The organism is Chryseobacterium barbadense (assembly GCF_042849955.1).
GTDB lineage: Bacteria > Bacteroidota > Bacteroidia > Flavobacteriales > Weeksellaceae > Chryseobacterium.
On the sequence record NZ_BAAFHL010000021.1, the window covers coordinates 1 to 56697 of the forward strand.

The 56697-nt window shown below is 36.9% G+C and carries 60 protein-coding genes and 1 pseudogene; 30 read left to right on the top strand and 31 right to left on the bottom strand.

Annotation, left to right across the window (positions count from 1 at the left end):
- The 3 genes from ACGHIN_RS09795 to ACGHIN_RS09805 all read right to left on the bottom strand — a co-directional run.
- Positions 1 to 512: alpha/beta hydrolase fold domain-containing protein (locus ACGHIN_RS09795; protein WP_390452942.1), on the bottom strand; the 512-nt coding region annotated here is incomplete at its 3' end.
- 21 nt (positions 513 to 533) lie between these two features.
- Positions 534 to 917 (bottom strand): DUF3037 domain-containing protein, encoded by a 384-nt coding sequence (locus ACGHIN_RS09800; protein WP_390452944.1) that lies wholly within the window; start codon positions 915 to 917, stop codon positions 534 to 536.
- Complete coding sequence (locus tag ACGHIN_RS09805; RefSeq protein ID WP_390452946.1) at positions 904 to 1677, bottom strand: HipA family kinase; 774 nt, start codon at positions 1675 to 1677, stop codon at positions 904 to 906. Before ACGHIN_RS09805 ends, ACGHIN_RS09800 begins: the two co-directional genes overlap by 14 nt.
- Positions 1678 to 1790: 113 nt before the next feature.
- Here ACGHIN_RS09805 and ACGHIN_RS09810 point away from each other — a divergent pair, with 113 nt between their 5' ends.
- Entirely contained in the window at positions 1791 to 2630 is an 840-nt protein-coding gene (locus ACGHIN_RS09810; RefSeq protein ID WP_390452948.1) for an alpha/beta hydrolase family protein, read from the top strand.
- A 38-nt stretch (positions 2631 to 2668) separates the two neighbouring features.
- Entirely contained in the window at positions 2669 to 3484 is an 816-nt protein-coding gene (locus ACGHIN_RS09815) for a TerC family protein (RefSeq protein WP_390452949.1), read from the top strand.
- A 47-nt stretch (positions 3485 to 3531) separates the two neighbouring features.
- Here ACGHIN_RS09815 and ACGHIN_RS09820 read toward each other — a convergent pair whose 3' ends face one another.
- The 7 genes from ACGHIN_RS09820 to ACGHIN_RS09850 form a co-directional block, all read right to left on the bottom strand.
- Positions 3532 to 4353, bottom strand: a complete 822-nt coding sequence (locus ACGHIN_RS09820; protein ID WP_390452951.1) for a flavin reductase family protein — start codon at positions 4351 to 4353, stop codon at positions 3532 to 3534.
- A 153-nt stretch (positions 4354 to 4506) separates the two neighbouring features.
- Complete coding sequence (gene fahA, locus ACGHIN_RS09825; RefSeq protein ID WP_390452953.1) at positions 4507 to 5754, bottom strand: fumarylacetoacetase; 1248 nt, start codon at positions 5752 to 5754, stop codon at positions 4507 to 4509.
- A gap of 52 nt (positions 5755 to 5806) precedes the next feature.
- Positions 5807 to 6265 carry a hypothetical protein gene (locus tag ACGHIN_RS09830; RefSeq protein ID WP_390452954.1) on the bottom strand — a complete coding sequence of 153 codons (459 nt, stop codon included), beginning with the start codon at positions 6263 to 6265 and terminating at the stop codon, positions 5807 to 5809.
- Between the two features lie 74 nt (positions 6266 to 6339).
- Positions 6340 to 7470, bottom strand: coding sequence for a 4-hydroxyphenylpyruvate dioxygenase (hppD, locus tag ACGHIN_RS09835; RefSeq protein WP_390452955.1), 1131 nt, complete (start codon positions 7468 to 7470; stop codon positions 6340 to 6342).
- A 229-nt stretch (positions 7471 to 7699) separates the two neighbouring features.
- Complete coding sequence (locus tag ACGHIN_RS09840) at positions 7700 to 8479, bottom strand: hypothetical protein (protein ID WP_390452957.1); 780 nt, start codon at positions 8477 to 8479, stop codon at positions 7700 to 7702.
- A gap of 142 nt (positions 8480 to 8621) precedes the next feature.
- Complete coding sequence (locus tag ACGHIN_RS09845) at positions 8622 to 9896, bottom strand: acetyl-CoA hydrolase/transferase family protein (RefSeq protein ID WP_390452959.1); 1275 nt, start codon at positions 9894 to 9896, stop codon at positions 8622 to 8624.
- 36 nt (positions 9897 to 9932) lie between these two features.
- Positions 9933 to 11120 (bottom strand): homogentisate 1,2-dioxygenase, encoded by a 1188-nt coding sequence (locus ACGHIN_RS09850; protein ID WP_390452960.1) that lies wholly within the window; start codon positions 11118 to 11120, stop codon positions 9933 to 9935.
- Between the two features lie 121 nt (positions 11121 to 11241).
- On the opposite strand from ACGHIN_RS09850, the gene ACGHIN_RS09855 reads away from it, so the two are divergent.
- A complete protein-coding gene (locus ACGHIN_RS09855) occupies positions 11242 to 13308 on the top strand; it encodes a TonB-dependent receptor plug domain-containing protein (protein ID WP_390452962.1) in 2067 nt (688 codons plus the stop codon).
- 5 nt (positions 13309 to 13313) lie between these two features.
- Positions 13314 to 13769, top strand: coding sequence for a thioredoxin fold domain-containing protein (locus ACGHIN_RS09860; RefSeq protein ID WP_390452964.1), 456 nt, complete (start codon positions 13314 to 13316; stop codon positions 13767 to 13769).
- A 3-nt stretch (positions 13770 to 13772) separates the two neighbouring features.
- Here the strand turns inward: ACGHIN_RS09860 and ACGHIN_RS09865 are convergent, their stop codons facing one another.
- Positions 13773 to 14246 (bottom strand): cupin domain-containing protein, encoded by a 474-nt coding sequence (locus ACGHIN_RS09865; RefSeq protein ID WP_390452966.1) that lies wholly within the window; start codon positions 14244 to 14246, stop codon positions 13773 to 13775.
- Positions 14243 to 15238 (bottom strand): quinone oxidoreductase family protein, encoded by a 996-nt coding sequence (locus ACGHIN_RS09870; protein WP_390452967.1) that lies wholly within the window; start codon positions 15236 to 15238, stop codon positions 14243 to 14245. Before ACGHIN_RS09870 ends, ACGHIN_RS09865 begins: the two co-directional genes overlap by 4 nt.
- 91 nt (positions 15239 to 15329) lie before the next feature.
- Between ACGHIN_RS09870 and ACGHIN_RS09875 the strand changes: the two genes are divergently transcribed.
- Entirely contained in the window at positions 15330 to 15707 is a 378-nt protein-coding gene (locus tag ACGHIN_RS09875; protein ID WP_390452969.1) for a winged helix-turn-helix transcriptional regulator, read from the top strand.
- Between the two features lie 9 nt (positions 15708 to 15716).
- Here ACGHIN_RS09875 and ACGHIN_RS09880 read toward each other — a convergent pair whose 3' ends face one another.
- Positions 15717 to 16082: a DUF1304 domain-containing protein gene (locus ACGHIN_RS09880; protein WP_390452970.1), complete on the bottom strand. Its 366-nt coding sequence runs from the start codon at positions 16080 to 16082 to the stop codon at positions 15717 to 15719.
- 66 nt (positions 16083 to 16148) lie between these two features.
- Between ACGHIN_RS09880 and ACGHIN_RS09885 the strand changes: the two genes are divergently transcribed.
- The 3 genes from ACGHIN_RS09885 to ACGHIN_RS09895 all read left to right on the top strand — a co-directional run bounded on the left by ACGHIN_RS09885 (position 16149) and on the right by ACGHIN_RS09895 (position 17663).
- Positions 16149 to 16721 (top strand): Crp/Fnr family transcriptional regulator, encoded by a 573-nt coding sequence (locus tag ACGHIN_RS09885; RefSeq protein ID WP_390452971.1) that lies wholly within the window; start codon positions 16149 to 16151, stop codon positions 16719 to 16721.
- A gap of 63 nt (positions 16722 to 16784) precedes the next feature.
- The gene (locus ACGHIN_RS09890; RefSeq protein WP_390452973.1) at positions 16785 to 17213 is read left to right on the top strand and encodes a DoxX family protein; all 429 of its coding nucleotides are present in this window, start codon (positions 16785 to 16787) and stop codon (positions 17211 to 17213) included.
- Positions 17214 to 17219: 6 nt separating this feature from the next.
- Positions 17220 to 17663: a carboxymuconolactone decarboxylase family protein gene (locus ACGHIN_RS09895; protein WP_390452975.1), complete on the top strand. Its 444-nt coding sequence runs from the start codon at positions 17220 to 17222 to the stop codon at positions 17661 to 17663.
- 218 nt (positions 17664 to 17881) lie between these two features.
- Here the strand turns inward: ACGHIN_RS09895 and ACGHIN_RS09900 are convergent, their stop codons facing one another.
- From ACGHIN_RS09900 to ACGHIN_RS09925, 6 genes are all read right to left on the bottom strand, one after another.
- Positions 17882 to 18373 (bottom strand): VOC family protein, encoded by a 492-nt coding sequence (locus ACGHIN_RS09900; protein ID WP_390452976.1) that lies wholly within the window; start codon positions 18371 to 18373, stop codon positions 17882 to 17884.
- An 86-nt stretch (positions 18374 to 18459) separates the two neighbouring features.
- Positions 18460 to 19446, bottom strand: coding sequence for an aldo/keto reductase (locus ACGHIN_RS09905; RefSeq protein WP_390452978.1), 987 nt, complete (start codon positions 19444 to 19446; stop codon positions 18460 to 18462).
- Positions 19447 to 19472: 26 nt separating this feature from the next.
- Entirely contained in the window at positions 19473 to 20147 is a 675-nt protein-coding gene (locus ACGHIN_RS09910) for a type 1 glutamine amidotransferase domain-containing protein (protein ID WP_390452980.1), read from the bottom strand.
- Between the two features lie 85 nt (positions 20148 to 20232).
- Positions 20233 to 20520, bottom strand: coding sequence for a putative quinol monooxygenase (locus ACGHIN_RS09915; protein ID WP_390452981.1), 288 nt, complete (start codon positions 20518 to 20520; stop codon positions 20233 to 20235).
- 3 nt (positions 20521 to 20523) lie between these two features.
- A complete protein-coding gene (locus ACGHIN_RS09920) occupies positions 20524 to 21408 on the bottom strand; it encodes an NAD-dependent epimerase/dehydratase family protein (RefSeq protein ID WP_390452983.1) in 885 nt (294 codons plus the stop codon).
- 4 nt (positions 21409 to 21412) lie between these two features.
- A complete protein-coding gene (locus ACGHIN_RS09925; RefSeq protein WP_390452985.1) occupies positions 21413 to 22027 on the bottom strand; it encodes an NAD(P)H-dependent oxidoreductase in 615 nt (204 codons plus the stop codon).
- Between the two features lie 106 nt (positions 22028 to 22133).
- On the opposite strand from ACGHIN_RS09925, the gene ACGHIN_RS09930 reads away from it, so the two are divergent.
- On the top strand, positions 22134 to 23030 hold the full coding sequence (locus ACGHIN_RS09930; protein WP_390452987.1) for a LysR family transcriptional regulator: 897 nt from the start codon (positions 22134 to 22136) through the stop codon (positions 23028 to 23030).
- On the opposite strand, the gene ACGHIN_RS09935 is transcribed toward ACGHIN_RS09930, so the two are convergent.
- Together ACGHIN_RS09935 and ACGHIN_RS09940 are read right to left on the bottom strand one after the other, a co-directional pair.
- Positions 23007 to 23474, bottom strand: a complete 468-nt coding sequence (locus ACGHIN_RS09935) for a GNAT family N-acetyltransferase (protein WP_390452988.1) — start codon at positions 23472 to 23474, stop codon at positions 23007 to 23009. The genes ACGHIN_RS09930 and ACGHIN_RS09935 overlap by 24 nt on opposite strands.
- Position 23475: 1 nt before the next feature.
- Positions 23476 to 23910: a GNAT family N-acetyltransferase gene (locus ACGHIN_RS09940; protein WP_390452989.1), complete on the bottom strand. Its 435-nt coding sequence runs from the start codon at positions 23908 to 23910 to the stop codon at positions 23476 to 23478.
- Positions 23911 to 24029: 119 nt separating this feature from the next.
- Here ACGHIN_RS09940 and ACGHIN_RS09945 point away from each other — a divergent pair, with 119 nt between their 5' ends.
- The 4 genes and pseudogenes from ACGHIN_RS09945 (at position 24030) to ACGHIN_RS09960 (ending at position 27496) form a co-directional block, all read left to right on the top strand.
- Positions 24030 to 24905 carry an aldo/keto reductase gene (locus ACGHIN_RS09945; protein ID WP_390452990.1) on the top strand — a complete coding sequence of 292 codons (876 nt, stop codon included), beginning with the start codon at positions 24030 to 24032 and terminating at the stop codon, positions 24903 to 24905.
- Between the two features lie 9 nt (positions 24906 to 24914).
- Positions 24915 to 25511 carry a hypothetical protein gene (locus ACGHIN_RS09950; protein WP_390452992.1) on the top strand — a complete coding sequence of 199 codons (597 nt, stop codon included), beginning with the start codon at positions 24915 to 24917 and terminating at the stop codon, positions 25509 to 25511.
- 180 nt (positions 25512 to 25691) lie between these two features.
- Positions 25692 to 26392, top strand: a pseudogene (locus ACGHIN_RS09955) (DNA alkylation repair protein).
- Between the two features lie 33 nt (positions 26393 to 26425).
- Positions 26426 to 27496, top strand: a complete 1071-nt coding sequence (locus ACGHIN_RS09960; RefSeq protein ID WP_390452994.1) for an NAD(P)H-dependent flavin oxidoreductase — start codon at positions 26426 to 26428, stop codon at positions 27494 to 27496.
- Positions 27497 to 27752: 256 nt separating this feature from the next.
- Here the strand turns inward: ACGHIN_RS09960 and ACGHIN_RS09965 are convergent, their stop codons facing one another.
- The 10 genes from ACGHIN_RS09965 to ACGHIN_RS10010 form a co-directional block, all read right to left on the bottom strand.
- Positions 27753 to 29090 (bottom strand): UDP-N-acetylmuramate--L-alanine ligase, encoded by a 1338-nt coding sequence (locus ACGHIN_RS09965; RefSeq protein ID WP_390452995.1) that lies wholly within the window; start codon positions 29088 to 29090, stop codon positions 27753 to 27755.
- Positions 29091 to 29095: 5 nt separating this feature from the next.
- The gene (locus ACGHIN_RS09970; RefSeq protein ID WP_390452997.1) at positions 29096 to 29533 is read right to left on the bottom strand and encodes a hypothetical protein; all 438 of its coding nucleotides are present in this window, start codon (positions 29531 to 29533) and stop codon (positions 29096 to 29098) included.
- A gap of 11 nt (positions 29534 to 29544) precedes the next feature.
- A complete protein-coding gene (locus tag ACGHIN_RS09975) occupies positions 29545 to 30351 on the bottom strand; it encodes a lysophospholipid acyltransferase family protein (protein ID WP_390452999.1) in 807 nt (268 codons plus the stop codon).
- Between the two features lie 27 nt (positions 30352 to 30378).
- A complete protein-coding gene (locus ACGHIN_RS09980) occupies positions 30379 to 31008 on the bottom strand; it encodes an NUDIX hydrolase (RefSeq protein WP_390453000.1) in 630 nt (209 codons plus the stop codon).
- A 676-nt stretch (positions 31009 to 31684) separates the two neighbouring features.
- A complete protein-coding gene (locus ACGHIN_RS09985) occupies positions 31685 to 32332 on the bottom strand; it encodes a response regulator transcription factor (protein ID WP_390453002.1) in 648 nt (215 codons plus the stop codon).
- Between the two features lie 222 nt (positions 32333 to 32554).
- Entirely contained in the window at positions 32555 to 33025 is a 471-nt protein-coding gene (locus ACGHIN_RS09990; RefSeq protein WP_390453003.1) for an OsmC family protein, read from the bottom strand.
- A 2-nt stretch (positions 33026 to 33027) separates the two neighbouring features.
- The gene (locus tag ACGHIN_RS09995) at positions 33028 to 33513 is read right to left on the bottom strand and encodes a hypothetical protein (protein WP_390453004.1); all 486 of its coding nucleotides are present in this window, start codon (positions 33511 to 33513) and stop codon (positions 33028 to 33030) included.
- Positions 33514 to 33640: 127 nt separating this feature from the next.
- Complete coding sequence (locus ACGHIN_RS10000; protein WP_390453006.1) at positions 33641 to 35200, bottom strand: Rne/Rng family ribonuclease; 1560 nt, start codon at positions 35198 to 35200, stop codon at positions 33641 to 33643.
- A gap of 371 nt (positions 35201 to 35571) precedes the next feature.
- Entirely contained in the window at positions 35572 to 35862 is a 291-nt protein-coding gene (locus ACGHIN_RS10005; RefSeq protein WP_002984212.1) for an HU family DNA-binding protein, read from the bottom strand.
- A 139-nt stretch (positions 35863 to 36001) separates the two neighbouring features.
- Positions 36002 to 36673 (bottom strand): LuxR C-terminal-related transcriptional regulator, encoded by a 672-nt coding sequence (locus tag ACGHIN_RS10010; RefSeq protein WP_390453009.1) that lies wholly within the window; start codon positions 36671 to 36673, stop codon positions 36002 to 36004.
- Between the two features lie 179 nt (positions 36674 to 36852).
- Here ACGHIN_RS10010 and tssO point away from each other — a divergent pair, with 179 nt between their 5' ends.
- From tssO to ACGHIN_RS10095, 17 genes are all read left to right on the top strand, one after another.
- A complete protein-coding gene (gene tssO, locus ACGHIN_RS10015; protein ID WP_390453011.1) occupies positions 36853 to 37389 on the top strand; it encodes a type VI secretion system TssO in 537 nt (178 codons plus the stop codon).
- Positions 37390 to 37403: 14 nt separating this feature from the next.
- Complete coding sequence (locus ACGHIN_RS10020) at positions 37404 to 37928, top strand: type VI secretion system transmembrane protein TssO (RefSeq protein ID WP_390453013.1); 525 nt, start codon at positions 37404 to 37406, stop codon at positions 37926 to 37928.
- Between the two features lie 52 nt (positions 37929 to 37980).
- Positions 37981 to 38892: a PKD domain-containing protein gene (locus ACGHIN_RS10025; RefSeq protein WP_390453015.1), complete on the top strand. Its 912-nt coding sequence runs from the start codon at positions 37981 to 37983 to the stop codon at positions 38890 to 38892.
- A gap of 55 nt (positions 38893 to 38947) precedes the next feature.
- Complete coding sequence (tssR, locus tag ACGHIN_RS10030; RefSeq protein ID WP_390453016.1) at positions 38948 to 41347, top strand: type VI secretion system protein TssR domain-containing protein; 2400 nt, start codon at positions 38948 to 38950, stop codon at positions 41345 to 41347.
- Positions 41348 to 41441: 94 nt separating this feature from the next.
- A complete protein-coding gene (locus ACGHIN_RS10035; RefSeq protein ID WP_390453017.1) occupies positions 41442 to 41945 on the top strand; it encodes a DUF4280 domain-containing protein in 504 nt (167 codons plus the stop codon).
- 19 nt (positions 41946 to 41964) lie between these two features.
- Positions 41965 to 44238 carry a hypothetical protein gene (locus ACGHIN_RS10040; protein WP_390453019.1) on the top strand — a complete coding sequence of 758 codons (2274 nt, stop codon included), beginning with the start codon at positions 41965 to 41967 and terminating at the stop codon, positions 44236 to 44238.
- Positions 44235 to 44903 carry a hypothetical protein gene (locus tag ACGHIN_RS10045; protein ID WP_390453020.1) on the top strand — a complete coding sequence of 223 codons (669 nt, stop codon included), beginning with the start codon at positions 44235 to 44237 and terminating at the stop codon, positions 44901 to 44903. Before ACGHIN_RS10040 ends, ACGHIN_RS10045 begins: the two co-directional genes overlap by 4 nt.
- 4 nt (positions 44904 to 44907) lie before the next feature.
- The gene (locus tag ACGHIN_RS10050) at positions 44908 to 45300 is read left to right on the top strand and encodes a hypothetical protein (RefSeq protein ID WP_390453022.1); all 393 of its coding nucleotides are present in this window, start codon (positions 44908 to 44910) and stop codon (positions 45298 to 45300) included.
- Positions 45301 to 45466: 166 nt separating this feature from the next.
- Positions 45467 to 46423, top strand: a complete 957-nt coding sequence (locus tag ACGHIN_RS10055) for a hypothetical protein (RefSeq protein ID WP_390453024.1) — start codon at positions 45467 to 45469, stop codon at positions 46421 to 46423.
- A 188-nt stretch (positions 46424 to 46611) separates the two neighbouring features.
- Entirely contained in the window at positions 46612 to 47016 is a 405-nt protein-coding gene (gene tssD / locus ACGHIN_RS10060; RefSeq protein WP_390453026.1) for a type VI secretion system tube protein TssD, read from the top strand.
- 276 nt (positions 47017 to 47292) lie between these two features.
- Positions 47293 to 49788, top strand: coding sequence for an ATP-dependent Clp protease ATP-binding subunit (locus ACGHIN_RS10065; protein WP_390453028.1), 2496 nt, complete (start codon positions 47293 to 47295; stop codon positions 49786 to 49788).
- Between the two features lie 76 nt (positions 49789 to 49864).
- Complete coding sequence (locus tag ACGHIN_RS10070; RefSeq protein ID WP_390453030.1) at positions 49865 to 50716, top strand: lytic transglycosylase domain-containing protein; 852 nt, start codon at positions 49865 to 49867, stop codon at positions 50714 to 50716.
- 50 nt (positions 50717 to 50766) lie between these two features.
- Entirely contained in the window at positions 50767 to 52707 is a 1941-nt protein-coding gene (locus ACGHIN_RS10075; protein ID WP_390453032.1) for a type VI secretion system Vgr family protein, read from the top strand.
- 10 nt (positions 52708 to 52717) lie between these two features.
- Positions 52718 to 54082: a hypothetical protein gene (locus tag ACGHIN_RS10080; RefSeq protein WP_390453034.1), complete on the top strand. Its 1365-nt coding sequence runs from the start codon at positions 52718 to 52720 to the stop codon at positions 54080 to 54082.
- A gap of 23 nt (positions 54083 to 54105) precedes the next feature.
- Positions 54106 to 54759 carry a hypothetical protein gene (locus tag ACGHIN_RS10085; RefSeq protein WP_390453036.1) on the top strand — a complete coding sequence of 218 codons (654 nt, stop codon included), beginning with the start codon at positions 54106 to 54108 and terminating at the stop codon, positions 54757 to 54759.
- 376 nt (positions 54760 to 55135) lie between these two features.
- Entirely contained in the window at positions 55136 to 55552 is a 417-nt protein-coding gene (gene tssD, locus ACGHIN_RS10090; RefSeq protein WP_390453037.1) for a type VI secretion system tube protein TssD, read from the top strand.
- A gap of 193 nt (positions 55553 to 55745) precedes the next feature.
- The coding region (locus ACGHIN_RS10095) for a contractile injection system protein, VgrG/Pvc8 family (RefSeq protein WP_390453039.1) at positions 55746 to 56697 on the top strand (952 nt) is incomplete at its 3' end.

Sequence of the window (56697 nt, forward strand, 5' to 3'; positions counted from 1 at the left end):
AAATGAGCCCCTGCAGAGGTTCCGAAAAATCCTATATTATTCGTGTCGAAATTATATTTTCCTGCATTCTTTCGTACCCATCTTACGGCATCTTTGGTATCCTCAACAGGGTCTGGAAAGTGCGTGCCTTCATCCACCAGGGTATAATTGATGCTGATAACAGCATATTGCTTTTCCGTAAGCTTAAGAACCATATTCTCTATATAGCTGTCGGCGCGGATGGCCTTATCTCCTTCTACCCATCCGCCTCCGTGTACATAAATAACAACTGGCAGCTTTTTATTTACGGGAGCCTTGGGAGTATAAACGTCCAAGAAAACAGGAGCGCCTTTTTCACTGATTTTATAAGTAAGATCTTCAGATACTGTAGTTTTTTCGAAAAGAAGTGTGCTTTTTTGTACTTCAGGCTGAATTTGATTTTGAGAAAATCCCCAGTTAAAGGCAAGCAGAAAGGAAACAAAAAACAGGTTTATGGAAAACCTGTGTAATATATTGTTCGTATATGATTTCATAGTATTATTTTTTGAGGGTGGTTATTTAACTAACTCCTCAAAAAGTTTACCAAAGGTCTTTTCCAGATCTTTTGTTTTTCCGGGATGAGGTCTGGATGTTTGTACCACAGAGCTCCTTACTGCCGTCAGCCACCGGAAACGCTCAGGAATTTCAAGTTGAGCAATTGGTCCTCCGTCTTTATCACCATTTGCGATTTTTTGAAAACTTACGAGATTTTGAATGATGTCATCATAATCCAGTTTGCTGTGCATCAGTTGGAATTTATCAGGACACAGATAAAACTCCACGCGAATAAATTTTTCCTTTTTTGAGAACATAACAAGCCCGATGTTGAAAAATTCTTCTCTTTCAACTTTAGGAACCAGACGTATGACGGCGTATTCGTATATTTTATCCTCTTGCATGCTGCGCTTCGTTTACAAAAATTGAAGAATGTTCTAATCGTGTTTTCATAAACTGAAAATACACTTCACGGATCTCTTCCGGGCTTTCATCGGCATCGTTCCAATGTAACCAGTCTTCAGGAATCAAATTGACTATTTCCCTGAATAGAGCATCATTTAATACTTCATGGGCCAATTGATCTGCTTCTGTAAGCTGAGTGGCCTGCGGAAGCAAAACATGGTCTTTTACATATTTGAAAGGCGTTTTAGCTGCCGTATCAAAATTCTGCCATGAATGATGAAAATAAAATGAAGCCCCATTATCAATCACCCAAAGTTCTTTATGCCACATCAGAAGATTCGTATTTTTAAAAGTACGGTCAATATTCGTGATGAATGCATCCAGCCACACGATTTTTGAAGCCAGAAGCGGATCAATTTTCACACTCGGATCATAAGCAATTGAACCTGAAAGATAATGTAGCCCAAGATTCAGCCCTTCTGAAAATTTTAATAAATCCTGAATTTCTTCATCAGCTTCCGTTCTTCCGAAATCCACATCAAGGTTAATGAAAACCAGTTCAGGAATTTTTAATCCTAAAGCTTCTGTAATTTTTCCGCCTAAAAGCTCTGAAATCAGCATTTTTACTCCATGACCGGCCCCACGGAATTTCAGCACATATTTAAAATCATCGTCTGCTTCTGCCAAAGCCGGAAGAGAGCCTCCTTCTCTTAAAGGCAGAATATAACGCATGACAGTGACTGTTCTTAGATCCAACATACAGCAAAAATAAGATTTTAATCTCTTTATGCAGTTAAAATGAATCAACAGATTAAAATTAATCACGGCATTTGATTTTAATTTAATATTTTTAAAAACAAGACAACTTCAATATGAACATTACGAAAAAAAAGGATATCATTATTTCCAATCCTGAAACTAAAGATTTTCTGGCTGATGCATTTTATCCCGAAACCAACGAAAAATTACCGTTATTGATTTTTGTTCACGGCTATAAAGGCTATAAAGACTGGGGCGCCTGGAATCTTATGGCGGAAAAGTTTGCAGAAGCAGGGCTTTTCTTTGTCAAATTTAATTTTTCCCATAACGGAACCACGATTGAAGATCCTCACAATTTTGCTGATCTGGAAGCCTTCGGAAATAACAATTATTCTAAAGAACTGTCTGACCTGAGTGTTATTATTAATCACTTCATCAATGATCCTAAAGTGGATGATCAGAAAGTGATTCTTATCGGTCATAGCAGAGGAGGGGGAATTTCTATTGTAAAAACATTTGAAGATGAAAGAATTAATGGGCTCATCACTTTGGCTAGTGTAGATACGTTGGAAAGATTTCCGAGAGATAAAGATCTCCAGAAATGGAAAGAAAAAGGTGTTTTTCATGTTTTAAACGGCAGAACCAGACAAGAAATGCCTCACTATTACCAGTTTTATGAAGATTTTGAACAAAATGCCCTTCGGTTTGATGTAGAAAGAGCGGCGGAAATGGCTATGGCCCATTTTTTAATTGTTCATGGAACTCAGGATGAAAGTGTAAATGTAAAAAGTGCTAATCATCTTCATATCCTAAACCCTAATTCCGAGTTATTCCTGATTGAAAATGCCAATCACACCTTTGGAGCTAAAGAACCTTGGGAAGAAGATCAGCTTCCTGCGGATTTACATATTCTGACAGAAAAATGCATTGATTTTATTCGACAAAAAATGTAATTAATTGTATTTTTGATATTCACTTAAAATAGTAATATATGGACTTGTTTTCGGCCTTGGAACTCCCCAATTTTGCAGATCCACAGATCTGGATCAGTTTATTAACCCTGACTTTTCTTGAAATTGTACTGGGAGTGGATAATATTATTTTCATCTCGATCATTTCTAATAAGCTTCCTGCTATTCAACAAAAAAGAGCCAGAAGTATAGGTTTGATCCTGGCGATGATTTTCAGAGTCATGTTGTTGCTGATGATCAACTGGATCATAGGATTAAAAGAACCGGTTCTGACAATAGGATTTATTCACGAGCCTGGAACGGAACAAGCTTTACAGGTAAGCTGGAAAGACCTTATCCTGCTCGCAGGAGGTATTTTCCTGATCCTGAAAAGTACCTTTGAAATCCACTCGAAAATGCAGATCAATGAAGTTCAGCAGGCACCCAAATCGGCAGGTTCCGGATTGCTGACTACTGTTATTATCCAGATTATCTTAGTGGATATGGTCTTTTCTTTAGATTCTATTTTAACGGCGGTAGGATTGGTAGACAATGTGGTCCTTATGATCATTGCTGTAATCATCTCAATTGGAATTATGATGATGTTTGCAGGACCTATTTCCAGAATCATTAATAAGCATCCAAGTTTACAGATGTTGGCGCTGTCTTTCCTTGTGGTAATTGGAGTGATGTTGGTTGCTGAAGGAATTCATCAGCATATCAGTAAAAACATTATTTACTCATGTCTGGCATTCAGTTTACTGGTTGAATTGCTGAATATTAATTTCAGAAGCAAGCAGAAAAAAGCTTTGAAGCTGAATCCTGATCTGAAAGACAATCTTGATATTGAAGAATAAAGAATAATAAAAAGCCTTCTGAAAAGAAGGCTTTAATTTTTATTAACTTATGAGATGAGTAGCTTCCAGGCTTCCTCAATTTTGTTTTCCAATAGCAACTTCTGAGCATTCTGGTGAATGTTTTCATCCGCATGGAAATTATTCCCCGGTAATTCTTCTACATTAGCCAGCATTCCCAGATCATTTCCTGTAAATACTTTGCTATATTTGATGGCATCCGGAAGAAGATCAAAACCGATTCCTTTAGTAACCAGAGGTTTTGGAACCTCAAAAAGATTATCCGCATTATTTCTCGAATACCAGTTTCCGCCTAAACGGGCCACCATATCCAGTTTTTTCTGATCCGGAACTCCCTGCTCATTCAGATACTCTTCTCTGATGTGGATTTTCTGAACCTCACAGATAATAAGGTTTCCTGCACCTCCCTGATCGCCCAATGATTTTACTTCCAGAACTTTACATTCAAAGTTGACCGGGCATTCAGCAATAAGCTTAGGCTTCACCAGATCTGCATCTTTCATTGTTAATCCGGATTTGATAAACTCATTCACTCCGGTTTCATATTCTGTAGAAGCTAAAGAAATCTGTTGTACAATAGGGTAATTAACGGTACCGATCACTACTTCCGGAACTTCCAGAACATTTTCCAACGTATGTTTTGTCGTATTGTCTCGAACTCTTCTCGATGGAGAAAAGATCAAAACGGGAGGAACCGTACTGAACATATTGAAGAAACTGAATGGGGATAGATTAATATTTCCGTTCTTATCTATGGTTGAGGCCAAAGCAATAGGACGTGGCGCAACAGCCGTTTGCATAATTGTTTGCAGCTGTACGGGAGATATTTCGGATGGAATTACTGTTTTCATATATCTTTTATTCGAACACTTAAGTGACTTAAGTTTTTTACATTATGTTTATTTAAAGAATACGTAAGTTGAAAATCTTTGATTTTCAACTTACGTGAACTTGATTTATTGATAGTACTTAAACTTAAAAAACTAAAGTGTTATGTTAGCTTATTAAATCGCAGGAATAATTTTACCGGAAACTTCACCGAAACCAACTCTTACCCCATCTTTTTCAGCCCATGCTTTCATGGTCACCGTATCATTGTCATCAATGAATTTTCTTTCTTCTCCGTTGCTTAACGTTATAGGATTTTGCCCTCTCCATGTCAGTTCAAGCATAGAACCGAAAGATTTCGGGTCACTTCCTGAAATCGTACCACTTGCATATAGATCACCCACTTCTACGTTACAACCGTTTACCGTATGATGAGCCAATTGCTGGGTCATATTCCAATACATGTGTTTGTAATTGCTTTCACAGATCAGGTTTTGTTCTCCGTTTTCTGGCTGAATATAAACTTCAAGATTGATGTCGTAATTTTTATCGCCCTCAAACTTTAAATAATCTAACACTTCAGGATCCTGTACAGGAGAAACGGTTCTGAATGGTTCCAAAGCTTCTAAAGTGACTACCCATGGAGAAATGGATGAACCGAAATTCTTTGCAAGGAATGGTCCAAGCGGAACATATTCCCAAGACTGGATATCTCTTGCTGACCAGTCATTGAAAACTACCATTCCGAAAATGGCATCTTCAGCTTCTTTTGTAGAAATACTTTCACCCATTTCCGTATTCTTGTTAATAATGAAAGCCATTTCCATCTCAAAATCCAGCTGCTTACAAGGTCCGAATACAGGTTTATTTGCATCAGCAGGTTTCATCTGACCTTTCGGACGGTTGATCTCTGTTCCGGAAACCACAATAGAGGAAGCTCTTCCGTGATATCCTACAGGTAAGTGTTTCCAGTTCGGTAATAAAGCGTTTGCCGGGTCACGGAACATTTTACCTACATTAGTGGCGTGTTCGATGCTGCTGTAAAAGTCCGTGTAATTCGGAATATGTACAGGCATCATCATTTTTACCTTATCAAGATCGTAAAATGCTTCTTCAATGGTCTTTTGATCTTTTGACAAAGTAGAGCCTTCTAAAAGTAATTGCTGTATTTTAGTACGAACGGCATTGGTTACCGGTTTTCCCAGTTCAATAAATTCGTTCAAAGTATAAGCTTCAAAAACATTGTCGTCAAGCCCTTCAATATCTTCGAAATATCCAAGATCGTACAAGGTGGCAAGATCAATAACCTGATCACCGATTCTTGTACAACATCCGATATATTCTTTATTAAAAACTGCTACTCCGAAAGGAATATTATGTATAGAAAAATCCGATTGGGAAGAGTATTCTACAAATGATTTCATAAAATTTGAATTAAATATGAATCAGAATTTATATGCTGATTTCAAAGGTTTATTATTTTTTTGAAAAAGAGGCTTCATCGATCCACCTGTCTCTGGTGTTGACATCGATAAGATAAAGAATATTATCCTGTTTGGTCAGCAATAAAGTTTTGGTAACCGGCATAGGAACTTTTTTATTTTCAAGCATATCTGCTCTCAGGGAAATAATGTTCTTTTTTCTGACAATATCGCCGGTGAAAACATTGGAGCTGGATTCTCCCGTTGCTTTATCATCGAAAACTTCCACATAGGTTGCCTGCTTTCCTTTGATAATAATAAAATCTCTTTCTGTATGGTCTTCCGCATCTTTAATGAAAACAAACTTCTTGTTATCGATGCTCACCGTTTCAAGATGTTGATTGATGCCTTTTCTTTCTTCAAGTTTGGTAAGAATTGCATTGATTGATCGGTATTGAGCTTTAATTCCCAATGTGGCTGCAAAAAATACAACTCCAAAAAATATTTTTCTCATATGACGAATGTGTTTTATAAAAAAGTTTTGTCAAGACTTTTCATCCTGACAAAACTTTATATTATTACTTAAAATTAAAGATTTCCTCTCTTTTCCTGCTCTCTTTCCAATGCTTCGAACAATGCTTTGAAGTTACCTGCCCCAAAGCTTTGTGCGCCATGTCTTTCAATGATTTCAAAGAAAAGAGTAGGGCGGTCTTCTACAGGTTTCGTAAAGATCTGCAATAAGTACCCTTCTTCATCATGATCAATAAGTATACCTAAATTTTGAAGCTTCTTAAGATCTTCATCAATATGGCCCACTCTTTCAGGTACCATTTCGTAATAAGCCTCTGGTGGAGCGGATAAAAACTCTACACCACGTTTTTTAAGTTCTGTTACTGTGTGGATGATATCTTTTGTAGCGACAGCAATATGCTGTACCCCTTCACCCTCATAGAAGTCAAGATATTCTTCTACCTGAGACTTTTTCTTACCTTCAGCAGGCTCGTTGATAGGGAATTTGGCATATCCGTTTCCGTTTGACATTACTTTAGACATCAATGCAGAATATTCTGTGTTAATCTGTTTGTCATCGAAAGAAAGGATATTAACGAAGCCCATTACTTTTTCATACCATTCAACGGTAGGAAGCATTCTGTTCCAGTCTACGTTCCCTACACAATGGTCTACATATAATAAACCTGTTTCTTCAGGGTTATAATCACTTTCCCATTTTTCATAACCAGGCATAAAAGGACCGGTGTAATTTTTTCTTTCTACAAACATGTGAACAGTTTCCCCGTATGTATAAATTCCGGACATTCTTACCTCACCATTCTCGTCAGTTAACGTTACGGGCTCCAGGTAAGGTTTTCCGCCTCTTTTTGTAGTCTCTTCAAAAGCCTTGTATGCGTCATCTACCCAAAGTGCCAAAATTTTTACTCCGTCACCGTGCTTTTTTACGTGTTCGTTGATTGGTGAGTCCGATTTAAGACCTGTAGTTAAAACAAGTCTTATTTTTCCTTGTTGAAGAACATAAGATGCACGGTCTCTTACTCCTGTTTCAGGACCTGCATATGCTAAAGACTGAAAACCGAAAGCGGTTTTGTAAAAATGGGCAGCCTGTTTAGCGTTTCCTACATAAAACTCAATGTAATCTGTACCGTTGATGGGTAAAAAATTCTCTGCTTGAGCAATTTTTTCGGCAAATGTAAGTGTTGACATATTTTCTTTTTACTTTTTATTTTCTGGGTATGCAAATTACGAAAATCTTAGGAATATTTAAAATATTAAATGAATACCTGTTGAACGGACTTAACATAAATTTAAAGAAAAGTTTATTTAAGTCTGCTTAAGTTTATTATGTTAGAGTTTGGATGTATACATTTGTAATCACAAAGACAAGTGAAAAAAAAATATTTCGAAACAAAAAGCTGTAGTAACCACTACAGCTTTATTTTTTATGATTTAATCTTCCGGCATCCGGGTTGTAATTATCCCATATTTTCCAGACATTGTCTATTTTACGGATAAAATAAATCTGGGTATTCAATTGGTTCACAAAATGTTCTTCACCGGTTTCACCTACTTTAAACAAAAGATTCCAGAATTCCTGTGATTCCAGGATTTTCTTTTCGGGCTCATCTGTTACGAGATGAACGTCGAAAACCTCATAGTTGGAACGGTTGTTTTTGGTCACCAGCTGAAAGTCTCTTTCACATAATTCTTTGCTGAAATGAGTGGCTCTTTCCAGAAAAGGAGATTCGTTAAAGACCAGATCTTTGAAAACTTCAGGCTTATGTTCCGGGAAACTTTTATAAAACTCAAAAACAGTTGCACAATAATCATATATCATTTTAGTTAAAAATGTGCGGTCGTCGTCTTCATGGTTCGGCCTGTTATCCTTCATAGATTGGATGTAGGCATTTAAATCTTTGTATCCTAAAAAAATACAGATTTTGTCCAGGGTTTTTAGAAACCTTAAGTCATTGTGGGTTTTGTCCTGGTAGTCATTTTCAAAAAAACGTTGTAGAGTGACGTGTGAAATCGTATTTCCTATTTCGAATTTTTTTCCTCCTTTCAGTTCTTCAGCTTCTGATAATTCTTCTTTTATGATTTCGGAAAGAATGATGTAATGGCTTCGTTTCCATTCTCCGACATTCCCTAAAACGGAATTTTTTACTTTAGGATGTCGTATAACTTCTTCCCTAATTGCATTGTAGATAGTTTTCAATTTGTGAGTTTTTTAAAGGGATTTGATCAAATATATTGCCAAAACCGTAAGCCTTCTCTATCTTTCAATGTTTAATAGAGAAAAAAGCCATTCTTAATGAAAAATATAATTAATTAAACAGGCAAATGTAATGTAAAATTTTTTAATGTTTAAATCTCTCAAAGGCAGCCCTTTCCAATATTTCCCTGTCATCGGGATGAGCAATGCTGATCAGTTCCTGAGCTCTTTGGCGGAGGCTTTTTCCATATAAATAAGCAGTCCCGTATTCCGTTACCACATAATGGATGTGTCCTCGTGTAGTAACAACTCCTGCTCCCTGTTTAAGGAACGGGACTATTCTTGAAACGCCTTTTTTGGTTCTTGATGTAATGGCAATGATAGGTTTTCCGTCTTCGCTTAAAGCAGCCCCTCTCATAAAGTCCATCTGGCCTCCGATTCCGCTGTACTGTAATGTTCCTATGGAATCTGCACAAACCTGCCCTGTAAGGTCAATTTCAATGGCAGAATTAATAGCCACCATTTTCTTATTCCGCATAATATTAATGGGGAAATTGACATCACTTACATCCTTAAATGCAAATACCGTATTATCATCCACATAATCATACAGCTTTCTGGTACCGAAACAGAAACTGGTAATGGTTTTATTTTCGTTATATCCTTTATACTTATTGTTGATTACATCATTCTGGATCAGATCAATGACCCCGTCACTCAACATTTCGGTGTGAACCCCTAAATCCTTATGATTATTCAGACATTTCAGAACAGCATCCGGAATGGTTCCTATTCCCATCTGCAGAGTTGATCTGTCATCAATAAGCTCAGCAACATTTTTTCCTACCAGCATTTCTTCCGGCCCTACTTTTGAACCATAATCTACGGTTGGAAGCTCTTCCTCATGCCAAACGAGCTTGTGGATTCTGCTTACATGAATCATCCCGTCACCATGGGTTCTCGGCATTCTCGGATTGACAATAGCGACAATTATTTTGGCAGTATCTACAGCGGCTCTGGCCACATCCACAGAAGTTCCCAATGTACAGAAACCGTGTCTGTCCGGAGGAGAGACGGTAACCAAAGCGACATCCAGAGGTAAGATATTCTTTTTAAATAAAATCGGGATCTCACTTAAAAATACGGGAACAAAATCTCCCCTGTCTGAATTCACGGCATCACGAACAGGTGTGGAAACAAATAAGGAATTGATAAAGAAACTGTCTTTATATTCCGGTTTGGCAATTTCTACATTTCCTTGCTGTGTGATAGAAACCATTTCCACATTCTTGAGACGGTGAGACTGTCTTGCAAGCTCATCGATCAGGTAATTCGGAGTACATGCGCTTCCGTGAAAGAAAACGCGGTTTCCGCTTTTTATAGTGTATATGGCTTCCTCTGCACTAATATAATCGTACATATTGAATGTTTTTTGAAGTGAATTGATGTGATGGTATTACTCTTGTGAACGGTCTTCCATCGTTTTATCGTTTTCTTCCAACCATGAGGTTTTATAGGACGGATCTTCCACTTTCAGTGCTTCTTCCGTAATTTTCAGCGGACGGAACGGGTCTACCATTACCGCATACTCTTCCGTGAATTTTTTTCCGATACTTCTTTCCATAGCTCCGGGATGAGGCCCGTGAACGATTCCTCCGGGATGTAATGTAAAATCCATCAGGTCAATATGATTACGGCTCATGAAATCTCCTTCCGTGTAAAATAAAACTTCATCGGAATCAATATTGGAGTGGTTATACGGTGCAGGAATTGCCATCGGATGGTAATCGTACATTCTTGCACAGAATGAGCATACTACGAAATTATGCCCTTCAAAATTCTGGTGAACCGGCGGCGGTTGGTGAATTCTTCCTGTAATAGGCTCGAAATTTTTGATATTGAATTTATACGGATAAAAATAACCATCCCAACCTACTACGTCAAACGGATGGGTTGCATAGATGAAATCCGTGATCTGATTTTCTTTTTTTACTTTGATTAAAAATTCCCCTTTTTCATTTTTCGGTTCAACGAAAGTAGGAGCAATGATATCTCTTTCGCAGAATGGAGAGTGTTCCAACAGCTGTCCGAACTCATTTCTGTATCTTTTCGGAGTATAGATCGGAGAATGACTTTCCAATACGAAGAACACCGTATCATCAGATTTCAATTCAACCTGATAGATGGTTCCTCTGGGAATGATCAGATAATCGCCAACGAAAAATTCCAGATCCCCCACAAAAGTTTTCAAAACCCCTGTTCCCTGATGAACATATAAGAGCTCATCACATTCCGCATTTTTATAGAAATAATCCATAGACTTTCTTGGTTTGGCCAATCCCATTTTCAGGTCATTGTTCATCAAAAGGATCTTTCGGCTGTCCATGAAATCATCTTCAGGAGTTACATTCATTCCTTTGAACATTCTTGGCGCGATGTTTTTCTCAACCGCAATCTTTGGTGTCACATCCTTTGCAGGACCTATGGATTTTATCTGGGTAGGGCGGTGGATATGATACAGCAAAGAAGAAATACCATGAAAACCTTCCGTACCGAAAAGCTGCTCATAGTAAAATTGATCTTCCGGAGACTTAAAAACCGTATGTCTTTTTTGTGGGATATTTCCCGCTAGATGATATCTCATTTTACTTTAAATGTAGTTTCTCAAATTTAATAATTTTTCACGAATTGATTTTAAGAACATTTGTCATGTTGTTTTGTAGTTCTAAAAATAATTGTTAGCTTTGTCTAACAATTTTAATTTCATGACGCGAATATTATTTTCTATGGTCTTCTTGTCTTCTTTTTGTTTCTCACAGGAAACGGATAGCTTAAGCATGAATGAAAATAAAAGGGATTCTTTGATCAGTACTCAAAAAGAAGCTAAGACCAGGATAATTGATGATGTAGTGATCACCGGAACTATAAAACCGATAAGCAAATCAAAAAGTCCGGTGGCGGTAGAAATTTATAGTCAGAAATTTTTCCAGAAAAACCCTACACCCAGTATTTTTGAAGCAATTGCCATGGTAAATGGGGTAAAACCACAGCTTAACTGTTCGGTTTGTAATACGGGAGATATTCACATTAATGGACTGGAAGGGCCTTACACGATGATTTTGATCGATGGAATGCCGATTGTAAGCTCACTTTCCACAGTGTATGGCTTAAGTGGAATTCCCAACAGCCTGATTGATAGAATTGAAGTGGTAAAAGGTCCGGCTTCATCTCTTTACGGCTCTGAAGCAATGGGCGGAGTTATAAATATCATCACTAAAAATGCTTTAACAGCTCCGAAATTAAGTGCTGATCTGATGACAAGCACATGGAGTGAAAATAATCTGGACCTGTCAACAAAATTTAGCCTTGGAAAAAATGCAGCATCCTTATTAAGCTTAAACTATTTTAACTTCAGCAAAAGATTTGATGAAAATAAAGACAATTTCACGGATGCAGCATTGCAAAACAGGGTTTCTGTTTTCAATAAATGGAATTTTCAAAGAAAAGAGAACCGGCAGGCCAGTTTTGCGTTGAGATATTTGTATGAAGACCGTTTTGGCGGTGAAATGCAGTGGAACAAGTCTTATCGCGGAAGTAATCAAGTATACGGTGAAAGTATTTATACGAATAGAGTAGAAGCTTTCGGAGTATATCAATGGCCGTTGAAAGAACAGGTGATCACTCAATTTTCATATAATTATCACAATCAGGATTCTTTTTACGGGTCCAACCCTTTTGATGCGTTACAGAAAGTAGCGTTTATCCAAACATATTGGGATAAAAAACTGGGGAAACATGATATGATCTTCGGATTGACCTTTAAAAAAACGTTTTATGATGACAGCACTCCCGGAACCTTATCTTCGGATGGCTTCACCAACCAGCCGATGAAGTCGCCAATCTTGGGTGCTTTTATCCAGGATCAGTGGGAAATTAATGCTAAAAACACGTTATTGCTGGGTTACCGGTATGATTATGACAAAATCCACCATTCCGTACATTCGCCAAGATTCGCCTGGAAATTTTCTCCCAATCCGTATCACACTTTGCGTTTTAATTTCGGGACCGGATTCAGGGTGGTGAATTTATTTACGGAAGATCATGCGGCTTTGACGGGTTCCCGTGAAGTCGTGATTAAAGCTAATTTAAAGCCTGAAAAATCTATCAATGGAAATATAAACTATGTCTGGAAAATTCCCGCAGGTGACCGTTTAATTAACCTGGATGCATCCGCATTTTATACATATTTCAGCAATAAGATTGTGGGGGATTTTGATTCCGAACCGGATAAAATTATTTATGATAATCTTCATGGCTACGGAATTTCGAGGGGAGCTTCCGTGAATGTGGATTACAGTTTCAGTTTTCCTTTGAGTATTAATTTGGGTGTGACTTATCTTGATGTGTACCAGAAGCTGGATGGCGAAAATGAAAAATCACAGCAATTGCATGCCCCGAAATGGAGCGGAACCTATAATTTGTCATATAAATTCCCAAGTAATGTAACTGTTGATTTCACAGGTCAGTTTTACGGACCTATGCGATTGCCTGTTTTACCGAACGATTACCGCCCGGAATATTCTCCGTTGTATTCTTTAGCGAATATTCAGGTTTCGAAAAGCTTTAAGTCAGGATTTGAAGTGTATTGCGGAATCAAGAACCTGTTTAACTTCACTCCGAAAGATCCTTTAATGCGTCCATTTGATCCGTTTGACCAACATGTGAATGATCCGGTGGGCAACCCGAACCATTATACTTTTGATACTACATACGGATATGCTCCGATGCAGAAGATCAGAGGATTTTTAGGTGTAAAATATATTGTAAAATGAAATTGATGATACATATAGTTTTAATGTTAGTACCCTGTTTTTATCTTTCCCAGGTAAAAACGGGTACTTTTTCCGGACTGGAAATCCGGCAGAAAGAGCATGCAAAACCTGTGGTCATTCATCTTTATACCGATTGGTGCTCAGTTTGTAAAATAGAATCCTTTAAAATCAATAAGGATGAAGAGTTGGTGAAAATGATGAATGAAAAGGTTTATTTCATCAATTTTGAAGCGGAGAAAACCAAAGAAAAGATCCGTTTTCAGAATCAGCAATTTGATTATGTATCGAATGGGAATTCGGGAATTCACGGATTGGCTTTGGCTTTGTCTAAAAATAAAAACCAGCCTGTCTATCCTTTATGGATTTTCCTGGATAAAAACCAAAACCTGGTGTATTATCATGAAGGACAGCTTAAACCGGAAAAATTAAAGCAGAAACTCCTTGAAATTTCTGCTCTTTAAAATTTATTTTTCACCGGCATCAATTAAAACTGCCAACTGAATACAAGGTTTTTCGGAGCGGTTGCTCCAGGCATGATTGGTTCCTCGCTGAATGACAATATCTCCGGCTTTCAGCAAAGTTTCCTCTTCTTCCATGATCAAATACAATTCTCCGGAAAGAATGATAATATAATCCAATGTCTGGGTTTGATGCATCATCGGATGAGGTGCTCCCGGTTTTATTTCTACTCCCAAATCTTGATCCGGCGGAATCACAACATAGCGGAAATAGGTTCCGCTCTTTGGCGTTTGCGGAAAGCCTGTGTTGGGAATCAGTATTTCATCATGTAAACTTGCAGGCATTTGCTGGGTATTCCAGAGATCTGAAATGATAAGTCCGGGAAGATGTTCTACCACATTTTCTGCGTGCTGATCTTCAATAATTACAGATCTTCCGTTTTTAATTCCTGTAACGATGCGTCTTGGTATTGTGTTCATATCGTGTGTTTCATGATTAATTTATGGCCTTGTGTCTGGTTATTTTTAAGAATTGAATGAGCTTTCAGAACAGTTTCCAGAGAAAGACCGCCTATTACTTTGTAATTGGAGGGAACAATGATTTCCTTTTCGATAAGACCAGAAATCTCCATTAAACTGTTTTTATAATATTCATAATTACGGTTCATGCTGTATGAATAATTGGAGATATTCATAATGATGGTTCCTTTGTTGAAAAGGGTTTCGTGGGCATCTTTTGTAACCAGGGCTGTAACATCTGTATAGGTTCCGTTGATTTTCAGTACATCTGCGGTCACTTCAGACATATTGTTCCCCACAAGATCAATTCCTATATCAAAAAGCTGGTTGTCATTAGCTTTTAACAGATTTTCAACAAGACTTTTATCTCTATAGTTAATGATCTGATGATTTTCAAGCCCTGCTTTCAGAAGATGCTGCCTGTTTTCGTCACTTCCAACTGTTACGATAACGTTTGGAAGGTGATGAGCAACTAAAAGCTTAATTAAAAAAGAACCGACTCCTCCAGCTGCACCCGTCACCAAAATTCTGTGCTCTGGATTTAATTTTAAACGTTTAAAAATTTGAAGAGAAGTAAGCCCGGCTGAAGGAATCGAAGCCGCCTGTTCAAAAGAAATGTTTTTAGGCTTAAGAACGACAATCGCTTCAGGAACTGCAATGTATTCAGCATAGGTTCCGTTGCTGCCCATGGAACCGCTTCCGCAAAATACTTCATCTCCGATATTGAATTGAGTTACCTCTGTCCCTTTTTCGACAACAATTCCGGATAATTCTCTTCCTAAAATTGGGGATTTTAGAAGTTTGCGTTCCAGTTCGTTTTCAATCATCTGGTAATCGATTGGGTTGAAACCGCTTGCCTGAATCTGAATTAAAACCTCATGATCTTTAGGTTGAGGTGTGGTAATGGTTTTTTCCTCAAGTTGGAAATTTTCATTTAATATAATGGCTTTCATACGAGTAATTTGATGTACAAATGTAAAAACAGAATAGTTTATATTTGTTGCTAGTTAACTATTGGTAACCAGTTACCTTAATGATACTATTATGGTCAAAATCACGGAAAACGGGAAAGAAAGAGAAGCAACCTGCACGGAAGAATTATTTGCGATGCGGGACAGCCTGGATGTTTTGGGCGGGAAGTGGAAGCTTATGATTTTACGGTATTTAACGAATAGGACCGATCAGCAGATCCATTTTAAGAAACTGCAAAGGGGTATTGACGGAATTTCCGCAAAAATGCTGAGTAAAGAGCTGAAGGAAATGGAGGTCAATTTGCTGATTACGAGAACCATTCAGGATACGAAGCCTATTACGGTTACTTATGCCGTTACAGAATATGGCAAAACCGTATTTCCGGTTACTGAAACATTGGTGAATTGGGGATTGATCCATCGCGGGAAGATCAAAGAATCAATGGGGTAAATCATTAAATTACTTCAAAAGAACAGCAATAATTGCTAAAATAGCAGGTAAAGCCTGAACAAAAAATATTTTCTTGGTTGCTGAAATTGCCCCATAAATTCCAGCTACTGCAACACATCCCAAGAAGAATAAAGCAATATTGGTCTGCCATTCCGGATCTTTAATGAACAAAGACCAGATAAGGCCGGCTGCAAGAAATCCGTTATAAAGCCCCTGATTGGCCGCCAAACCTTTCGTCGGCTTGAACATGTCCGCAGGTAAAGCCGATTTGAAAACCTCTTTTCCTTTGGTTTCCCAGGCAAACATTTCCATCCAGAGAATATAAAGATGTTCTAATGCGACAACGGCGATCAGAATTTTGGCAACAATTTCCATGATTTATTATTTTTTGTCATTGTAAAACTAAAAAAATAAAGTTAAGTTTGAGTACTCAATTACAAAATGGATACATTCAAGGCACATTTAGATAAGTTTATTACGGTAAATGATGAAGAATATGCATCTATCCTTTCTTTTTTCCAGGTACAGGAAGTCAAGAAGAAACAAAATCTGATGCTTGACGGCGATGTCTGCAAAAATATGTATTTTGTAGTAAAAGGCTGTCTCCGGAAATTTTTCACCAACGAAAAAGGGGTGGAGCAAACCACAGAGTTTGCCATAGAAAACTGGTGGATCACAGATACTTTTGCGTATGAAAGACAGATCCAGTCAGATTTTTGTATCCAGGCGGTTGAAAAGTCTTCTGTTTTGGTAATTGACCTTCCAACTCAGGAATTATTATTGAAGAAGCACCCTATAATGGAACGTTATTTCAGGATGATCTATCAAAGAGCTTATGCCGCTTCAGAACGAAGAATCCGTTATTTGTATGAAATGTCCAGAGAAGAGCTTTATGTGAACTTCAGCACTCAATATCCCTGGTTCATTCAAAGGATTCCTCAATATCTTATTGCTTCCTTTTTGGGATTTACCCCGGAATATCTCAGTGAAATCCGGGCCAAATTACGTTCTTAAACCAGTTTAAGATTTTTACGGTGAAGAAACCGGAACTTTGTCATGTCATTAAAAGCCCATATCATGAGAAAAGAAAAAGTTCAGTTTCAACAGTTATTTTTAAGGCTTGCTCTTGGAGTAACGATGCTTTCCGCAGTGGCAGACCGTTTTGGATTCTGGGGTAAAAATTCTGCATGGGGAAACTGGGAGAATTTTGAACAGTACACAAGACAGCTCACATTTTTCCTTCCTGAATCTCTAAGCAGGATTTCAGCGTATGCAGCCACTTTTTTAGAAATACTTTTTCCTTTGATGCTGATTGTAGGGTATAAAACCAGAATTGCAGCTTACGGAGCAGGATTTCTACTGTTAATTTTTGCCTTGTCTATGACGATTGCTTTAGGCTGTAAAGCCCCTCTCGATTATTCTGTATGGGTAGGAAGTGCAGGTGCTTTTTTACTGGCAAGTCAACAACAGTATTCTTTTAGTTTAGATCAATTAACCAAAAAATAATTCAATATGAGTGCAAGAATTAATATTGCGACAACAGATTCCGCAGCTTACAAAGCGATGATGGGATTGGAAGGGTATCTTCAGAACATTTCTTTAAGCCCTATTCAGAAAGAGCTGATCAAGATCAGAGCATCACAGATCAACGGATGTGCTTTCTGTCTGGATATGCATACGAAAGACGCGATCAAATACGGAGAAACTCCACAGAGAATCTACCTTTTGAATGCTTGGAGAGAAGCACCGGAATTGTATACGGATGAAGAGCAGGCTATTTTAGCTATGACGGAAGAAATTACCTTGATCAGCCAGAAAGGTCTGACTGAGGAAACGTATTACAAAGCCAAACAGCTTTTTGATGAAAATACCATTGCGCAGATCATTATGGCTATTGTCACCATTAATTCGTGGAACAGAATTGCGATCAGCACGCATTTGCCGATCATGAAATAGTTTTCGGAATAAAGTTATTTATAAAAAGAGTCCCTCAACTTTTGAAGGACTCTTTTTATATGATAACGATTGTATTGTCCTTCCATCGGAAGGAGGAATCTCTTACTATTTTTACCTCTCAACCCTATCTTAATGGTTAAATTAAAACATTAAGAATTTTTAAGTCGTTAAGAATAGTAAGAGATTCTTCGTTTCATTCAGAATGACAAATGAAGGCTTTAAGGATTTTCTCTTTTGAATGGTCCTTGTGGAGCAATAATCTCAAGGTTGGTTCCATCCGGATCACGGAAATAAGCTACTGCTGTTCCAAATCCTGACTGTAAACCGTCTTCTTCCTGAAAGGTAATAGGTTCTCCTTCCGGCTCAATACCGATTTCTTTTAATCTTTCCATTGCCGCATTGATATCATCCACTTCAAAACAAAGATGCATCGCACTGATCTGGTTATTGCTGTAAGAAGCCTGTTCCGATTCCGGGATCACATATTCCAGAATGTCTAAGTTGAGGTTTTCCAGATGAAGATTGGCAAATTTGATTTTGGTATCGTTCAGGCCTTGCGTTTTGGCCATTCTCGGTCCTCCGATTTCATCGATGTTGGAAACTTTTATTCCGGTCAATGTTTCGTAAAAGACAATTGATCGTTCCAAATTTTTAACGGTGATTCCTACGTGATTGGCACGTGTGAATCCTTTGTTTATATTATTTTCCATTTTAAATGTATTAATAATTGTAAGAATGTCATTCCCACTTTAGGAGGAATTTCTTAATAACTTAAAAAAATCTGTAGTATTTTATTTTATTGAATTTTTGCTAGCTCGGTATTGATGAAGTTCAATTCTTCCGGAGAAAGATCGAAGGACATGGCTTTGGCATTTTCAATAGCTTGCTGTGCATTTCTGGCTCCTGCTAAAACCACTGTGATAGCCGGTTGTAATGTGGTCCAACGCAATACCAGTTGTGAAAGGCTAGCGCCTTTTTCCTGAGCGATCGGTTCTATTTTTTCTAAGAAACTCTGAACTTTATGAAGATCGAATTGAGAAAAATATCCGTTTCTGTGATCATTGTCCTTTAATTTGGTGTCTTTAAAATATTTACCGGTTAAAAGACCTCTTTCCATGGGACTGTACACCATAATTCCGGAATTATTTTCCAAAGAATACGGAACCAGATCATTTTCTATGGAACGGTTCAGCATGCTGTAAGAAACCTGATCACTTGCCATTTTCAGGGTTGTGTTGGCTTCTTCCATTTGTTCTACACTGTAGTTGCTTACTCCGGCTGCACGGATTTTTCCTTGCTGAATTAATAATTCAAGCGCTTCCATTGTTTCACTGATCGGAGTTGTACTGTCCGGCCAATGCAGCTGTAAAAGATCAATATAATCCGTTCCTAATCTTTTCAGACTTTCCTCCACTTCTTTGATCACATTGTCTTTGGAAGCATATTTATAGACCGGAATTGTTTTCCCGTTATCTTCTGCATCGAAGAAAAACTCTCCTTTTCCGTTATTGCTTCCATCCCAAACCAAACCGAATTTTGTTAATAATTGAATATTAGATCGGTCTTTTCCTTTGATGGCTTCCCCGATCATTTCTTCACTCAGCCCGAAACCGTAGAACGGGGCCGTGTCAATAGAAGTTACACCGTTGTCTAATGATGCATGGATTGAGTTTATAGAATCCTGTTTTTCATTTCCACCCCACATGTTTCCACCGATCGCAAATGCGCCATGGGTAATCGCTGAAAGCTTCAGATCGGTGTTTCCTAATTTTCTATATTCCATTTCTTGTTGTATGTCTTATTTTTAAATTATTTGTTAAGTTCTTTTGCAATAGCTTCGCCAACACTTTTTGCCGATTGAGGATTCTGTCCTGTGATCACTCGCTGATCGGTCACCACATGATTCTGCCATAGCCCTGATTTTTCAAATTTTGCTCCTCTTTCCTTTAATTTATCTTCCAAAAGGAAGGGAACAACATTGGTTAATTTCACTTCAGCCTCTTCTTCATTGGTAAAGGCGTTGATCTTTTTTCCGTCTACCAGGTATTTTCCATTGCTCAGTTTGATGTTGACCAAACCGGCAGGACCATGACAAACTCCCGCTACAATTCCTCCGTTTTCATAAATTTTTGAAGCAATCTGAGCCAATTCCATGTTATCTGCCAAATCCCACATTGCACCGTGGCCTCCTGCGTAAAAAATAGCTGAATAGTCAGACGGATTTACCTGTGAAGGCTGTAAAGAATTGTCGATTTTGCTTTTGTATTCTTTATTCTCCCAGAATTCTTTGTTCACGGGATCATTAAGATCAAATCCGTCAACAGGAGGTGTTCCGCCTTTCGGGCTTACAAAATCAATTTCATATCCTGCTTTGTGAAGAACTTCCCAGGGATGCGAAACTTCCCCTAAATAATATCCTGTATCTTCTCCGGTATTTCCTTTTTTGTCATGACTGGTTACGACAAATAAAATTTTCTTTTTCATTGTAATAGATTTTTTGTTTTGTGACTGGAATAAGCCTATTGTTAATAAGCTTATGAATAAAAACATTAATTTTTTCATATCCAGATTAAATAATATGGGTGGTGTAAATCCGTGGTTTTTCCTGTAATTTTTCATCAACCAAGGCTCCGAAAGCCTGGATGTAGGGTTGTTGGTTATGCAAAGCCAAACCGTCTTCATTCTGCCAGATTTCATAGAAAACAAACTGGTTTTTATCTTCAATTCCCTGATGCAGACTGTACAATTCACAGGCAGCTTCTTTTCTGGTTTCTGTGACCATATTTTGAAGAGTCTCCAGAACTTCGGCTCTGTACTCTTCTTTTGCTTTAATAATCGCTGTAAGATAAATTTTCATAGATTAAATATATTGTTCAATAGATTGATGTTGTGGTTTCCAATTCAGTTCCGTTCTGGCTTTATCGGCATTGCATAAGCTGTTGGACGCAAAACCGAAATATCCTCCTGCCGGACCAAATGTATTCACCGCTTCCTGAACGGTTACGGATTGTGCAGGTTCTAAATCATACCGGTCACTTATTCTTTCCGCCAGATTTTTTATGTTTGAAGATCCGTTTTCTGCATAATACAGTGATCCTGCTTTTGCTTTTTCCAAAGCCAGAACGTAAAGATCGGCAAGGTCTTCAATATGAACATTTGACCAGATGTTTTCTCCTTTTCCGAAATAGACTCCAAAACCTTTCCCTTTGGAAAAGTTGATCAGAGCCGGAATCTGGATGCTGTCTTTTTTTATTCCTAAACCTTCTCCATAGACCATAGTAGGAACAATAACAATGCTTCTCACTTTTTTTCTGGCGGACTGGAGAATATGTTGATTGATCAATACCCTGGAAGCCATTTCCAGTCTCGGCTGTAAAGGAATATCTTCCGTGAACACAAAATCATTTTTCTCACCGTTCTCTTTTCCGCCAAAGATTGCAGAGCCGGAAGTGAAAATAAATGTTTTTCCGCTTCCTTCGAGTGCATTCACAATGCTGTCGGCAACATAAGCATCATCCGCAGAATCCGCATTATGAATAATAGCATCTGCATTGGAAATTGCAGCTTTTAAAACATTCTCATCATGAATATTTCCTATGATGGTTTCAATTCCCATTGATTCCAATTCCTTTGCATGTGCCTCACTTCGAATCAATCCGATTACTGCATAATTTTTATCCAGCAGTTTCTTAGCCACGGTTCCGCCGATGTATCCGGTGATTCCCGTAATCAATATCCTTTTCATGAGATTACACCAATTGAGGTTTTAGCTCTTTTTCGAAAACATGTTCAAGATGTTCTCTGTACAATTTCATATCGCGTTCAACGTTGGCGTTCTTTTCCACATCATGAAAGTGGAAACTCTCCATCTTTTCTAAAGAAACAAAGGCATTCATTCTGTGGAATCCAAATAACGGTCCATTATCCACACTGGTTTCGTTAAAAAACTCTCCGGGAAGAGTGAAAGCGGTTGCAGGAGCATTCCAGCTCGTGGTCACCATATATTTTCTTCCGCCAAGCATTCCTCCGGTTCCGTAATTGATCTGTGGGTTGTCTGCTTTTCTTCCGTCGCTCATATAAATTCCTTTAGCATGTCCGGCGGTAAAAACTTCATCTATATATTTCTTTAAGCCATTCGGAAGCTGAAACCACCAGATCGGAGTATGGTAGATAATATAATCTGCCCAAACGAATTTTTTTACCTCTTCGTCTTTATTGTACTCTTCATCCACATTTGTGATTTTTACTTCTACATTCTCAAACTTCTGTAAAACTTCCAGTGTGTTTTCTGTGATTGTCTTGTTATATCTTCCTCCGGAATGTCCGAAATTTTGTCCACCGTTGATTATTAATACTTTTTTCATTGTTTCTGATTTGTTTAAATTTTACAATGCAAAATTAGTTTCGATTTTTGTATAATAAAAATAATATAAATTATACCTTTGTATTATAATTATAATAATTAAACTGATGGTTAATTTAGAATGGTACCGAACTTTTAAAGCAATCTATAAAACAGGAACCTTAACGGGTGCTGCAGATTCACTATTTATTTCGCAGCCGGGGGTAAGCTTACATTTAAGTTCACTGGAAGCTTATGTAGGCTATAAATTATTTGACAGGACCGGTAGGAAAATGATTCCTACAGAAAGAGGAAAGGTCTTATTCAATGCAGTTTCAGAGCCGTTGACGAAGCTGGAAGATGTAGAGAAAAACTTTCAGAAATCAACAGAAAAACATACTCCGACGATCAGTGTGGGAATGTGCTTTGAAACATTTCAGACGACTTTAGAGCAATATGTTTCCACATTGCCGTTTAATCTGATCATCAGTTTCGGAGAGTATCCGGAAATGCTGGAGCAGCTGGATAAAGGTATCCTTGATCTGATCATTACACCTAAAAAAGGCGTGTCTCCCAATATCAACCATGAAGCTTTTTCTTCGGAGCAGATTATTCTGGTAGGCGGAAAAGATGTTGATGTGGACAGTTTTAATGAAACGGTAAAAAACAAAGGCATCGAACATGCGGAAGAATGGCTGAAACAGGAAAAATGGTATGGAACAACGGGCGACATGGAACACCTTTTCCAATTCTGGATCATGAATTTCGGACATAAACCGAATTTCCGCCCGAATTATATTGTCCCTAATCTCAATTCCATTATCCGTTGCCTGAAGGGGGGAACCGGATTGGCGGTTATTCCGGATTTTTTATGCAGAAATGAAATCGAAAGCGGTGAGATCAAGCTTATCTGGGAAGGGGAAAAGAAATTGGAGAATACGTTGTATTTCGGGTGCAGAAAGAACACCAATTATCCCTCGGAAATTAATCATATCAAAGGATTATTCAGACAGGTGATGAACTAAAACAATCATATCACGCATTTGCTTTCCGTTTTCGTAGATAGGAAACGGATAGTTTTCCGTGAAGAAATTTTTACGAATTTCCTGTTGAATGAAGCCGTTCTTTTCATAAAACCGAATCTGCTGAAATCCTGTGTCTGAAGTTCCTATCAATAAAGAAGCATAGTGATTTTGGGTGGCCATTTCTTTAGCTTTATTGATTAAAATACTTCCGATTCCCTGCTTGCGATAACTTTCAATCACCGCAATGTTTTTGATCTCCAATTCTTTTTCATTGTTTTTATGCAAAGCCATGACTGCAATATCCTTGTCTTTGTCCTTCAAAACGTAAATTTTGCAATTGAAAATATATTTGTTAATGGCTTGCACGGTTTCATCCGCCAGCAAAAGCAATGCATATGGAATTCCCGAATCGGAATTAAGAGGTTGAAAGGTGAATTTTTCCATTTTATAAGCTCATATGAATTATCGGATACTCTTTTCCGGAACCGTCTTTTTCGGATCTTCCGACTTTTTTGAAGCCCATTTTTTCATAAAATCCGATCGCCTGAGGATTTTGCTCATTCACATCCACTTTAGTCAATCCGGTAGTATCTTTCATGAACTGATAAAGCTTTTTTCCATACCCTTTCCCACGAGAATCGTTGTGGATGAAAAGCATTTCCAGATTCCCTTCAGCAACGGATGCAAAACCCTTCGGTTTGCTGTTCTCGATAAGTAAATATACTTCCAGACTGGGCAGGTAATCTTTTGGAATCACTGCTTTAAAATAATTGAAATCTTCTTCCTTCAGGAAATCATGGGTTGCTTTTACGGCAGATTCCCATATCTCCATAATTACGGGATAATCCTTAGGTTCTGCTAATCTGATCTGATGCGACATTGTTAGAATTTACCACAAAAATAAACTATTCTAAAATTTTACAGAGTCTATGGTTTTAGATATAGAATTTCAATTTTTTGTCGCAAATTTGTTTCACTTTACATTAAAAAATAAAAAACATGCAACAAAAGACATATACAGGTCAACCAGTGATCACATTAAATAATGGGGTAGATATTCCCGCTTTAGGCTTTGGAGTTTGGCAGATGGAAGACATGAAGGAGTGTGAAAATGCAGTAATTAAAGCTATTCAGACGGGATACAGAATGATTGATACGGCTTCTATTTACCTTAATGAAACAGCGGTTGGAGATGGTGTGAAAAATAGCGGAATAAACAGAGACGAGTTGTTTATTACTTCCAAACTTTGGGTTCAGGATCATGGGTATGAAAAAGCGAAAAGTGCATTCCAGAGAACTTTGGACAGATTACAGATGGATTATCTGGATATGTATCTTATTCATTGGCCTTTCGGAGATTTCCTTAGTGCGTGGAAAGCATTGGAAGAATTATATCACGAAGGAAAAATCAAAGCGATTGGGGTATGTAATTTTACAGTGGAAAAGCTTGAGGAATTAAAGGCCAATTCAACAGTGCTTCCTGTGATCAACCAGATCGAGCTACATCCGGTTTTCCAACAAAAAGAACTTCAGGTGTACAACAGAGAAAATAATATCGTAACACAGCCTTGGAGCCCTCTTGGAAACGGAAATGCAGAGCTTTTAAATAATTCAGAATTAAAAACTATCGCTGAAAAATATCATAAAACAGTTGCGCAGGTTATCTTGAGATGGCATTTACAGGAAGGATTCTGTGTGATTCCTAAATCGGTAACGCCTTCCAGAATCGAGGAGAACTTTAATGTTTTTGATTTTGAGCTGACGGAAGATGAAATGAATGTAGTTCGTTCGTTGGATACAGGAAAAAGATTGTTCTTTGATCCGAAAGATCCGGCTTGGGAAGAGAAAATGCTGAGATCTGTAGCGGATATTTAACTCGTAATCATGTTTGATTTAGAAAACTTATTTATTCAATTTCAAAATATGAAGCAGGAACAAAATTCTATTGAAAGAATTATTGGAAAATTCCTTGTTCCAAACCTAAGTGAAAAGAAAAGTATTGAATTATGTCATTTGGGAAAATTCATAAATAAATTGGACAGAAGTTTAGAAATAGTTGAACAAATAGAAAGCCCAGATTTTATAATAAAATCACAGTGTGGAAAATCTATTGGCATAGAACTTCAAACAATTTCAAATGAGTTAAAAGAAAGAGAAAGCATTAAAGAAGATATTATCGATTTTTCTGAAAAAATATTTCGAGTGAAATTTCCCGAAATTAAAATATTAGTAAACTTTTATTTTAATATATCAGTCTTAAAGATAAGTAAAAATCAAAAGTTCAAAATTTCAGAAGAAATTAATGAATTTGTTTATAATTGCTATAAAGGTGAGATTCATAAAAAGAAGCCTGATTTTATAAAAGAAATTAAAATTTTACCACATACAAATCTATTGTTCAATTATAATCCAGGAGGATTTATAGTAAGATTTTTATCAGATCCAGATTTAATGAATGCTATAATTAAAAAGAAAAATTGATTAATAATTATAAGCTAAATAAAAAGATTAACGAATTATGGTTGTTGTTAGTAATAAATCTTTCTCCTGAATCATATGAAGTAGATAATGATTTAATGCTTCCTAATATTGTCTCAAGTTTTGATAAAATATATTTATTAGAAGATTTTAATAACAAAATTTGGGAATTAAAATAAAACTATGACTGCAGAACAATTCATAGAAAAACTTTCCACTTTCATCCATGAAAAAGAGCTTGATAAGGTAGAGAAATTCTTTAAGGGGAACGATGGCGTTACGAAAGCCTTTGGAGTGAAGTTTGGAGATGTTTTCAGCACGGCGAAAGAATTTTCTGTGATGTCTTTGGATGAGGTGAATCTATTATTGGACAGCAATTTCTATGAAATAAGAATGGGAGCGGTAAGTATTATGGATTTTCAGGCAGGAAACAAAAAAACTTCCGAAGAAAAGAAAAAAGAGCTTTTCAATCTATACATTCTTCGTCATGACCGCTTGAATAACTGGGATTTTGTAGACAGGGCGGCGAGAAATGTTATAGGAGAATATTTACAGGATAAACCGAGAGATATTCTGTACCAATTGGCAAAATCTGAAAGTCCGTGGGAGAGAAGAACGGCTATTGTAAGCACTCATGCTTTCATCAGAAGAAATATATAAATGATACTTTCACCATAGCTGAGAGTCTGATTCATGATCCTAATGAATTAGTGAATAAGGCTGTTGGAAGCTGGATAAGAGAAGCTGGGAAAAAAGATCAGAAAAGATTGTTTGACTTTTTGGATCGCTATATAAAAACTATGCCTACAGCTGTTTTTTCTTACGCCACAGAAAAATTGGAAGCTGAGAAAAAGAAATATTATAAAGAAATAAGGAAGCAATAACTGTTGCTTCTTTTTTAATTGAAAAAAATTAATATGTTTTGGCCAGATACAATCAGTAGAAAATTAGGCATACAATATCCGGTGATTCAGGCTCCGATGTTTGGAGTGAGTACTCCGCAAATGGCTTCTGCAGCTTCTAAAGCGAGTTGCCTGGGTTCATTAGCTTTAGCAGATCTTTCTGCGGATAAATCTGTTGAGTTGATCAGGGAAACAAAAAAACTGACCGATCAGCCCTTTGCCGTCAATATTTTTGTTCATAACATTCCTGAAATTACAGATTCTTTAAAGGAGCAATATATTCAGACGAAACAGTTTATAGAACAATTCGCGAAAGAAAACAGCATTGAAGTGAATCTTCCGGATTTGGAGAATATAAAAGTGAATGGTTATCATGAGCAAATTGATGCTATTATTGCAGAGAATTGTAAAATCTTAAGCTTTACATTCGGCAATCTGGATGCTCAGACTATTCAAAAATTAAAAGAAAATGGAGTAGTGCTTATCGGAACCTGTACTTCTGTTGAGGAAGCTTTACTATTGGAGAAATCCGGGATTGATCTCATTTGTGTACAGGGCATTGAAGCAGGAGGTCACAGAGGAACTTTCGATGCTGAAAATATTCTCCAAATCGGAGGATTATCTTTGTTTTCACAAGTGTATGATCATGTAAAAGTACCGTTGATTTATGCAGGCGGAATTTACAATGCTAAAATATTAAAAGCCTCAAAAGAGATGGGTGCACAAGGTTTTCAGGTGGGAAGCATTTTACTGGCTTCTCAGGAAAGTGCTTTACAGCCCTTTGAGAAAGAAAGGCTTAAAAAGGTGACTGAAAAGGATATTGTTTTGACGAGAAGCTTTTCCGGACGATATGCAAGAGGAATTAAAAATAAATATATAGAAGCTCTTGACAACTCAGCGTATATTTTACCATATCCGTATCAGAATAAATTGACGAATGAATTAAGACGTGTTTCTAAAACTTTGAATAATACTGATTTCGTAAGTATTTGGGTAGGGCAGTCTGTTCATGATTATAGTGAGGCTTCTGCGGAGGATATTTTGAGAAAGCTTATTCAGCAGGCTGAAAATGAGGAGCGTTTTTAAACGCAAAGATTGATTTTTATTTCTGTCGATTTTAAGTTGGTAAAGATGTAATCAATTAAAATTGATTGATGAAGCGGTTTATATACTCAAAGCTTAATCGGCAGCTTGCTGCAATACTTTGCTCTCTTTAATTTATATTAGGAATTTAAACCTTTGCGTTAAAAAAATAAGCTGTCTCAATTTGAAACAGCTTTTATTTAACATTGAGATTCTTCACTCCACTTCGTTTCGTTCAGAATGACAAAGTATGTAAATTTTATTTTGTTAAGTCTAAACCGCCGAAGTTTCCCGAGCTCATCATTAAGTAAACTCCTTCGGTTTTATCTAAAGTTTCCCAATAGGTATGAAGTTCTTCTGCATTGGTAAAAACTCTTAAATTTTCATTTTTGAATTTCTCTTTAATCAATTCTGGAGAAATAGGCTCCATTCTTTTAATCTTTAAAGCATCTTCCGAATAGAAAACCACAGCTTCATCCAATCCATCCATCGCATGATCATATTGCTCTAAGAAAACAGGATTTAAGCTTGAATACGTATGAAGCTCAAGGAAACCGTATTTCTTTTCATTGTTGAATTGCTCCTGGAAAGCTTTTACGGTTGCTTTCACCTTACTCGGAGCATGAGCGAAATCTTTATACAGTGTTCCTTTATCTTCTCTTTCTACTTTTTCAAGGCGTTTGGAAGCTCCTTTGAAGCTCATGATCGCTTCATAGAAATCTTCATCCATAATTCCCAGTTGCTGACAAATATGTCTTGCTCCTTCCATATTCAATAGGTTATGGGCTCCAAAAACAGAAAGCGGAACATCTCCCATTTCGGTTTTAAGATGTACTTTTCCGTTATTGATTTCATATTCAGGGGTTTTGTACGGAATTTTTCTGAAATAATTTTCAGCCCCTTCCACAACTTTCACCACTTCCGCATCTTCTTCATTGTATACCAAAACACCTCCCGGAGTAATGCTTGCCACAAATCTTCTGAACTGTTCCACATAATCGTCAAATGTTTTGAAAACATTGATGTGATCCCATGCGATTCCGCTCATTAGAGCAATATTCGGCTGGTATAATAAGAATTTCGAACGCAGGTCAATAGGAGAGGAAAGATACTCATCACCTTCCAACACCATAAAATCATTCTCCTGAGTCAGCTTTACCATACAATCAAAACCTTCCAGTTGGGCTCCTACCATGAAATCCACCTCTTTCTGATGGAAATTCAGAACATGCAGAATCATGGAAGTAATAGTTGTTTTTCCGTGAGAACCGGCAATCACCACACGGGTTTTGTTTTTAGACTGTTCGTAAAGGAACTCGGGATATGAATATATTTTCAGGCCCAATTCTTTCGCTCTTGCCAGTTCAGGATTGTCCTGATGAGCATGCATTCCAAGAATAACGGCATCGATGTCAGGAGTGATCTTTTCCGGGAACCAACCCATTTCCTGAGGTAAAATTCCTTTTTTCTCAAGTCTTGATCGGGAAGGTTCAAAAATAGCATCATCTGAGCCTGTTACCTGATATCCTTTATCTTTTAATGCAATAGCAAGGTTATGCATGGCGCTTCCGCCAATAGCAATGAAGTGGGTTTTCAACTTATTTACTGTTTTTTAACATTGTTATTAATGATCTCCTGGAAAGCATTCATAATATTGTTCCAGTTGGTGGTATAATTCGGCATGATCAGACTGGCATCCGTTTTACTCCCTTCATTAGGACCTTTTTTGACATTAATAGAAGTTGTGATGTTATCATACAATTTCTTTCTGTCTTCCTGTATACTTCTAAAATTATTTTGAGAAAGCGTTTTGTCAAGCTTCTTCAAATCTTCATCCGAAATCTTAAAATCCTGTTTAAACTTTTTTCCCTGTCCCTCAAAAGAGTAATGGGCATTGTGGTCTTTGATCAGTAAATTCTCATAGATCGGAGCAAAACCTCCGTTTCTGGAATAGCTTACATCAAAATCCGAATACACCTTTTGGCTGTTACATGAAACTAATATTATGATGGCGAATAAGATCCCTATTATTCTTTTCATATTATTTTACTTTAATTATCTGAATCCTTTTTTTCTAATTTTTTAGCTTTAAGTTCTTCATCATAATTGTGTAGTACATTGAAATCTTCTGTCTGCTCTATGGCAGTCATAATTTTCAATAAAATTTCATGAGCGTTTTCTTTGTCATAATCTATCTCAAGAGGAGCTTTGAATTCCATGGTAGGCTTTACGCCTGTCACCTTTACCCGGAGTCCTTTTTTGTCGAACGCTCTTCGGAATCCGTTGATTTTGATAGGAATTACGATAGGGCGCTGGTTTTTGACCAATTTGGCAGTTCCTCTTCTTCCTTGTGCAAAAGCTGATGTAGTACCTTGAGGGAAAGTAGCTACCCAACCGTTGTCTAAGGCTTTCATAATATTATCTACCTCACTCATATCCACCATTCTGTTGATGTTCTTACCTTCGGCTCTCCAGGTTCTTTTTACCGTTACGGCTCCTGCAATTTTGAAGATTTTAGGAAGAATCCCTTTATTCATGGTTTCTTCGGCGGCAACATAATAGAAGTCTATTTTAGGATTAAGCAGATAGATCGGGTTTTTAATCGTATTCAAATATCCGTTATTGACGGCGCAGAATGCATGATACATCGCTGCAACATCTGCAAAATATGTCTGATGGTTGGAAACGAACAATACATTGGAATCAGGAAGATCCACCAGGTGTTCAGTACCGGTTATTTTCAATTTATTAAAGCCGTTGAACCTTCTGTAGGATACAATTCCTAAAATAAAAATAATTAACCTTTTTAAAAAATAAGGTGTTCCGAATGCATCGGTGAAAATATTTTTCTTCGCCATCTCTCAATTAAACACGGTAGTGCAAAGTTACATATTTTTCAGCAACTGGCTGAATTCGCTCAATATCATTGCTGTGGCTCCCCAAATAATATACCCGTTGAAATTGATGACAGGTACTTCATGCCCTCCCGCGCTGGGTAACGCCATAATTTCAGGCTTATCGGGAAGGCTTAAAAATGAGGTAACCGGAAACTCTATGGTTTCCACCGCTTCAGTTTGTTGCAAAACGAAAAGTGGGTTCTTTTTAGTATATGAGATGTATGGATATACATAAAAATTGCTCGGTGGAATATAGATGGGGGACATTTCCCGGATAATTCGCACATAATGCTTATCGATCCCGATTTCCTCCGAGGTTTCCCGGATGGCGGTTTCCGCAAAATCCTGATCCATTTCCTCACGTTTTCCACCGGGAAGAGATATTTGCCCGCTGTGTCTGTCGTGTTCGTTTACAGTTCTCTGGATCAATGGGAAATACCATTCATTATTCTTTAAATACATCAGGATATTTACCGCTGCAAATTTTGGATTTCTTTCTAAAACTTCGTTGTACGTAAACACAGGACGATACGGTGGGGAAAAGACTCCGTGTGCATTTTCTCCGGGCAATTCCGCACCTTTAATTTTTCTCAATAAATCTTTTCCAAAATTTTCCATACATCAAATTTAGCAATATATCTTGAAGAAATAAACAGGCTTAACATTAATTAACCCTTATTGTCCGGAGTATTTATATCAGGCTTTAACGGTAAACGGTGATTTTTCAATTGTACCAGATTCATGTGTTTTCTCAAGTCTTTTAACGCAGTATCTTTATAAAAAAATTAATACCATGTTTATCTCGAAACAGAGTGTATGTCACTTTTCATTTTGCCCGTAAAATCACAGTGAAGATTTGGAGAATCAGGAACAATAACGATAAATATAAAGAATGCTATTGCTTAAATCCCCCAATAATATTACTTCTTTTTTTCAATGTGTGTTAGCAATGATGCTGCCACTTGTGTAACAAAATTTATTTTGCAAAAGAACGATATCTGAGCGGAATTAAAATGATAGTGAATAATTACATTCTCAAGAGAAATTATTAAAACACAAATGATGAAAAAAATTATTTAAAAATGCAAATGATGAAAATTTACTCCCTTAAGCTTGTGTTATTTTTATCTTCTTGTCCGTTCTGCATTACGGACAGGAGGATAAAATACAATGCTGAATAAGAAAGAAAGATTCCGAAACCGGAATAACAATGTACAGCCAAAATTAGAAATAGTCAAATCAAAAATTCCAAACCGAAAGGCCTGGAATTTTTTTAATAAATGAGATCTATATGTCAGTCAATGATATGATTCTCGATAGCATATTTTACGACTCCTACAGAGTTTTTGACGTTTAATTTTAAAAGGATGCGTTTGCGGTGCGTTTCCACGGTGTTGATGCTTATGAATAGCTTTTCGGATATATCCTTGCTGCTGAGTCCGTCACAGATAAGCTTCAATATCTCCATTTCTCTTTTGGTAAGCGGATCTTTAATGTGTACCTTATGCCGGTCCTGATCAATATTGATAAAATTAATCATTCTTTCCTTCGCTTGATCGCAGATATAGATTTCATTGAGCTGCAATGCCTGTATGGATTTTAAAAACTCGTCATAACTGCTCCTTTTGTCCAGATAGCTTTTAATTCCTTTATTAAAAAGCCTTCTGATATCTATTACATCATAATTATTTCCGATAATAATGATTTTTATATGCTTGTTTTTTTGAGTGATATTTTCTACATACTTACAGATATCAGTAAGAATCCACATATTTGAACTGATCATGAGGTATTCCGGCGGATCTTCGCTCAGAAGCAGAGACAGCGCTTGAGGGCAGTTGCAAATTTGAATGCTGGCAAAAATTTCACTTTGTTCGAGCAATTTTGACAAGCCTTCTGTGTACAGCAGTGGTTCATCAAAAATAGTTAGTCTGGGTTTCATCATGGTTTTAGTTTTATTTTATATAAAAGTATAAAAAAAACTTGATATTTGGATGAAATATTTAAAAATATGTGAATTTTATTAAAAATACATTCAATATTTTTTATCTTTTATTGAATAAAATTAAATAATTCTCTTGTTGTGGAGTTTTAATACCTGTTTTTTTAGAGTTATTTATATTAATGATCAGTATATCAGTATGTTTGTAAATTCTTTTTGAAATTATTTAAATGATACAGTAGGGATATGTTTTACCGGAAAATTAACTGAGTTGGCAATAAAACAAAACTCATTGGCTTTATGATGAAGTTCTTTTGCTTTTTCAACCATTGATTCTTCAGTAACAATTACCTCCGGATTTAAGGTAACTTCTTTAAAATGACCGCTTCCGTTATCTGTTTCTATCATTATTCCGGTAGCGTGATCATGATAGGTTGTTACTATAATTCCTTCTTCAGAGCAGAAGTGAAGATACCACAGCATATGGCAGGAGGAAAGTGAAGCTAAAAGCATTTCTTCAGGGTTATATTTGGTTGTATCACCACGAAAGGCAGGATCCGAAGATCCTTGGATAATAGCTTTATTTTCTACAGAAATGGTATGGCTTCTTTCATAATTGCGGTAGCCGCTGGTTCCTGTTCCTGTATTGCCCGTCCATTGGATCGTTGTTTTGTAATGATGTTCTTTGCTCATTTTTAGTTTTTATTATTGCGATTGTTGCGTTGTTCAAGGATTTTGCCGTCACCAATTACAGGCCTCTTTTGTTGTTGCCAGATGAATTTGTAACCTGTATCTATCACCTGCATATCCCAATCTCTTTTGAATTTGATGATCTGATCAGGCAATGTTGCAATGAAAATGACTAAAGATGAAGTTACAATGGCTGAAACCCATAAAATAATGATCAAAAACTTAGGAATGTTGATCTGCCAAATATACCTATGGATGAAAAAAATGATCAGAAGCCAGACCAAGAAATGTACTGCAAGATCAATAAAAAATTCAATGATAAAAATCTGAAGCGACATGGACGTGTGCCATCCATCACTTACATAAGGTAATGGAAACCCCATCATCATAGTATCCGGGGCGTCCACAGGTAATACATACCACCATTTTGTAAAGACCAATAAAGAAATTATTGTCAATGGGATTATTAATGGCAGTAATAAATGTTTCATTGAGGGTTTATTATCGTTTTTATTTTGAAAGGATAACCTATTTACATATTGCTGGTAAAACGGAGAAGATATTTTATGATGTGAATTTAAACAAAAAAACCCCTGGAAAGCCAGAGGTTATGTTTTATTAATTAGAATATCCTATCAATTCTTCTTTTTTCGAATTATAAATTCTGTATTCTAGATATTTGAAAGAATCCCGTGGGATGATGGTTACCCATTTTTTGTACTTCATGAACCATTTCATCTGGATGCTTTTGATTCCTTTGGTAAGGTAAGCTTCCACAAATGGATGTACGTGCAGATATAATTTTCCTTTTTCTTTCTGCATAATATTTCGGAGGGTTTCTCCCATTCTTTCCACAATAACAATAGGAGCTACGATTTCTCCGTCTTTGTTTGGGTTTTCTTCTTTGGTTTCGATCTGTTTTTCCGGACGATTTCTCTGTCTGGTAATCTGTATCAGTCCGAATTTACTCGGAGGTAAAATCTTGTGGCGTGCTTTGTCACGCTTCATTTCTTCTTTCAGATGTTCGTACAAATCTTTTCTGTGATCCGGGTTGGTCATATCAATAAAATCGATCACGATAATTCCTCCCATATCACGGAGACGCAATTGCCTTGCGATTTCTGTGGCTGCCATTTTATTAACTTTTAAGGCGTGTTCCTTATTGGCAGTATTTCCGGTAGTGATATTATTTCCGGAATTGACGTCGATGACGTGGAGAGCTTCTGTGTGTTCAATCACCAGGTAAGCTCCTTTTGAACTTGGAATGTTGACGTGTTTTCCAAAGCTTTGTTTAAGCTGCTTTTCAACATTGTAATATTCCAGAAGAGGAATATGGGAGTCGTAAAACTGGACGATATTTTTTCTTTCAGGGGCAATGATTTCAAGGTAATTTTTCATTTCCCGGACCATTTGCTCATCATCACAGATAATGCTTACGAAATCCTGATTGAAATTGTCTCTTAAAATAGCGGAAGCTTTATCTTCTTCGCTTAAAACTTTGGCCGGAACCTTATTTCTCTGTATATTTTTGAAAGTGGTTTCCCATTTTTCGATCAGCTGATTCATATCATTATGAAGATCAGCCACCTTTTTTCCTTCGGCTACCGTTCTGATAATAACTCCGAATCCTTCAGGCTTGATGCTTTCAATAAGGGTTCTCAGTCTTTCTTTTTCTTCAGAGGTTCTGATCTTTTTAGAAATGGAGACCTTATTGTCAAAAGGGATGAGAACCAGAAAACGTCCGGTTAAGGAAAGCTGTGTGGAAATCCTCGGACCTTTGGTGGAAATAGGTTCTTTGGTAATTTGGAGCAGGACAAGGTCATCTTTGGCGATTACTTTGTCTACGGTTCCGTTTTTATCAATTTCAGGCTGTATTTCAAAGTTTTTTAAGCTTGAAGTGCTTTGTTTTTTAGAAATGGTATCTTTTAAAAACTTTTTGTAGGTAAGATATTGGGGGCCGAGATCCTGATAATGCAGAAAAGCATCTTTATCATAGCCAATATTTACGAAGGCGGCGTTAAGGTTGGGCGCCAGTTTTTTTACTCTTCCTATAAACAAATCTCCAACTATAAAATCACTTTTGTCTTCTTCCTCATGAAGCTCACATAGTCTTCCGTCTTCCAGCAATGCAATCTTTGTAAATACATCTTCATGCGAAACTATTAGTTCTTTCTTCATTTTGTTATAAGATAAAATTGTTAAGATGGTAGGAAATAGACATGGGTTTTTCTCAAATGAATCAGTTTTCAATTTAAGGATTACTGGGGAAAACTGCAAATACTATATGAAAAAAGAATGAAAAACCCTTTATTTCTATATAATCTTAATAGTTGCAAAACAAAAATATAGTCGGTGAACTTTAAAAAACTAAAATCACCAACTATATTATTATATTGTAGATCTCAAGAAAAAGAGATTATTTTTTCTTATGTCTGTTTGCTCTTCTTCTTTTCTTTCTTTTGTGAGTTGCAACCTTGTGTCTTTTTCTTTTCTTTCCGCTTGGCATAATTTTAATTTTTTAGTAACTAGTTAATATTCAGTTAATGTTGTTATTTTACTGCAACTTTGGTTTTTACTTTCTCAACAAAAGATTTTGAAGGTTTGAAAGCAGGAATGTTGTGTGCAGGGATTTCAATTGCAGTGTTCTTAGAAATATTTCTCCCCGTTTTAGCAGCTCTTGTTTTAATGATAAAAGAACCAAAACCTCTTAGATAAACATTATCTCCATTGTACATAGAAGTTCTGATCTCCTGCATAAAAGCTTCTACAACTTTCTGTGTTTCATTCTTTTCGGTTCCCAACTTATTTGAGATGGTGTTTACCAATTCTGCCTTTGTCATTTCCTTTTTTAATTTTAAATTTTAGGTGTGCAAATTTACTTAAAAAAATTGAATACTAGCACATTAGTGGCAAAATATTTTTTGGTAAATGATTGAAGTTTTTATGTTTACTCTATATGAACGGGATCTTAATTAGAATTTAAGTGCTGGAATTATAGTAGCCGTTTTCCACACAAAAGCGGATGAGATGGAGTTTTGTTTTCAGACCCAGCTTTTCAGTAAGTCTGTTAATGTAAGTATCAATGGTTCTGGTGCTTAGATTAAGTTTTTCTCCTATTTCTTTATTGCTGAACCCTTCGTAACAGAATTTCATCAGCTGTATTTCCGTAGGGGATAATTCTTCCTGGCTTTTTTTCTGACGCTCCATATATTCCTGGACGGCAAGAGGTTGTTGTTCCCATTCTTTAGTGTAAGATTCGTAGTCAAACGTATCAGAGGTTACCCTCCCTTTGATGATATCTTTAATAACATTACTTTTTTTCTCACAGTAATATAAGTTGGGGATTTTGGAAAGAATATCGGCCATATCTTCCTGATAAGTTCCGGAATAAGTAATGATAGGCGTTTCGTTATTGTTTTTTCGGATGTATTTTATGGCTTCAATTCCGCTTAATACTGGCATAAACAGTTCGACGACGAATACGTCTTCCTGTCTTCTGTAAATCCTGTTCACGAGTTCGTGCCCGTTGTTACAGTCATTAAGAAGCATGTAGAACGGATTTTCCAGGAGCGTCTTGATCATGATTTTTTTAAAATAAAAATCACTGTCTGCAATGGAAAACCGCACAGTATTAGTTAGTAGTTTATTCATTTTTAATATCGATTTGGTGGGTGATATTTAAAATTCAGAGGCCTAATTTATGAAAAACTTATGAAAGTGAAAATTAATCTTAAATTAATTAATTCAATACGGACTTTATACGGAAAAAATATAATTTTTGTGCATAAAATTTTTTTTCATAATTTCACGGTCCAAACAAATCACAAAATATGTCTTCGAATAGGGAGAAAAAATTAAACCAATCAGACGTCAGGATAGGCATCTGGAAGTTTGCCTTATCCTTTATCGTTTTATCAGCAGTTTCCTTCTGCTGTGTTTTTTTCTTTTTCAAAAGCTATGATATCCAAAGAGAAGGAATAAGCAGGGATGCGGAAGCTTACAAAGAACTGCTGAGCCGCAGTGATCTCTTAAAAACCCATGTTGACAGTATTTATTATAGAATGAACCAACTTGACATCAGCAAGGTGGATAATGAAATTATTCTCAGAAACTACATCATGGAGAACGTGATGGATGCCAAAAATATCATGGGGAAAGACAGTGCAGATAACTTTAAGCATTACGCTGTCCTGATGAAACAGGTAGAGCCAATGCTAAGCCTGAAAAATCAGATCATTAATGTTTCTTATCAAAAACAGAGAGCACTTCGGGATCTGGAAGAATGTATGGGCAAAGTAGGAAGAGCAAATAGTGAATTGAGAGAAGATCCTACCAGAAAATTTTCAGGGGGAAGAAGGCGAAGATAAAAAAACACAGGGCTATGCAAGGACACATTACATTATCTAAAAAAGAAAAGCATTATCAGTTCTTTTACCTGATTTTAATGCTCATAGCGGCAATTATATTTTTAAGCATTATATTTCTGAAAGGGTATAAATCACCTTTTTCAGATGAAGATATTGTTTCTATCCGTTATCTGGAACAGAAAGCTAAATTTGACCAACAGCAAAAATTTACTCAGCGTTTGCAGGATAGTACGTTTGCTCAGATACAAAAGCTTACAGATGAAGTGCCGCAACCGTTTGTGGAAAACAATATTATGTACGGGATCAATGATATTGCCAATTATTATCAGAGTAATGATATAACGGATATCAGAAAAGATGCTTATCCTCAGATTGCTAAATTTTACAAGATGTATTTCGAGGACAAGAAAATTATTTCGACGACCACAGAAGATATCAAAGAATTTGAAAAACAGGTTGAAGAATGCCGCATAGGATTTAAAGATAAGCAGAATCAGCTTTTTCAACGGGAAACCGCATTAAAAGCACGATCCCAGTAAAATTCACCTGTCATTAACACAAAACACAAAAATTACATCACAATTATTAACTATGAATTATTTTCAAAAAAACAAAAAGAACATTATCATTGGTGTTATAGCAACCTTGCTCATTGCCGCACTCATCGCATTGTGGCTTCAAAAAAAAGTGATTCATTCTGCGGATGATATTATAGGAAATGTATATCCTTCTTCATTATCGGTAGGTGATACCCTTTTATTTGAAAATAAAACCCAATTCGCTAAAACCCAACAGTGGAATTTTGGAGACGGCAGAACCTCTGATAAAAGCAGCGGAATTCATTTTTATGATAAGCCGGGATATTACCAGGTAACCCTGACTATTGATAACAAATATTCCAAATCTTTTCCCGTAATGATTTCGGCTCGGGGACTTCCGAGGCCAAAAGATACGGCAAAAATTAAGACGACTATCGACGCCCAGTCCCAGGGAATGCAGTTTGAAAACATTCAGTTCCGTGCCGTTTCTGATGCCAAGCAGTTCGCATGGAAGTTTGGGGAGACAGGGAATACGGATTCCAAAGAAAAGCTGGCAATCTATTCCTATAAACAGCCGGGTGATTATATCGTTACCCTGTTTACAGATGAAAGCATGGAGCCTATTACACACCGTATTAAAATCCTCCCGGCCTATAATTCCCTGGAACAGGAAGAAGTATCTGTGGAAGATGCATATGAAAAGATTGACAACGATTTCAAATATCACTTGCAGCAGATTGCCAATGGCAACAGCTTTAATACGCATTACAATTATCTACTGAGAACGTATTTGTGCAACAATGAAAATACGGTTGTAAAAGTCAATGACAGTAAAGTGAACAATTTCTATATGTATTGTGCAGGACTTCAGTTTGATAAAAATAATGTCATCCAGACTGTAAAGGTAAATTTTGATGATACACAGAACTGTGTAACGAAAGTTGACATCAACCAAAGCAAATAAATTAATGGTCCGGTTTCTTTCGGGCCCCACCACCAATCATAAAAGTATAAACAGGATGAAAAATAAACTTCCTTTAGCAGCATATTATATAGGCGTTTCGGTTTTATTAACCAGTTGTCAGGTAAAGCTACCTTCAAAAAAAACTCCGGAACCATCACAATACGGACAGGTCGATAATTCACCTGTGATCAACGGTTTTCCTAAAAAGTCGGTTCCATGGATCGTGATTTCAGACCGGTCCAGAAATACGGCTTATCTTGATAAAAGTGATGAGAAATCCTACAAAGAAGTGAAGTTCTTAGAACCATTAATGGTTTTAAAGCACAGAGACGGAATGGTAAAAGTAGCAGAATATGTTCCGGATGCGTTAATGAAAAAAGTATCTTCCAAATCCATCAAAACATATGGATGGATCCCGGAATCTGATCTTCTTCTTTGGAATAATTCTCTGAAAAACGAAAAAACAGGCTATCCTGTGAGAGTAGCTGTAGTACCAAGCAATAGCGACGTGATCAGGAATGCCGAAAGGTATTATAAGAATGATTCTATTATGGTGTTCAATTCTCCGAGCCTGATAGAAACTGCAAATGTGAAGATTCCGAACGGACAAATGGTATATGTCTATAAACAGGCGGAAAACAATAAGAGATTCCTTGTGGGTAAAAGACCGTCCATTGATTTAGACAGTATTGATACAGGTTTATATGGTTGGGTAAGTTCTAACGTGATATCGGCATGGGGAGAACGTTCTGCCGTAAAAATGAAAAATACAACAGGTGTTACGGAAACGGCATTGGGAATCCACGAAGGATCGCCTGGAGGAACGGATGCGGAAGCAAGAACGGCCATACTTCTTACTGACGTTAATAAAAGAACACCCCTTGAAAATATTTTCCCGGTTAATTTAGCATTAACGGAGACTCCTACACCGGATTCTAAGACCAAATATTTCACCAATATTTTAGACTATAGTAAAAACTATGTCTTTAATGTATTAGGGGAGCCGATCTATTTTGACCGATATAGAGAAATTACAGAGAAAAATAAAAGGATCAATATTGTTTTTGCTTTAGACATCAGTGCTCCGAATGCACCTTATGCTCCTATTGTAAAATCTTTACTGCAGGATTTACAGCTTAGATTTGAAAAGCCTTCTTATTTTAGTTCAGTGAAATATGGTGTGGTTTTATATAAGAATAATTCTTGTGGAGACAATGTAGCCGTTTCACCTTTAAGTACCGATTATAGTAAGATTACAACGTTCATTGACCAGAAAACCAATGAAATGAACTGCCCGAGCAATAATGGTTATCAACCGGTGAATGAAGGACTGATAGCAGCAGGAGATCTTCTTTCTAATTTCCCGGATGAAACCAATCTTGTAGTTACGGTAGGAACTTCTGCCAACCAGAGCGGAAATATGTATGGGGTAATCAATTCCCTTACACAGGCTCAGGCAAGATTAATCATGTTCCAGACCAGCGCAAGGTCATCCGATACCTACAATGATTTTGTATTGATGGCGGAAAATGTGGTCACAAATACGGCTAAAAATATTGCAGAGCTTAAGAAGCAGAAAATAATCAATCAGAATGATGTTTTAACCAAAAATAATTTCAATCTGATTGAAGGAGATGAAGGTTTCTTCTCTCTGGATTATCCGAAACAGAGTATGTCTCAGGGATTTGTTATTTTCCCTAAAAAAGGGGATATTGCTACTCCGGGTTACCTTAAAAAATCGGTTGACAGCCTGATTGCCCAGGTAACGTTAGATAATGAAACCTTAGACAAGTCCCTTAACGATTATTTCCACTCTTCAGTAGGAGCGGGAAGAACAGATGTAGACTTGAAATACAAATACCTATATCCGGGCCTAACCAATCCTGTTCCGGCAGGAATTGCTGCCCAGCTGATCAATTATGGAAGCCCGTTCTTGGTAAAGGGATATATTCCAAAAGATCTGAAAGACTTCCAGCCGGGTCTGGAAAAAGGAATTCTGATTTCAGAAGGAGAGTATGACAACCTTAAAGCTTTTTATACCGAAGTGTATGAGAAAACAGGAGCCGGAAGATCGGATTTCAACCAGTCCAGAGCAGTGAAAGAGTATATCAGGCTTCTGAAAAAGTATAACCCGACTGTAAAGTTCATGGACAAAGGAGAATTATATGAACAGCCAATGTCTTATGCAGTGGGAGTAAGTACCGGTTTTGATAATTCAGATGAAGAACTGATGTCAAAATATAAGCTTAAAGGCTGGAAGAAGTCTAAAATAGTAACCAATGAAACGGTGAGAAATTATTTCCGTCACTATAAAGATCTGGCAGACAGAATGCTTGCGCACAGAAACAATCGGGCGGTGAAAATCCAGCAAAACGGACAGACCTTTTATTGGCTGAATGAATACTTTATGCCTACCATGTTACCTGTTGAAGAACCGGAATATACTAAGCATTAAATAGTTATAAGATATAAAAAGGCAGAATTTTATTTCTGCTTTTTTATGTTGTATTGAAAAATTTTTATCTTTATATCACCCAAATCACAAAAATATGTCCAATCAATCATCACCTCATGATGGCAAACATTTTGTCATCCAGAAGGGTAAAGCCCAGTGTAACCAGGGTGATCAATTCCCTCAGTATAAAGTAACGACGCATCAGAAACATTTTTGGAATGATTCTGACGGAGAAGCAGATTATTTAGCCGTAACTGAAGATGACCTACAATTCAATCCCCCGGGACCCAGTTTTGGAAAATGTAAGCTTAAGCCTTCTTCGAGTGGGTATTTGCCATGTGCTTATGCTCCGGCAGGTAAATGGCAGAAAACCTATGAAAAGACATTGGTCATGGAAAAAAAATGCGTTACTGAAATTTCTGAACTTCAATGTTCGGTAGGAGGTCTTATTACTGTAAAAGATCACGGACAGCGTGGTGAAATGAGCAAACAGAATGTGAAGAAGTCAGATTCTAAAACCGTTCAGCACATCAATCCTCTTGTGAAAATGGATGACTTCAAAGAAACCGTTGAGGAAAGTGAAATAGATGCTTATTAAACTTTAAATGCCTGCAGCTATGTCAAAAAGAGGAGTTTCAAAAATATCGGGAAATCCTACTCCGAAAGTTGGAGAGAAGACCACCTATGTTATTGCAGATTGGTATTCCGGCACACCAAAGGAAAAACGTAATCCCGCACTGGTAACCTGGGAGTTGTTTAAAAAACGTCCCAATGGGCGCTTTACCACTACCAATATCAAAAAAACAGGAGATGGCACCTTTACTTTCGGAGAAGTTGCCCAAAAACATACGTATCGTCTGGAAGCTTATTTATATGAAGCGGAAGGAAGAGGATCAAGCAGTATAGAAATTACCCCACAACCCGTGGAAGTTCCTAAAATCAATAAAGTGGAACTTTTCTATGTGGATGATACCAAAGGCACAGTTTTTAGCTATATGGAAAAACTTGTTGCCAAAGCAAAATGCGTGAACCTTACAGGGCAAAAATTAACTTTCACTCTTTGGGAAGATGATAGCCAGGGTAATGGACACGATGCTAAAAATCTTTTTGTGGAAAAAAAAGAGGCAATAGTAGATAAAACTGGTACGGCAAGTGCAGAATTTGTACTTACCAGAGCCCTAATGCAAAAAGCCGCTAAAGGAGAGTCTGACTCCAAGGAACTAGAGTTTTATGTAACGGTGGAATATTATAAAGACAGAAAACATTCTTCTGCTAATATAGACGTGAAAAATCCGGCACATCAACCTCCTCCGGCAGAATCTGCGACTTCCAAAAAAGCAAAAGGATCGCCGGCTTCACAAAAGCCACCATCCAATAAAGAAGTAGGCTATGTAGATCAGGCAATTGATAAAATAAAAGAACTTTGGGATTACTTTGAAGCGAAAGGGAAAATAACACCTGCTAAGAAACCAGCCAATCCGAGCCCATCGGGGAAAAGTGTGACGGTAATAAATGGGCAGGGCGTTACTCCAAAAACCACTTGCCTATGTAAAGAATTATATAAAGATCTTATCTGGGGTGGAAAAGTAAGTTGTGAGTTCAGGAAAAAGGTTGTCAAAATTGCTCAGAGTCTCGGCCTGCCACAACAGAATTTTGAAGGAGCTAACTGGTTAATGGCTGTAATGGCACTGGAAACGGGTCGTAGCTTTGATCCTACGGTAGGGACCTTTAAATCTAATCAGGATGATAACAGAACCGGTGGCTACGTAGGACTTATTCAGTTTGGTAAACCAGCCGCTATTGATCTGGGTGTAAAACGTTCAGAGCTCATTAAGATGAGTGCTGAAAAACAGCTGGATTATGTAGAAAAACATTTTTTGCAAAAAAGATTTGCCGGAAAACTAAAGACAAAGACAGACTTGTATCTGGCTGTAAATTACCCGAAGGCCTGTGGACACGGAACAGAAAAAGATTATGTAGTATATGACAGTAACAAAGCTGCATATGATGATAATCCGATGTTTAAAAGAGAATCACATGAATATTGGATTGATAAAAAAGGCAGGAAGCAGTATTATGAAGGAAAGGAAGGGAAATCTTACGTTTGGGAGTTTGAAGAAGCTATTAATGATTTCTACAACGAAGGAAAATCCGTAAAAGCAACTACATTTACCTGTCAGAACGTTCAGGCTACTCAGGCAACGGCAAAAGATATCATTACCTACCATATCTATAGTGACGGAAGAATTGAAAAACATATTCCAAAGGTTATCAAAGAGGAAAACAAGAAAAAGTACAAATATGTGTATCACGATAAGGATAATGGCGTTCATGAGCTGGGAACTTATGATATTATCCCAACCCAAATGTATAATGGGAAAAAAGGAGTTTTAGTAAATCTTATCAATTTTGATAAAGTAAATAAAACCTATAGAAACGGAGCCTATCAGTATACCTTTAATGTAGATTCTCCAAGAAAATATGTAAATGAGAAAACACTGGCCAGTTTGTTCGGTGCGATGCTGGAAGTAAATTATAATGATATCAGCTGCAATGGGTTTAGCCATGCAGATGGCTCATCTAGCCCCAGTGTAAGTCATATCAATGGTAATAATGGAGATTTCAAATATCTGAGGAAAGATAAAAAACTGATGTTTGGTGACGGAACAAGTTTAGATATCAGTGCGAATCCCGATAAGTTGGATGATGTTCGTCAGAATAAATGGAATGATGCTTTGTATAGATTCGGATGGAAAAGTATGCTGGGGTGGAGCTATAAAAGAAACGGTAAAGTGCATTACCTGAATCATCTGCCTAAAAATACCAAGAATCATCATCATCACTTGCATCTGCAAGGCTATAAACCTAATTATAAAGAAATTAAAGAATGAAAATTTTGAAACTGAGTACGCTGAGTTATATTGTAATTTTGATATTGTTCCATTCCTGTAAGCAAGGAGCAACAAAACAAGATAATTTTAATAATAAAGCTAATGAAACAACTGATAGTACAGCCCAAATGAAAAATAATTTACCATACACTTCAGATGATGTAAAACCATATTACAAACTTGATGCTGACTCTACAAGCTATGTAGTTGATTCATTATATAAAGGACTTGTTTCCCGAAGTTTTGATGAAAAAAATCTGTCGGTCCCTCTTAAAGAAAATGATTTTAATATTCAGTTGGATTCTCAATATAAATATTACATTCTGAAAACTTTTACATTCTCAGATTCTCATACGGCCCAGGTGATTATCTATAACACCTTTGGCGAGAACGATTCTAAAATTTTGAATGTCCAGCTCAACAGTTATGTTAATAATCATCTGACAGATCAGTTATTGCTTGACTGTAGATTTACCTTTGAAACAGAATATTACAGAACATTTAAAATAGGAACAGACAACAGTATAGAAATTGTGAAACATTCTGTTGATGGTCTGGAATTTAATGAAGCCGGAGATATTGTTGGAGAAAAGAAAGAAGCCGATTCTGCTAAAGTGAAAGTGAATTATATTATAGACTCAACAGGAAAATTTATCAAAAAATAAGATTATGAAATCACTCATTTGCTTTTTTATACTTTTTGTTAATATTTTTTGTCAGTCTCATACAGACCAGTCTCATAAAGATAAAGATTGGATTGGGAGTTACACCTTTTCTGCAAAAAACAGGGATGGTTTAAAAACAAGTTTCGATATTACTATTGCCAGACTTGATAATATTACAGTGAAATATATAAGTGACGGAGGTAAAACGGAAGTTTATAAAAATCTTAAAAGCGATTTTGTACAAAAAGATAAGATCAAAATAAACTTTAATCCTCAATATAAAGAAATGGGAATTATTTATATTGAGAAGTTGGAGGATGAATATTATATTTCAGGAGACCCCATATATTTTATAAATCCCGGAAATACCGATTTACCTTTGAAAAAAATTAATTAATAGACAGCTTTGTACTTTCTGACCGGTTTTCAGTCTTTCCAAATATTTGAATGTTGATTCATTTAAAAATAATCATAGACAGTAAAGGCAACTATATATTTATTGTAGAATAAAAAAACCGTCCGGTGAAAGTTAGAAGGTTTAAAAATAAACACAGGTAAAAATTATGATCGTTCATTTTATTCTCCCCGGAGAAACGCTGGAGAGCATTGCTAAGGAAATAAGCCTCGAGAATCCTCAATATCTTAAAGAATACCATAATCAGCACTGTACAAAAGAAGACTATATCATAGATCAGTTAAGACCGGGGAAAAAAGTTTTAATTCCTGATCCGGACAAAATCCTTCAGTACAATACAAATAATGCTGTTGCTGTTGCCAGACCGGAGTTTAATCCCAAACTGATTTTCAAGCCTGAAAAATCAGATATGAAGTATCAGGTGAAAATTGTGCAGGATAACAAAAAAGATAATAATGTCATTTCTTTTCAGGTTACCTTAACGTGGGTACGAAAAGATAAAGATGAGCACATATTTTATCTTTCAAAAAACAATTTCCAGGATGAGAATAATAGCAAAATGATTGATCTTGCCATACAATGCATTACATCGTTAAATCCGGTAGAAGTCAGGGTTAACGCCAAAGGTGAGATAACTAAAATAAACTTAACTAAAGAAGTAGCAGATAATTTTCAGCAGATCAAAGAAAGATTGTATGACCTTTTTCCCGATCAGTATGCTGCTTTATACATTGAAGAGTTTGAGTATGTTGTGCAGAATGAAAAACTCTTTGATGAGAGAATGAAGCAAGATACTTTCATTGCCATGTATTTTGCTCCGATAAGAAATGTTTTCACAAACGGGATCTCCACATTTGATCACTTGATTAGCGATGAAAGAATCCCCATAACCATTAATCAAAAAGTAAAAGATGTCAATTATTCGGAAGAGATAATCCTATTACAAGATCTTAAAAACGCTCATCCCCAGAATAATATAGATTACACAGGTAATTATACCCTTTATACAAAAACAGGGATCGTTAAAGATATAGGAATCAGTTACAATATTTCTCAATATGGTGTTAAATATACAACGGACTTATCAGTTTCCGATATGCTTTAAAAGTTCGTGAATACAGATATTTTAACTGTTATTTAAATCTATGATCGTAGAATTACGACATCAAATCGTAGAAATACGACAAAAAATAAAAATGGCATTTGAAAATTTTCAAAAAAAAAATAACGGTTTTATCTTTGTTACACAATCACTGAATCACAAAATATTATTAACGATTAAAATTTACAATCATGGCAAGTAATTCAAGAGGAATCTTAAAATTCAACGGTGGCGAAGGTCAAAAATTATTAAAGCTTAATTACAGCGTATCAAGATCTACAGACGTATCAGGAAGAGTAGCTTCAGATCCGTCAAACGCTATCATTAAACTTACAGTAGAGGCTACGGATAAATCAGACATCCTGGAAAGCCTACTTAACGGTAAATACAAACCAACATCAGGAGAAATTACATTCAACAAATCCCACGAAGAAGGAACATTGATTACTTTAAACTGGGAGAACGGATATGTAATCCAGCATGAAGTAGACTTCGATGCTATTGACAGCAACAACATGCTGATCAGCTTTGTTGTGAGTGCAGAGAAGATCAATTACGGAAATGCTGCTTTCGATGGAATCTGGCCTGTTAACTAACAGAGAATACCAATTAACATTCATAAAAAAGACTGTCCAAAAGGCGGTCTTTTTTACCATTGAAAGAATGTGAGATTAAGTTGCATTTCTGCCGTTTGGAACTGCTATATCACATTTTGAAGATATATTATCATATTGTTGAAAAAAACCAATATCTTAGTATAGAATAAAAATTTCAATGATAATAGTTTATAAATTGAAGAAATTTAATAAAAACAGCATCAAAGAAATTCACCGAAATCACAGATATTAATAAATTTTGAGAAAAATACTATAATGGGAGTCCTGGTAACCAACGAAACAGTAAAACAACTTTTTCATATTGCTCAGTCTATAGCAAGGGAAAATTACAATGCAACCTATGATGGTCCGCACATTCTTCAGGCTTTAATGCATAAAGATATCGGACTTAATGAATTTTTGAAGAACATTGATAAAGATCCCGGCTATTTCTATGAATGGGCAGATGTACGCATTGAAGACTATCTTAAAACCACTCATCTTCCTGAAGACATACAGGAAGGGGAAGCAGTAGATCGTATTCTGGAAGAAGCTGATGATATCAGGCTGAAACTTGGACTGGACGAGATTACCCCGATCTGTATCTTAACGGCCATAGTTAAGCCACAAGTCGCTTTTAGCTTACAGCAGCTCAAATCTTTGCCGCTTAGAGAACACGAAATATTCAATCTTTATAGAAAAGACACCCCTTTTGCAGCATCAGAGAACGGAGAATTTCCTTCCCTGTTTTCCAATGGATCAGACTTTTCAGATTCCTCATTTCCCTCTCTTAAAAACTATTGTGTAGACAGAACCTCACAAGCAAGAAAAGGAGAGCTGGAAAACATTATCGGAAGAGATAAAGAGCTGAGAATGCTTGTGGAAATCCTTTGCCGGAGAAGCAAACCCAATGTGATCATCATTGGAGAGCCGGGAGTAGGAAAAACTGCATTGGTAGAAGGCTTTGCCATTGAAATTACCAAAGGCAATGTACCTGAAATGCTTAAAAATGCCACTCTCTTAGAGTTGGACACAGGAGCCTTACTCGCAGGGACATCCTATAAAGGTGAGATTGAGGACCGTCTTAAAAAAGTAATCAACGAATGCAAAAAAATAGAAAAAGCCATTCTCTTTATTGATGAAATCCATACCCTCCTGGATCCTAAAGGAAGCATCGGAAACGTTGCCAATCTCCTGAAACCTGAACTGGCAAGAGGAGAAATTACCGTTATCGGAGCAACTACCCAGGAAGAGTACAGAAAGATCATCGAGCCTGAACAGGCTTTCAACCGCCGTTTTGAAGTTCTTACCGTTAACGAGCCGGATGAAAAAACCTGTGTTAAAATGATCGATGTCCTTCTTGAGGGCTATAAAAAGCATCATAATATCGAAGTAGAAAGAGCAGCCCTTCCGGAATGTGTACGCTTGGCAAAACGATATGCGAAGGGGAAAAAATTGCCGGATGCAGCCATCGATCTTTTAGACAGGACTATGGCGGCCATTAAAATGCTGGATGAACTTTCCGAAAAAGAACTGGAAAGCTGGAAAGAAAGATATGATGCCATTTTGCAGGAAGAATATCCTGATCCTAAAGACAAGGCCGACGAACTGATCTGGATGTATAACCTGTTAAGAGATAAAATAAGCCCGATTCTGTGGGGATCTTTGAGCGAGCAGCCAACCATTGACAATTCAATGCCGGTGGAGCAGATCCAGGTAATTATTGATGAAACCTATTCGGAATTATTAGAACACGCATCAAAGAAAAGAGAAAAAGTAGATCGTTTGGAGTTGGCTGCAGTAATGGCAGCAAAAACCAATATCCCGATCGGGAAGATTCAGGCGCAGGAAAAAGAAAAACTCCTGAATATGGAATCCCTTTTACTCAAAAGAGTCGTAGGTCAGGATCATGCCTTGAAAATCCTTTCGGATGCCATTGTTGAAAACCGGAGCGGCTTAAATAAACCGGGGCAGCCAATAGGCTCATTCTTCCTGTTAGGACCTACAGGAACAGGAAAAACGGAATTGGCAAAATCCATGGCGGAATTGCTTTTCAATGACGAAAAAGCAATGGTTCGTTTTGATATGTCCGAATTTAAGGAAGAACATTCCGCAGCGCTCTTATATGGAGCTCCTCCGGGATATGTTGGCTACGAAGAAGGAGGCATGCTGGTTAACAAAATCAGGCAGCAACCCTATACCGTAGTTTTATTTGATGAAATAGAAAAAGCACATCACTCTGTTTTTGATGTTTTTTTACAGATCATGGACGAAGGGAAAGTACATGATAAGCTGGGTAAAGAAGGAGACTTCAGTAACGCTTTGATCTTATTTACTTCCAACATCGGAAGCGAAGAAATCGTTAAGCAGTTTGAAGAAGGAAAAATTCCGGAGTCCTCTTCATTAATGCAAATTATGTCCAATTCCGGAAGATTCAGGCCGGAATTTTTAGCCAGGATTACAGAAATTATTCCGTTTGCCCCAATCACGGAATCTATTGCGGAAAGAATCTTTAATATCCAGGTGAAATCCCTTCATACTTCGTTAACGAGATTGGGAATGACTCTTAAAATCAGTGATGAAGCAGTCAGAAATCTTGCATTGGGCGGATTCAGCAGTAAGTATGGAGCCAGACAGATCTCAGGAGTCATTCGTGCACAGTTAGCCAGACCGATTTCTAAAATGATTGTAAGAGAAGAAGTAAAATCCGGACAGACCATTCATGCAGATTGGAACAAAGAGGAAGAAAAACTAAGCTGGAAAGTAGAGTGATAAGCAAAGAAAGCAAATAGGAAAAGGCTAAGAATGGCTTTAACTATCTTCGCTTTCTCAGCTAAAAATAATTAATATGAAACTCAAAAATATCTTTTTAATACTATTATTGATAAGCTTGTCACAGATTGTGAAAGGCCAGTTCCTTTCTGCATCCGATACCTCTGAAAATACTGTGAAGCGATACAAAAGTATTATTAATTCCAATAAAGAGATTGTTGAATTTATTGAATATTCACTGGTTCAAAAAGGACTGCCTAAACACCTAAGGAATTTGGCACTTATAGAATCTCATTTTGACAGAACCATTACTTCCCATGCAGGAGCAGTTGGGGTATGGCAGTTTATGACTTCACATGCCAATCAATATGGTCTTTCGGAACAGAACCGCACGGACTTGTATAAAAGTACAAAAACGGCTGTTGTTTCTCTGGCAAGCCTTTATAAAAAATATAATAATTGGGTTACCGTTGTGGCTGCTTATAACTGTGGCGAAGGAAATATTGCCAAAGCGATGTCGGCAGCAGGATCATCACAGTATCATATCTTTTATAAATACCTGCCTGCCGAAACCATTAATCATGTTAAAAAATATCTGAATGCATGTTATGCAACGGGTGAGCTGCAAAGTGTATTAGCCAATTACAACAGTTCACGGATGAATACAGTATTTTTTGCTGGGGGCGGAAGTCGGAAAAATAATACCTCATTATCTGAAACAGAAATTAATGCCGGCTTTAGCCTGGACGTTATTGCAGACGAACTTAAAATAAATGTGGATGAAATACTCGCATGGAATCCCGGAATTGTGGAGGAACTTCAAAACAAAGGAGAAAGCCTTTTCTATCTTCCAATGGATTTAATGCCGGATTTTCTTCTGAAAAAGAACAAAATATTATCCCGGTCCATCAAACAGGGAAGTAAATAGAAATATATAAACACTAAGCGATATCTATTAATCTACCAAACACAGATCATATGAAAGCAGAATCACAAAATATGTTGAAAAATCCTTCGTTTAAACCGTCTCAGAATGCAGACAGAGTTTCGGAGAATCACCATACCGGTATCAATCGTCTGGTGAAATTATCTTTGGTCATAGAAGGCAAGGTTATCAAATATTATAAGCATTTCAAACTGAAGCAAAGTGCACAGCGTCATCATGAATTCACGCTCACTTTAGCTCACGATACATTAGGAAGCCGTCAGACCCATACTCTGGAAGAAGCAAATAAATTTTTAGGAAAAAGGTTAACAGCCGTTATCTCCTATAAAGATATTGATAACAGCCCCGAAAGGACATTTGTGGGAGTGATCACGGGGGTAGGCTTCAGCCAGGAAAAGATGAGTCTGGGAAATATTGTTCTGTCAGGGTACAGCCCAACTATTTTATTGGATGGGGCACCTCATATCCAGAGTTTTGGAGGAGATCAGCCTGTTAATATGGGAATTATTGCTGAAGAAGTCATAAAGCAGGGAATAGATAAAAGCCGTTTCGATGTGAGAGTGGATACCAATGATTATTCACAGATTATTTACAGCTGTCAGTACGATGAAACGCACTATAATTACCTGGCCAGAATGGCGGAAGCCTATGGAGAACAATTCTATTACGACGGAGAAGTGCTTCATTTTGGAAAACTTCCGCCTCAGAATAAACCTATCAGATTGCTATACGGAAGCAATGTCAATGATATTAAAGTAGAATTGAAGGCCGTACACACCAAGCCGCAATTTTACGGTTATAACAGCAGCAAAAATGAAAAGCTGACGTCCGGAGCTACTCCTGTGCAGCATGTAGGAGACCTTGCCAAGACTGCTTACGAGCATAATGATAAAATTTATAAAACACCTGCCTTACAGGTAGCACCAATTAAAGCTTCGACTCATCTCGATGTGGAATATTCACAGAAAAGTACGTCGGGAAGCCAGGCCGTGAATGTATTTTCCCTATCCGGAAGCACAACGGTTCCTTTCTTACATCCCGGCTGTATTGCAGATGTACAGATGCGTAAACCCGATTCCAATGAAACATCTTATTTCACCAGAATAATGGTTACAGAAGTTGTTCATGAAATCGACACCATAGGCCACTATAAAGGCAGTTTTGAATCCATAGCAGCCGATACAGGTTTCCTTCCAAAACCTGATTTCACTATTCCGAAGGCAGAACCTCAGATTGCCACCGTAATATCCAATGCCGATCCTGAAAGTCAGGGAAGAGTACAGGTGAAATTCGATTGGCAGAACAGTGAGGGAACTCATTTCGTACGCGTAATGAGCCCGGATGCAGGAGGTACAGACCGTGTTACGGAAAACAGAGGCTATGTAGCTGTTCCGGAGGTTGGGGATCAGGTTATGGTCAATTTTGTGCACAGCCATCCGGACAGGCCTTTCGTCATGGGAGGAATGTTCCACGGAGGTGTTGGATTAGGAGGAGGCGTAGACAACAGGGTGAAATCCATACAAACCAGAAGCGGGCACAGAGTGGTATTTACCGAGGATGAAAGTATCATCATTACGGATAAATCAGGAAATGAAATCCACCTGGATACCACAGGAAGCAACATCACCATTACTGCCCCGGAAACCATGACATTGAACTGTAGAAATATGAACATCAATGTCGGAGAAAACATGACGACAACAGTGGGAATGAATAAATCCGACAGCATTGGTATGAATAATACCCAGAGCGTGGGAGCCATGAAACTTACCTCAGTTGTGGGAGATGCAAGCGTATTTATCACAGGTAAGCTAACGGAGATGATTGATGGGGATGTACACACGCAAACTGCAAAAGGCAAAACCGTTGTCAACAGTGAAGGAGGAATAGAAACTTCCAGCAATGGTAAAATCGTGAAACATGCCCAAAGCAATATTGAAAATAAAAGCGGAGAAAAAGGCAAAAACTATTAACTGAATTCTTATGAGCAGAATACGAATTGTAAGAGGTAAGATATTCGAAAGTGTAGGAGAAGACCTTAACTATTATTCCGAGACCGATATCCGGGAGTATTCGGCAGAATACCACTCGGAAAAAAGTGAAACAGTAATCAAAAAAGATGGAAATCCTGAAAAGCCATCAGCAGGAGAAATAAAAGCGAAATGTTTAGTGCAGTTCAGGCCCCATGATAAATATAAAGATAGTCCCAATTTTGGATTTGATTGGTTAAGAGTCGGAGATTCCGGACAAAAGGGAGATAACTGGTTTGGTGGAATTATGGGGAAATATTACAAACCAGATAATGTTACACCTTTCGATGATACCAATAAATGGAATAACAATTTTCGAAAAGAATTGGCTATGTATGATAAGAAGCTTAAGAGTTATAAAAGCTTCTCTCTGACATGGAAAAAAGTAAACAAGAAACCATATCTGTATCCTATTCCTACATTAACATTACTTAAAGGTAAAACCGCAACATTTAATCTTAAAATCGAGATACAGGAGAAACCCAAAAAACTTTCATTCGAATTCCGGGATAAAGGTGCAGAAAAATATCTGAGCCTTAATAAGAAAGAGATAGGAGATGTGAAAAAAGGTAAATATGACAAGTTTGAATATCTGAAAATTACCTGTAAAGAAAGCTTTGATAAAGAACAAATACTGTATGTAAAAGCAGATGGTGAAATTTGTGGAGCATTAAGGATACATCCTAATTCATCTGAATTTAGAAAAAATATTAATGTGGTTTTCATTAATGTGAGTACTAATATATCAGGAATAATAAAAACGGGAAGCCCTGCTCCGGGAGGGAAAGAATTTTTTATTAATTGTTGCAATCAGGCTCTGGTAACGCCAAATATTGTTTTGGAAAAAGATGTTTTAGACTGTACAGGTAATTTTTTTGGAAATAAGTTCAAAACAAAATTTACGAGTATGGGAGTATTGCAAAATAAAAAACCTGGACAAAAAATAACCAATATTACTGGAATGAAAGATTATCTTGAAGGAAAACTTAAAGATCAATTCGGAGATAAATATAAAGGGTACTATGTTCTCTATTTTATAGGAGAAGAGGCCAACTGGAATGGATTTTCAAACTATGGCTGGAGTACATGCGTTCAATTTGGAACACATAATAAGGCTACTATCGCACACGAAACCATACACGCAATGTATTTACCTCATACTTTTGCAAGTGTAAGTAAAGGAGGTGGTGTCCCGAAATATACCTATGAGGCAAAAAAAACCAATAATTTAATGGATTACAGCCATATTGACGGCATTGAAAGATTTTGCTTATTTATATGGCAGTGGAATGTTTTAAACAGTAAAATTAAAGTATAAGTAATTTTTCAAACTGCTAAAAAATGAAAACAATAAATAAGATGGTTTTTATCAGCATATTGTTGTTGCTGGTATCATGCAATGGTCAAAATAAAGATGTATCAAGCGATAAAAAGAAAAATAATAAAATGATAGAAAAATTTGATTTTGAAGAATATAAAAAAAGAGAATCTGCTGTACATATAATCAAAAAACATGATACGGTTATTAGTATGATGCTGATTGAAAATAAAATAGGAACATATACTGAAATACCTCCAAAACCTTCTTTCAAAACCATATATAAAGAATTTTATGCTAACGGAAACATTAAAAAGAAAGAAACATTCATAGGAGAGAAAACAAAAGTAGATACTTCAGAATATTATGATGAAAACGGGAATGTTGAAAAAGTGGATGAAAATAAAAAATTCGGAAAAATAAAACCCGAAGATGCTTTAAAATTTTTAGAGACTAAAAAAATCATCAATTTTTCTACTGGAAAAGGCAGATTTTTAGAGAACGGACAATCTTCTTTCGAAATCCACTTTGATGAAAATAAAAAGGAATATACAATCGTAATTGAAGAAGGAAAACCCAATACACCTCCTTTTGATGGAATAGGAGAACCACCAGCTTTTTTACCACTAATTTATACTATGGATGGAGAAACGGGTAAAATAAAGGAGCTCAAATAAATGCTAGATTTTGTAAAATGTCATCTGGGCAAATCTTATAAAAAAATAAAGACAAGAATACCAATTGTAAATAAAGATATGATAAAAGGCAGTTTAAGTTTTCTTAAATTGCCTTAATTTTTTCTTAATATTTCCCAATTTTGTGTAAAAATATAAGTGTGATCTTGACTTTTTAATGTTGTTAACTTTCTTATTTATAGTATTTTATGGATTTGTTTATTTCCAAAGTCGTAGAATTACGACATCAAATCGTAGAAATACGACAAAAAACAAGATAGCTGTTTAAAAACTTTTCAGAACGAAACAAGAGGTCTATCTTTGGGATACTAAACATCACCAAATCACAAAATATTATTAACGATTAAAATTTACAATCATGGCAAGCAATTCAAGAGGAATCTTAAAATTCAACAACGGCGAAGAGCAAAAATTATTAAAGCTTAATTACAGCGTATCAAGATCTACAGACGTATCAGGAAGAGTAGCTTCAGATCCGTCAAACGCTATCATTAAACTTACAGTAGAGGCTACGGATAAATCAGATATCCTGGAAAGCCTACTTAACGGTAAATACAAACCGACATCAGGAGAAATTACATTCAACAAATCCCACGAAGAAGGAACATTGATTACTTTAAACTGGGAAAATGGGTACGTAATCCAGCATGAAGTAGACTTCGATGCTATTGACAGCAACAACATGCTGATCAGCTTTATAGTGAGTGCAGAGAAGATCAATTACGGAAATGCTGCTTTTGAAGGATTATGGCCTGGAGGAGGATCCGGTAACTAAAAATCCACATCATCTTAGTAAAATAAAATTGGTACAGAATAGTGCACTCACCCGAGTTTACTATTCTGTTTTTCTGTTTCTGCTACAATATGGAGCTAAACTCGCCTATAGAATTACCATTGAATATATTCAGTCAGTATAAACCATGAATATTACAAGCTATAATCAAAATATTAATTAAAACATAAATGCCATGTTTCAAGATGATCAATCGTCAAAAGGACCTGCTCCAAAAGCCGGAAAACCTTCCATTAGCAAGCAGATGGGAGAAATGGCAAAAACGCAGGCAATAAATAAAACTACCGGGAAAATTCAGGAAAAAACAGCCGGGAAAACTCAGAAAGCCACTCAGAAAATTGCCCAGGCTCAAACATATGCAGGTATAGCTCAGAATGCGTCCAATATGTTTATGAATCAAAAAATGCAGTCTACAGCACCCACTCTGGTAGAAAATAAAGTGTGGTCTAAACAGCCGACTTCCAAAATACATAATGCGAAAGCCATTCCTGAAAATCAGATTTTGGGAATCAATCGTGTGGTAAAGCTGGATATCGTTGTGGAAGGACAGGTAATCAAACATTTCAAGCATTTTAAACTCAAACAAAGTGCGATGAGGCATCATGAGTTTGACCTGATGCTTGCGCACGACACTTTAGGCAGTGCCGAAAATCATAATTTAGAAGGTGCCCAAAACTTTTTAGGAAAACGCATTACTGTAGTTTTCAAATATAAAGATGTAGAGGACGGTCCCGAAAGAAGCTTTGTAGGAGTTATTACAGAAGTCGGATTCAGTCAGGAAAAAGGAAGTTTAGGAAATATTGTGCTTACAGGGTACAGTCCGACAATACTTTTGGATGCAGCACCTCATATTCAAAGTTTTGGCGGCGGACAGGAAATAAGCTTGAACAGTATTGCCGATCAGGTTATTAAGGAAGGATTAGGACAAAATAAATTTGATTTCCGTGTAGACGCACAACATGGCAATGTTTCCTACAGCTCACAGTATGAAGAAACCCATTACAATTACCTTGCACGGATCGCAGAAGCATATGGTGAACAGTTTTATTATGACGGGGAAGTGTTGCATTTCGGAAAACTTCCGCCTCAGGAAAAACCCGTTAAACTTACTTACGGAAGCAGTGTGA

Excerpts from the sequence above, each read along its gene's own strand:
- ACGHIN_RS09985 (WP_390453002.1), bottom strand. The coding sequence starts at position 32,332 with ATGAAACCCAGACTAACTATTTTTGATGAACCACTGCTGTACACAGAA.
- ACGHIN_RS09905 (WP_390452978.1), bottom strand. The coding sequence starts at position 19,446 with ATGGAATATAGAAAATTAGGAAACACCGATCTGAAGCTTTCAGCGATT.
- ACGHIN_RS10045 (WP_390453020.1), top strand. The coding sequence starts at position 44,235 with ATGAAAATTTTGAAACTGAGTACGCTGAGTTATATTGTAATTTTGATA.
- ACGHIN_RS09890 (WP_390452973.1), top strand. The coding sequence starts at position 16,785 with ATGAGAAAAGAAAAAGTTCAGTTTCAACAGTTATTTTTAAGGCTTGCT.
- tssO (WP_390453011.1), top strand. The coding sequence starts at position 36,853 with ATGTCTTCGAATAGGGAGAAAAAATTAAACCAATCAGACGTCAGGATA.
- ACGHIN_RS09800 (WP_390452944.1), bottom strand. The coding sequence starts at position 917 with ATGCAAGAGGATAAAATATACGAATACGCCGTCATACGTCTGGTTCCT.
- ACGHIN_RS09895 (WP_390452975.1), top strand. The coding sequence starts at position 17,220 with ATGAGTGCAAGAATTAATATTGCGACAACAGATTCCGCAGCTTACAAA.
- ACGHIN_RS09940 (WP_390452989.1), bottom strand. The coding sequence starts at position 23,910 with ATGTCGCATCAGATCAGATTAGCAGAACCTAAGGATTATCCCGTAATT.
- ACGHIN_RS09970 (WP_390452997.1), bottom strand. The coding sequence starts at position 29,533 with ATGAAAAGAATAATAGGGATCTTATTCGCCATCATAATATTAGTTTCA.
- ACGHIN_RS09875 (WP_390452969.1), top strand. The coding sequence starts at position 15,330 with ATGGTCAAAATCACGGAAAACGGGAAAGAAAGAGAAGCAACCTGCACG.
- ACGHIN_RS10025 (WP_390453015.1), top strand. The coding sequence starts at position 37,981 with ATGAATTATTTTCAAAAAAACAAAAAGAACATTATCATTGGTGTTATA.
- ACGHIN_RS09915 (WP_390452981.1), bottom strand. The coding sequence starts at position 20,520 with ATGAAAATTTATCTTACAGCGATTATTAAAGCAAAAGAAGAGTACAGA.
- ACGHIN_RS09860 (WP_390452964.1), top strand. The coding sequence starts at position 13,314 with ATGATACATATAGTTTTAATGTTAGTACCCTGTTTTTATCTTTCCCAG.
- ACGHIN_RS10075 (WP_390453032.1), top strand. The coding sequence starts at position 50,767 with ATGAAAGCAGAATCACAAAATATGTTGAAAAATCCTTCGTTTAAACCG.
- ACGHIN_RS09930 (WP_390452987.1), top strand. The coding sequence starts at position 22,134 with ATGGTTAATTTAGAATGGTACCGAACTTTTAAAGCAATCTATAAAACA.
- ACGHIN_RS10050 (WP_390453022.1), top strand. The coding sequence starts at position 44,908 with ATGAAATCACTCATTTGCTTTTTTATACTTTTTGTTAATATTTTTTGT.
- ACGHIN_RS10080 (WP_390453034.1), top strand. The coding sequence starts at position 52,718 with ATGAGCAGAATACGAATTGTAAGAGGTAAGATATTCGAAAGTGTAGGA.
- ACGHIN_RS09815 (WP_390452949.1), top strand. The coding sequence starts at position 2,669 with ATGGACTTGTTTTCGGCCTTGGAACTCCCCAATTTTGCAGATCCACAG.
- ACGHIN_RS09830 (WP_390452954.1), bottom strand. The coding sequence starts at position 6,265 with ATGAGAAAAATATTTTTTGGAGTTGTATTTTTTGCAGCCACATTGGGA.
- fahA (WP_390452953.1), bottom strand. The coding sequence starts at position 5,754 with ATGAAATCATTTGTAGAATACTCTTCCCAATCGGATTTTTCTATACAT.
- ACGHIN_RS09990 (WP_390453003.1), bottom strand. The coding sequence starts at position 33,025 with ATGAGCAAAGAACATCATTACAAAACAACGATCCAATGGACGGGCAAT.
- ACGHIN_RS10035 (WP_390453017.1), top strand. The coding sequence starts at position 41,442 with ATGTCCAATCAATCATCACCTCATGATGGCAAACATTTTGTCATCCAG.
- ACGHIN_RS09850 (WP_390452960.1), bottom strand. The coding sequence starts at position 11,120 with ATGAGATATCATCTAGCGGGAAATATCCCACAAAAAAGACATACGGTT.
- ACGHIN_RS09920 (WP_390452983.1), bottom strand. The coding sequence starts at position 21,408 with ATGAAAAGGATATTGATTACGGGAATCACCGGATACATCGGCGGAACC.
- ACGHIN_RS10040 (WP_390453019.1), top strand. The coding sequence starts at position 41,965 with ATGTCAAAAAGAGGAGTTTCAAAAATATCGGGAAATCCTACTCCGAAA.
- ACGHIN_RS09995 (WP_390453004.1), bottom strand. The coding sequence starts at position 33,513 with ATGAAACATTTATTACTGCCATTAATAATCCCATTGACAATAATTTCT.
- hppD (WP_390452955.1), bottom strand. The coding sequence starts at position 7,470 with ATGTCAACACTTACATTTGCCGAAAAAATTGCTCAAGCAGAGAATTTT.
- ACGHIN_RS10085 (WP_390453036.1), top strand. The coding sequence starts at position 54,106 with ATGAAAACAATAAATAAGATGGTTTTTATCAGCATATTGTTGTTGCTG.
- ACGHIN_RS09900 (WP_390452976.1), bottom strand. The coding sequence starts at position 18,373 with ATGGAAAATAATATAAACAAAGGATTCACACGTGCCAATCACGTAGGA.
- ACGHIN_RS09865 (WP_390452966.1), bottom strand. The coding sequence starts at position 14,246 with ATGAACACAATACCAAGACGCATCGTTACAGGAATTAAAAACGGAAGA.
- ACGHIN_RS10020 (WP_390453013.1), top strand. The coding sequence starts at position 37,404 with ATGCAAGGACACATTACATTATCTAAAAAAGAAAAGCATTATCAGTTC.
- ACGHIN_RS09910 (WP_390452980.1), bottom strand. The coding sequence starts at position 20,147 with ATGAAAAAGAAAATTTTATTTGTCGTAACCAGTCATGACAAAAAAGGA.
- ACGHIN_RS10070 (WP_390453030.1), top strand. The coding sequence starts at position 49,865 with ATGAAACTCAAAAATATCTTTTTAATACTATTATTGATAAGCTTGTCA.
- ACGHIN_RS09810 (WP_390452948.1), top strand. The coding sequence starts at position 1,791 with ATGAACATTACGAAAAAAAAGGATATCATTATTTCCAATCCTGAAACT.
- ACGHIN_RS09960 (WP_390452994.1), top strand. The coding sequence starts at position 26,426 with ATGTTTTGGCCAGATACAATCAGTAGAAAATTAGGCATACAATATCCG.
- ACGHIN_RS09945 (WP_390452990.1), top strand. The coding sequence starts at position 24,030 with ATGCAACAAAAGACATATACAGGTCAACCAGTGATCACATTAAATAAT.
- ACGHIN_RS09820 (WP_390452951.1), bottom strand. The coding sequence starts at position 4,353 with ATGAAAACAGTAATTCCATCCGAAATATCTCCCGTACAGCTGCAAACA.
- ACGHIN_RS09885 (WP_390452971.1), top strand. The coding sequence starts at position 16,149 with ATGGATACATTCAAGGCACATTTAGATAAGTTTATTACGGTAAATGAT.
- ACGHIN_RS09845 (WP_390452959.1), bottom strand. The coding sequence starts at position 9,896 with ATGTACGATTATATTAGTGCAGAGGAAGCCATATACACTATAAAAAGC.
- ACGHIN_RS09870 (WP_390452967.1), bottom strand. The coding sequence starts at position 15,238 with ATGAAAGCCATTATATTAAATGAAAATTTCCAACTTGAGGAAAAAACC.
- ACGHIN_RS09935 (WP_390452988.1), bottom strand. The coding sequence starts at position 23,474 with ATGGAAAAATTCACCTTTCAACCTCTTAATTCCGATTCGGGAATTCCA.
- ACGHIN_RS10065 (WP_390453028.1), top strand. The coding sequence starts at position 47,293 with ATGGGAGTCCTGGTAACCAACGAAACAGTAAAACAACTTTTTCATATT.
- tssD (WP_390453026.1), top strand. The coding sequence starts at position 46,612 with ATGGCAAGTAATTCAAGAGGAATCTTAAAATTCAACGGTGGCGAAGGT.
- ACGHIN_RS09925 (WP_390452985.1), bottom strand. The coding sequence starts at position 22,027 with ATGAAAAAAGTATTAATAATCAACGGTGGACAAAATTTCGGACATTCC.
- ACGHIN_RS09805 (WP_390452946.1), bottom strand. The coding sequence starts at position 1,677 with ATGTTGGATCTAAGAACAGTCACTGTCATGCGTTATATTCTGCCTTTA.
- tssR (WP_390453016.1), top strand. The coding sequence starts at position 38,948 with ATGAAAAATAAACTTCCTTTAGCAGCATATTATATAGGCGTTTCGGTT.
- tssD (WP_390453037.1), top strand. The coding sequence starts at position 55,136 with ATGGCAAGCAATTCAAGAGGAATCTTAAAATTCAACAACGGCGAAGAG.
- ACGHIN_RS10055 (WP_390453024.1), top strand. The coding sequence starts at position 45,467 with ATGATCGTTCATTTTATTCTCCCCGGAGAAACGCTGGAGAGCATTGCT.
- ACGHIN_RS10010 (WP_390453009.1), bottom strand. The coding sequence starts at position 36,673 with ATGAATAAACTACTAACTAATACTGTGCGGTTTTCCATTGCAGACAGT.
- ACGHIN_RS09880 (WP_390452970.1), bottom strand. The coding sequence starts at position 16,082 with ATGGAAATTGTTGCCAAAATTCTGATCGCCGTTGTCGCATTAGAACAT.
- ACGHIN_RS09980 (WP_390453000.1), bottom strand. The coding sequence starts at position 31,008 with ATGGAAAATTTTGGAAAAGATTTATTGAGAAAAATTAAAGGTGCGGAA.
- ACGHIN_RS09975 (WP_390452999.1), bottom strand. The coding sequence starts at position 30,351 with ATGGCGAAGAAAAATATTTTCACCGATGCATTCGGAACACCTTATTTT.
- ACGHIN_RS09950 (WP_390452992.1), top strand. The coding sequence starts at position 24,915 with ATGTTTGATTTAGAAAACTTATTTATTCAATTTCAAAATATGAAGCAG.
- ACGHIN_RS10000 (WP_390453006.1), bottom strand. The coding sequence starts at position 35,200 with ATGAAGAAAGAACTAATAGTTTCGCATGAAGATGTATTTACAAAGATT.
- ACGHIN_RS10005 (WP_002984212.1), bottom strand. The coding sequence starts at position 35,862 with ATGACAAAGGCAGAATTGGTAAACACCATCTCAAATAAGTTGGGAACC.
- ACGHIN_RS09855 (WP_390452962.1), top strand. The coding sequence starts at position 11,242 with ATGACGCGAATATTATTTTCTATGGTCTTCTTGTCTTCTTTTTGTTTC.